Source organism: Candidatus Desulfosporosinus nitrosoreducens (assembly GCF_030954495.1).
In the GTDB taxonomy this organism is placed as follows: Bacteria; Bacillota; Desulfitobacteriia; order Desulfitobacteriales; family Desulfitobacteriaceae; genus Desulfosporosinus; species Desulfosporosinus nitrosoreducens.
In genome coordinates this window covers 57672-115342 of the sequence record NZ_JAVHUW010000046.1, presented here as the reverse complement: position 1 = coordinate 115342, position 57671 = coordinate 57672, and the positions used below count along the sequence as shown (strand labels likewise).

At 46.7% G+C, this 57671-nt stretch carries 60 protein-coding genes, 4 tRNA genes and 1 pseudogene (2 of these 65 cut by a window edge); 52 read left to right on the top strand and 13 right to left on the bottom strand.

Annotated elements, in window-relative coordinates; genetic code table 11:
- From REC12_RS09870 to REC12_RS09850, 5 genes are all read left to right on the top strand, one after another.
- A protein-coding gene (locus tag REC12_RS09870; RefSeq protein ID WP_308893993.1) for a S41 family peptidase crosses the window boundary here: on the top strand, positions 1-1167 show its 3' portion. The gene continues 486 nt to the left of window position 1, outside the view; 1167 of the gene's 1653 nt are visible here — the last part of the coding sequence; its start codon lies off the left edge, out of view; the stop codon is at positions 1165-1167.
- A 58-nt stretch (positions 1168-1225) separates the two neighbouring features.
- Positions 1226-1579: a hypothetical protein gene (locus REC12_RS09865; RefSeq protein WP_308893991.1), complete on the top strand. Its 354-nt coding sequence runs from the start codon at positions 1226-1228 to the stop codon at positions 1577-1579.
- A 130-nt stretch (positions 1580-1709) separates the two neighbouring features.
- Positions 1710-2894: a TolC family protein gene (locus REC12_RS09860; protein WP_308893989.1), complete on the top strand. Its 1185-nt coding sequence runs from the start codon at positions 1710-1712 to the stop codon at positions 2892-2894.
- Between the two features lie 20 nt (positions 2895-2914).
- Complete coding sequence (locus REC12_RS09855) at positions 2915-4126, top strand: TolC family protein (protein ID WP_308893987.1); 1212 nt, start codon at positions 2915-2917, stop codon at positions 4124-4126.
- Between the two features lie 96 nt (positions 4127-4222).
- Positions 4223-4522, top strand: a complete 300-nt coding sequence (locus tag REC12_RS09850; RefSeq protein WP_308893986.1) for a M domain protein — start codon at positions 4223-4225, stop codon at positions 4520-4522.
- Positions 4523-4668: 146 nt separating this feature from the next.
- Here the strand turns inward: REC12_RS09850 and REC12_RS09845 are convergent, their stop codons facing one another.
- Positions 4669-5067: a hypothetical protein gene (locus REC12_RS09845; RefSeq protein WP_308893984.1), complete on the bottom strand. Its 399-nt coding sequence runs from the start codon at positions 5065-5067 to the stop codon at positions 4669-4671.
- A gap of 507 nt (positions 5068-5574) precedes the next feature.
- Between REC12_RS09845 and REC12_RS09840 the strand changes: the two are divergent.
- Positions 5575-5931 (top strand): annotated as a pseudogene (locus REC12_RS09840) (cell wall hydrolase); the annotation flags it as partial.
- A 53-nt stretch (positions 5932-5984) separates the two neighbouring features.
- Here REC12_RS09840 and REC12_RS09835 read toward each other — a convergent pair.
- Positions 5985-6941, bottom strand: coding sequence for a metallophosphoesterase (locus tag REC12_RS09835; protein WP_308893982.1), 957 nt, complete (start codon positions 6939-6941; stop codon positions 5985-5987).
- 117 nt (positions 6942-7058) lie between these two features.
- Here REC12_RS09835 and REC12_RS09830 point away from each other — a divergent pair, with 117 nt between their 5' ends.
- Positions 7059-7958 (top strand): hypothetical protein, encoded by a 900-nt coding sequence (locus REC12_RS09830; protein WP_308893981.1) that lies wholly within the window; start codon positions 7059-7061, stop codon positions 7956-7958.
- A gap of 78 nt (positions 7959-8036) precedes the next feature.
- On the opposite strand, the gene REC12_RS09825 is transcribed toward REC12_RS09830, so the two are convergent.
- The 3 genes from REC12_RS09825 to REC12_RS09815 form a co-directional block, all read right to left on the bottom strand.
- Positions 8037-8351 carry a hypothetical protein gene (locus REC12_RS09825; protein WP_308893980.1) on the bottom strand — a complete coding sequence of 105 codons (315 nt, stop codon included), beginning with the start codon at positions 8349-8351 and terminating at the stop codon, positions 8037-8039.
- Positions 8338-8937: a hypothetical protein gene (locus REC12_RS09820; protein ID WP_308893978.1), complete on the bottom strand. Its 600-nt coding sequence runs from the start codon at positions 8935-8937 to the stop codon at positions 8338-8340. Before REC12_RS09820 ends, REC12_RS09825 begins: the two co-directional genes overlap by 14 nt.
- A 161-nt stretch (positions 8938-9098) precedes the next feature.
- The gene (locus REC12_RS09815; protein ID WP_308893976.1) at positions 9099-9584 is read right to left on the bottom strand and encodes a YlbF/YmcA family competence regulator; all 486 of its coding nucleotides are present in this window, start codon (positions 9582-9584) and stop codon (positions 9099-9101) included.
- Between the two features lie 170 nt (positions 9585-9754).
- On the opposite strand from REC12_RS09815, the gene REC12_RS09810 reads away from it, so the two are divergent.
- A complete protein-coding gene (locus REC12_RS09810; RefSeq protein ID WP_308893974.1) occupies positions 9755-10456 on the top strand; it encodes a GDSL-type esterase/lipase family protein in 702 nt (233 codons plus the stop codon).
- Positions 10457-10461: 5 nt separating this feature from the next.
- On the opposite strand, the gene REC12_RS09805 is transcribed toward REC12_RS09810, so the two are convergent.
- Positions 10462-11202 (bottom strand): ZIP family metal transporter, encoded by a 741-nt coding sequence (locus REC12_RS09805; RefSeq protein ID WP_308893973.1) that lies wholly within the window; start codon positions 11200-11202, stop codon positions 10462-10464.
- A 201-nt stretch (positions 11203-11403) separates the two neighbouring features.
- Here REC12_RS09805 and REC12_RS09800 point away from each other — a divergent pair, with 201 nt between their 5' ends.
- The 14 genes from REC12_RS09800 to REC12_RS09735 all read left to right on the top strand — a co-directional run bounded on the left by REC12_RS09800 (position 11404) and on the right by REC12_RS09735 (position 27516).
- A complete protein-coding gene (locus REC12_RS09800) occupies positions 11404-12180 on the top strand; it encodes a GerMN domain-containing protein (protein WP_374214197.1) in 777 nt (258 codons plus the stop codon).
- A 111-nt stretch (positions 12181-12291) separates the two neighbouring features.
- A complete protein-coding gene (locus REC12_RS09795) occupies positions 12292-12729 on the top strand; it encodes a MarR family winged helix-turn-helix transcriptional regulator (protein WP_308893969.1) in 438 nt (145 codons plus the stop codon).
- A 232-nt stretch (positions 12730-12961) separates the two neighbouring features.
- Positions 12962-13657 carry a response regulator gene (locus REC12_RS09790; RefSeq protein WP_308893968.1) on the top strand — a complete coding sequence of 232 codons (696 nt, stop codon included), beginning with the start codon at positions 12962-12964 and terminating at the stop codon, positions 13655-13657.
- Positions 13654-15201 carry a sensor histidine kinase gene (locus REC12_RS09785; protein WP_308893966.1) on the top strand — a complete coding sequence of 516 codons (1548 nt, stop codon included), beginning with the start codon at positions 13654-13656 and terminating at the stop codon, positions 15199-15201. Before REC12_RS09790 ends, REC12_RS09785 begins: the two co-directional genes overlap by 4 nt.
- Before the next feature lie 120 nt (positions 15202-15321).
- The gene (locus tag REC12_RS09780) at positions 15322-16974 is read left to right on the top strand and encodes an efflux RND transporter periplasmic adaptor subunit (RefSeq protein ID WP_308893964.1); all 1653 of its coding nucleotides are present in this window, start codon (positions 15322-15324) and stop codon (positions 16972-16974) included.
- Positions 16975-17012: 38 nt separating this feature from the next.
- On the top strand, positions 17013-17738 hold the full coding sequence (locus tag REC12_RS09775; protein WP_308893962.1) for an ABC transporter ATP-binding protein: 726 nt from the start codon (positions 17013-17015) through the stop codon (positions 17736-17738).
- Complete coding sequence (locus tag REC12_RS09770; RefSeq protein ID WP_308893960.1) at positions 17735-18952, top strand: ABC transporter permease; 1218 nt, start codon at positions 17735-17737, stop codon at positions 18950-18952. Before REC12_RS09775 ends, REC12_RS09770 begins: the two co-directional genes overlap by 4 nt.
- A 100-nt stretch (positions 18953-19052) precedes the next feature.
- Positions 19053-20666: a cell wall-binding repeat-containing protein gene (locus REC12_RS09765; RefSeq protein WP_308893959.1), complete on the top strand. Its 1614-nt coding sequence runs from the start codon at positions 19053-19055 to the stop codon at positions 20664-20666.
- Between the two features lie 346 nt (positions 20667-21012).
- Positions 21013-21966 (top strand): GntR family transcriptional regulator, encoded by a 954-nt coding sequence (locus REC12_RS09760; protein WP_308893957.1) that lies wholly within the window; start codon positions 21013-21015, stop codon positions 21964-21966.
- Complete coding sequence (gene murI / locus REC12_RS09755) at positions 21963-22892, top strand: glutamate racemase (RefSeq protein WP_308893955.1); 930 nt, start codon at positions 21963-21965, stop codon at positions 22890-22892. Before REC12_RS09760 ends, murI begins: the two co-directional genes overlap by 4 nt.
- Positions 22893-22919: 27 nt before the next feature.
- On the top strand, positions 22920-23339 hold the full coding sequence (gene glmS / locus REC12_RS09750) for a methylaspartate mutase subunit S (RefSeq protein ID WP_308893954.1): 420 nt from the start codon (positions 22920-22922) through the stop codon (positions 23337-23339).
- A 14-nt stretch (positions 23340-23353) separates the two neighbouring features.
- Positions 23354-24742 (top strand): methylaspartate mutase accessory protein GlmL, encoded by a 1389-nt coding sequence (gene glmL, locus REC12_RS09745; RefSeq protein ID WP_308893953.1) that lies wholly within the window; start codon positions 23354-23356, stop codon positions 24740-24742.
- A gap of 2 nt (positions 24743-24744) precedes the next feature.
- The gene (locus REC12_RS09740; RefSeq protein ID WP_308893951.1) at positions 24745-26199 is read left to right on the top strand and encodes a methylaspartate mutase subunit E; all 1455 of its coding nucleotides are present in this window, start codon (positions 24745-24747) and stop codon (positions 26197-26199) included.
- A gap of 69 nt (positions 26200-26268) precedes the next feature.
- Complete coding sequence (locus REC12_RS09735) at positions 26269-27516, top strand: methylaspartate ammonia-lyase (protein WP_308893950.1); 1248 nt, start codon at positions 26269-26271, stop codon at positions 27514-27516.
- A 22-nt stretch (positions 27517-27538) separates the two neighbouring features.
- Here REC12_RS09735 and REC12_RS09730 read toward each other — a convergent pair whose 3' ends face one another.
- Positions 27539-28114 carry a Uma2 family endonuclease gene (locus REC12_RS09730; protein ID WP_308893949.1) on the bottom strand — a complete coding sequence of 192 codons (576 nt, stop codon included), beginning with the start codon at positions 28112-28114 and terminating at the stop codon, positions 27539-27541.
- A gap of 279 nt (positions 28115-28393) precedes the next feature.
- Here REC12_RS09730 and REC12_RS09725 point away from each other — a divergent pair, with 279 nt between their 5' ends.
- The 26 genes from REC12_RS09725 to REC12_RS09600 all read left to right on the top strand — a co-directional run bounded on the left by REC12_RS09725 (position 28394) and on the right by REC12_RS09600 (position 50093).
- Positions 28394-29407, top strand: coding sequence for a 2-hydroxyacyl-CoA dehydratase family protein (locus REC12_RS09725; protein ID WP_308893948.1), 1014 nt, complete (start codon positions 28394-28396; stop codon positions 29405-29407).
- An 11-nt stretch (positions 29408-29418) separates the two neighbouring features.
- Positions 29419-30222, top strand: coding sequence for an acyl-CoA dehydratase activase (locus REC12_RS09720; protein WP_308893947.1), 804 nt, complete (start codon positions 29419-29421; stop codon positions 30220-30222).
- A gap of 47 nt (positions 30223-30269) precedes the next feature.
- A complete protein-coding gene (locus tag REC12_RS09715; RefSeq protein WP_308893946.1) occupies positions 30270-30419 on the top strand; it encodes a hypothetical protein in 150 nt (49 codons plus the stop codon).
- A 6-nt stretch (positions 30420-30425) separates the two neighbouring features.
- Positions 30426-30698, top strand: a complete 273-nt coding sequence (gene citD, locus REC12_RS09710; protein WP_308893945.1) for a citrate lyase acyl carrier protein — start codon at positions 30426-30428, stop codon at positions 30696-30698.
- A gap of 35 nt (positions 30699-30733) precedes the next feature.
- Complete coding sequence (locus REC12_RS09705) at positions 30734-31609, top strand: HpcH/HpaI aldolase/citrate lyase family protein (RefSeq protein WP_308893943.1); 876 nt, start codon at positions 30734-30736, stop codon at positions 31607-31609.
- A 70-nt stretch (positions 31610-31679) separates the two neighbouring features.
- A complete protein-coding gene (gene citF, locus REC12_RS09700) occupies positions 31680-33263 on the top strand; it encodes a citrate lyase subunit alpha (RefSeq protein ID WP_374214195.1) in 1584 nt (527 codons plus the stop codon).
- A gap of 14 nt (positions 33264-33277) precedes the next feature.
- A complete protein-coding gene (gene citC / locus REC12_RS09695; RefSeq protein WP_308893941.1) occupies positions 33278-34333 on the top strand; it encodes a [citrate (pro-3S)-lyase] ligase in 1056 nt (351 codons plus the stop codon).
- A 3-nt stretch (positions 34334-34336) separates the two neighbouring features.
- Entirely contained in the window at positions 34337-34927 is a 591-nt protein-coding gene (citX, locus tag REC12_RS09690; protein WP_308893940.1) for a citrate lyase holo-[acyl-carrier protein] synthase, read from the top strand.
- A complete protein-coding gene (gene citG / locus REC12_RS09685) occupies positions 34884-35819 on the top strand; it encodes a triphosphoribosyl-dephospho-CoA synthase CitG (RefSeq protein WP_308893938.1) in 936 nt (311 codons plus the stop codon). Before citX ends, citG begins: the two co-directional genes overlap by 44 nt.
- Positions 35820-36106: 287 nt before the next feature.
- Positions 36107-39343, top strand: coding sequence for a cell wall-binding repeat-containing protein (locus tag REC12_RS09680; protein ID WP_308893936.1), 3237 nt, complete (start codon positions 36107-36109; stop codon positions 39341-39343).
- A gap of 65 nt (positions 39344-39408) precedes the next feature.
- Complete coding sequence (locus REC12_RS09675) at positions 39409-40269, top strand: fumarate hydratase (protein ID WP_308893935.1); 861 nt, start codon at positions 39409-39411, stop codon at positions 40267-40269.
- Positions 40266-40823: a Fe-S-containing hydro-lyase gene (locus REC12_RS09670; protein WP_308893933.1), complete on the top strand. Its 558-nt coding sequence runs from the start codon at positions 40266-40268 to the stop codon at positions 40821-40823. The genes REC12_RS09675 and REC12_RS09670 overlap by 4 nt, the downstream gene beginning before the upstream one ends.
- 103 nt (positions 40824-40926) lie before the next feature.
- Positions 40927-41139 carry a YrzR-like zinc ribbon domain gene (locus tag REC12_RS09665; protein WP_308893932.1) on the top strand — a complete coding sequence of 71 codons (213 nt, stop codon included), beginning with the start codon at positions 40927-40929 and terminating at the stop codon, positions 41137-41139.
- A 256-nt stretch (positions 41140-41395) separates the two neighbouring features.
- Complete coding sequence (locus REC12_RS09660; RefSeq protein ID WP_308894029.1) at positions 41396-42643, top strand: methyl-accepting chemotaxis protein; 1248 nt, start codon at positions 41396-41398, stop codon at positions 42641-42643.
- Positions 42644-42758: 115 nt separating this feature from the next.
- The gene (locus REC12_RS09655) at positions 42759-43442 is read left to right on the top strand and encodes an O-methyltransferase (RefSeq protein ID WP_308893931.1); all 684 of its coding nucleotides are present in this window, start codon (positions 42759-42761) and stop codon (positions 43440-43442) included.
- 52 nt (positions 43443-43494) lie between these two features.
- Positions 43495-44196 carry a heparan-alpha-glucosaminide N-acetyltransferase gene (locus REC12_RS09650; RefSeq protein ID WP_374214196.1) on the top strand — a complete coding sequence of 234 codons (702 nt, stop codon included), beginning with the start codon at positions 43495-43497 and terminating at the stop codon, positions 44194-44196.
- A 51-nt stretch (positions 44197-44247) separates the two neighbouring features.
- Positions 44248-45174 carry an alanine-tRNA synthetase second additional domain-containing protein gene (locus REC12_RS09645; RefSeq protein WP_308894028.1) on the top strand — a complete coding sequence of 309 codons (927 nt, stop codon included), beginning with the start codon at positions 44248-44250 and terminating at the stop codon, positions 45172-45174.
- Between the two features lie 103 nt (positions 45175-45277).
- Positions 45278-46003, top strand: coding sequence for a ribonuclease PH (rph, locus tag REC12_RS09640; RefSeq protein ID WP_308893928.1), 726 nt, complete (start codon positions 45278-45280; stop codon positions 46001-46003).
- Positions 46000-46599 (top strand): XTP/dITP diphosphatase, encoded by a 600-nt coding sequence (locus tag REC12_RS09635; protein ID WP_308893926.1) that lies wholly within the window; start codon positions 46000-46002, stop codon positions 46597-46599. Before rph ends, REC12_RS09635 begins: the two co-directional genes overlap by 4 nt.
- 196 nt (positions 46600-46795) lie before the next feature.
- A tRNA-Pro gene (locus tag REC12_RS09630) sits at positions 46796-46873 on the top strand.
- 59 nt (positions 46874-46932) lie between these two features.
- Positions 46933-47009 (top strand) — tRNA-Arg (locus REC12_RS09625).
- Between the two features lie 20 nt (positions 47010-47029).
- Positions 47030-47105: transfer RNA gene (locus tag REC12_RS09620), tRNA-His, on the top strand.
- Positions 47106-47416: 311 nt separating this feature from the next.
- Positions 47417-48073 carry a TVP38/TMEM64 family protein gene (locus REC12_RS09615; protein ID WP_308893925.1) on the top strand — a complete coding sequence of 219 codons (657 nt, stop codon included), beginning with the start codon at positions 47417-47419 and terminating at the stop codon, positions 48071-48073.
- A gap of 46 nt (positions 48074-48119) precedes the next feature.
- The gene (locus tag REC12_RS09610) at positions 48120-48416 is read left to right on the top strand and encodes a hypothetical protein (RefSeq protein ID WP_308893924.1); all 297 of its coding nucleotides are present in this window, start codon (positions 48120-48122) and stop codon (positions 48414-48416) included.
- A 94-nt stretch (positions 48417-48510) separates the two neighbouring features.
- Positions 48511-48593: transfer RNA gene (locus REC12_RS09605), tRNA-Leu, on the top strand.
- 321 nt (positions 48594-48914) lie between these two features.
- Positions 48915-50093, top strand: a complete 1179-nt coding sequence (locus tag REC12_RS09600; protein WP_308893922.1) for an MFS transporter — start codon at positions 48915-48917, stop codon at positions 50091-50093.
- A 23-nt stretch (positions 50094-50116) separates the two neighbouring features.
- Here the strand turns inward: REC12_RS09600 and REC12_RS09595 are convergent, their stop codons facing one another.
- The 6 genes from REC12_RS09595 to REC12_RS09570 all read right to left on the bottom strand — a co-directional run bounded on the left by REC12_RS09595 (position 50117) and on the right by REC12_RS09570 (position 53193).
- Complete coding sequence (locus REC12_RS09595; protein WP_308893920.1) at positions 50117-50488, bottom strand: hypothetical protein; 372 nt, start codon at positions 50486-50488, stop codon at positions 50117-50119.
- A gap of 129 nt (positions 50489-50617) precedes the next feature.
- A complete protein-coding gene (locus REC12_RS09590) occupies positions 50618-50770 on the bottom strand; it encodes a hypothetical protein (protein WP_308893919.1) in 153 nt (50 codons plus the stop codon).
- Between the two features lie 160 nt (positions 50771-50930).
- Positions 50931-51347: a hypothetical protein gene (locus REC12_RS09585; RefSeq protein ID WP_308893918.1), complete on the bottom strand. Its 417-nt coding sequence runs from the start codon at positions 51345-51347 to the stop codon at positions 50931-50933.
- A 136-nt stretch (positions 51348-51483) separates the two neighbouring features.
- Positions 51484-51621, bottom strand: a complete 138-nt coding sequence (locus tag REC12_RS09580) for a hypothetical protein (protein WP_308894035.1) — start codon at positions 51619-51621, stop codon at positions 51484-51486.
- A gap of 403 nt (positions 51622-52024) precedes the next feature.
- Positions 52025-52405 (bottom strand): DUF4363 family protein, encoded by a 381-nt coding sequence (locus REC12_RS09575; protein WP_308893916.1) that lies wholly within the window; start codon positions 52403-52405, stop codon positions 52025-52027.
- Between the two features lie 110 nt (positions 52406-52515).
- Positions 52516-53193 (bottom strand): DUF421 domain-containing protein, encoded by a 678-nt coding sequence (locus REC12_RS09570; protein WP_308893915.1) that lies wholly within the window; start codon positions 53191-53193, stop codon positions 52516-52518.
- 233 nt (positions 53194-53426) lie between these two features.
- On the opposite strand from REC12_RS09570, the gene REC12_RS09565 reads away from it, so the two are divergent.
- The 4 genes from REC12_RS09565 to clpX all read left to right on the top strand — a co-directional run.
- The gene (locus REC12_RS09565) at positions 53427-54578 is read left to right on the top strand and encodes an MGDG synthase family glycosyltransferase (protein WP_308893913.1); all 1152 of its coding nucleotides are present in this window, start codon (positions 53427-53429) and stop codon (positions 54576-54578) included.
- A gap of 54 nt (positions 54579-54632) precedes the next feature.
- Entirely contained in the window at positions 54633-55898 is a 1266-nt protein-coding gene (locus REC12_RS09560) for a polysaccharide deacetylase family protein (RefSeq protein ID WP_308893912.1), read from the top strand.
- A 340-nt stretch (positions 55899-56238) separates the two neighbouring features.
- Positions 56239-57522, top strand: coding sequence for a trigger factor (gene tig, locus REC12_RS09555; RefSeq protein ID WP_308893910.1), 1284 nt, complete (start codon positions 56239-56241; stop codon positions 57520-57522).
- Between the two features lie 41 nt (positions 57523-57563).
- On the top strand, positions 57564-57671 hold the start of the coding sequence (gene clpX / locus REC12_RS09550; protein ID WP_308893908.1) for an ATP-dependent Clp protease ATP-binding subunit ClpX. Its footprint extends 1158 nt past the window's final position; the window shows 108 of its 1266 coding nt (coding positions 1-108); its start codon is at positions 57564-57566; its stop codon lies off the right edge, out of view.

Genomic DNA, 57671 nt, shown 5'->3' with positions numbered 1-57671 from the left:
AGTGTGAAGCGGGGAACGGAGACGAAGGATTTCACGGTAACTCGTCAAGCTGTTTCAGAACCGACGGTGGAAGGTTCCGTGCTGGACGGACATATCGGTTATATTCAGCTGGAATCCTTTGGCGACGAGACACCGGTAGAATTTGCCTCGACTGTGGTAAAGCTGGATTACCAAAATGTCGACAGTTGGGTAATCGATTTGAGGGATAATGGGGGCGGATATTTAACTTCAGCGATTAGTCTTGCCGGCTTCTTCATTGGCCCGAACGTCGCGGTGAAGGTGAAAGACCGGACGGGGGTCCTCCAATTATATCAGGCTCCGGATCAACCTTTTAGGTTAAACCAACCAATTATTTTTTTGACGAATGAAAACAGTGCCAGTGCTTCAGAAATTCTTACTTCCGCAGTGAAAGATTATCGTGAAGCGACCATTGTCGGCACAAGGACTTATGGCAAGGGGACTGTTCAAACTATATTTCCTCTTTCCAACGGCGGCGTTCTGAAAATGACGGTGGATCATTTTTACTCTGCTTTTGGACATGAAATAAATAGAGTGGGAATCACTCCGGATGTCAATATAGTGAATGCGGACCCGCTCAAAGCGGCTGAGCTGATGCTGTCCGATAAGCAGAGTGCCCTGGACCTGGCTACGACTCCGGACTATTGGGAGGCTTGGAGAGAACTGGCAAACTCAACGGCAACCACTGTGAAACCTGAGTCTTATTCCCTTTATTACCCGGATTATCACAAAGCAGACGAAATAGCAAACGTTCCCCTCACTAAGAAGTTTGAGGTTCATTTTAATGGGGCTGTTGACTGGCAAAGCGTTAACGATTCGAGCATTGAGCTTATTGACAGTATGACTGGAGAGAGAGTTCTTACGACTTTTGAGACTCTGGATTCCTCCGATGTTCAAGTCATTCCCGAGCAAGCCTTGTCTGCGGATTCGACCTACTGGCTGGTCATTCATCCAACAGTTAAAAATACCTCGGGGAAAATTTTGAGTGGAGGAACTGTGACAGTCCTGCATACGGTTCAAGGAGCAGGAAATGAGCAAAAAGCCCAGGTTCAATCCGCTGGGAATTTCCGGCCTGTTGGCGAGAGAAATTTGCCTGGATTCAGTGATCCTGATTATGGCTGGGCAATTCAGGATTTGGCGAAGAAATAATCGCCGTGTTGACGTAGGGTTCAGAGGGGATTATTGAGGATAGTGGAGGCAGCAAGCTATGGTTTATCAAGTATGTGCTCTCGTGGCCACTATTATTTTAGGAATGCTTGGTATAGAATTAATTCTGTGGCTTCACTCTCTTCGGAAACTTACGGATGAAGCTAAACATGCTATTCGGGATATTAACACCTATATGCCGTCTTTGCTGGAAGATGTGAAAGTTATGACAAACCTTGTCAGGCACACTACGGAGCAGGTCGGTGGAGCCGTTACTGAAGCTGCCGTCGGTTTGGAGAGATTAAGGAAGGACCCTTTGTACCTGATTACAGGTTTTTTAGGGACAGTCAAGCAGCTGATGGCACTTTGGCAGGAATTCAGGGGCAGAAAAAATGAAGCCTCTGAGCGCGAATAAGCCGGTTAATACATTTAACGTGTTTTAACATATGGGCCCACAAAACAGCGAAGGGTGGAGAGATCTAACTGCATGGCACAAATAAAAGAATAGTGAATCATTTATATTATCAGCAAAGGAGGAGCTTCATGTGAAAAAAGTAATATCAGTTTTATGTGTAGGATTGATGCTGCTGGTTTCAGCCAACTCTGTCTTGGCAGCGGATAATAGTTTGGATATTGAGAAAGTTGCTATCCAAACCATAAAAAACTCCCAGAATCTTCAAACTTACAATAAAATGGTAGACCTGACAAAAAAATATTATTCAGACGCATCGTCAGGCGCTGCTGCCATGAGAGGTCTCTTGCAGTATCAAAATTCATACAGTACCTATGAACAGATTGTTTTTCTTCCTATAGAGGCGAAAAGCAGCATGGATCAATATACAAATAACCAGCAAGTGGTGACGAATGCCGTCAGACTTTCCGCCTATCAAGCTTATATCAACCTTTTAAAAGCAAATTATGCTTTAAATATCCAGCAGGGTCTGATGAATGGCTTTGACGCGGATTACAGAACGGCAAAGCAGCAGCAATCCCTGGGGATGGTTTCGTCCTCCCAGGTGAGATTGGCTGAAATTACCTATCTTAAATCCCAGTACAGCTATAACAGCGCTCAAAAAAATTACGACTCCGCCGTCATGGCGGTCAATAATCTGATGGGCGCGGACCTCTCCAAGCAGTATGCGACACTGCAAGATAATGTCAACCCCGCCGCCCAAATTAAATCCTTAAGTGACTACACTGCCATTGCCCTGGCCAGCCGGTCGGAAGTAAAGAATGCGCAGAGTGCTTTGGATGCCGATAAACAGGAATATGACTATGTAAAGGCGGCACCAACTACAGATTATGATTTTGCTATGCAGAAGCTAAATTATAACATGGATAGTGCCCAAAATAATTTGGACCTGGCCAAAATAACTGTTCAGCAAAGCGTTACCACAGCTTATAAATCCTTGGACAGTGCTATGAAAATTATGGAAGCGACGAAAGACCTCGATGATCAAGCGGCGTCAGATTATCAAGCGGCGGAGATTCAATATCAGACCGCTCAGATGTCCTTGCAAGACTTTGACAATGCCAAAGTTACTAAAGCGCAAGCCGATGTAAACTACAAAAATGCACAATTGGACGCCTGGCTGGCGCAGGCCATGATGAATGCGGCCTGCGGTGCCGGTTACGTGCCTCCCAGCAGCTCTGCCTCAGGTGCCGCTCAATCCACCGGCGCTAATAAACCTGCCTCTACCAAGCCGGATAAACCAGCCAATCGAGGCTAATAATTTTGGAGGTGTCTAACTTGAAAAAGAGTTATTTAACATTGTTTACTCTTGTTTTATCCGCTTCTATTGTATTTTCCACCCATCCTACAATGGCCCTGGATAATGCGGCTCAGCCTGCTTCAAATACTGCATCAGTGAATACGGCGACAGCGACAGATACTGCCCCGGCGGACACTGCCTCAGGGGATTCCGGTTCGGCAACTGCCGCGGAGCCTGCCACACCGCCGGATACGTCTACCTTAAGCCTTTCCCTTGATGACGCGTTGAAGGCTATAGAAACGGGCAACCCGGACTTGAAATTGGCAGATAGCCAAATTCAAATCTACGATAAACAGAATCAAACGGACCTGGCACAGCATAGTGCCGGTACTGCTGTCACTGATGAGGATTCCAAGAAAGTCCAATTTTTAAATTTTAAGCGTTCACAATGGACTTTAGATAATGCTAAGCATGATAGAGATAACCAATTAAAGGATCTGAAAGTTGACGTTACAAATCAATACGAAACTATCTTAGCTCTTCAGCAACAGGCGGATAACTATAAGACTGAGCTTGCCAATATCGATAAGCTTATTGATCAAGCTAATCTCCAAATAAAGCTTGGTCTGCAGATTCCGTCGTCGATCAATTCGTATACCGCCTCGAAAAGTAAACTTGAAGCAGCCCAAAAAGCTGTTCTTAATAGTATCAACAGTGATATGATCACCTTGAAGCAAGATTTAGGGATTGACCTGAGCAGAAATGTTGTTCTGACTTCTACTCTCATCCCTTATACTCAATTTGATGATTCCAAGCTGGATAACCAAATTGCCGAAGCTATTAAGAATAACTATGATATTCAACGCTATACTCAGGATATTGACATTACCCAGATTGAACACGATATAGACCTTGAATTTGACGATAAGACGTCAGATCAACTGGAGATAAGCATTGAGGACAAGAAAGAAACCCTGGCCAATTTAGCCGTTAACCAGGAAGTCAGCTTGCGGACAGCCTATAATAATCTGAAATCCCTGGAGAATACTATTGCAGCGGATAAATTGACTGTGGAAGCCGATCAAATCAATCTCGATACTAAACAAAAAAATGTTGACGTTGGAACGGCAAGCAGCCTGGACCTGATTAATCTGCAAAACACTCTTTTAAATGATCAAAATACCCTCCAGCAAGATATCAATACCTATATGACCGCCGTGGCAAATTTCCAAAACAGCTTGGATGATTAAAGGATAAAAGGTTGGCCCAGAATCGAAAGATTCTGGGCCAACTTCTTGATGAAGTCCCTTTTGTGATGGTATAATTTAGAAGGCGGAGGTGGAGCGATGGAGAATGAGATAAAAGAGATGCTCGGACTCATATTAAATAAACTTGACGGCTTAGAATTCAGAATAGATAAATTAGAATCCGGAATGGACAGGTTAGAATCCAGAATGGATAGACTAGAATCCAGAATGGAGAGATTAGAAGCCAGACAAGACGAAATCTATTTAGTAGTAAAAGCCATAGAACATAATAATCAAGTTCATAGAGCGGAAATTGATAGTCTTAAGCTTAGAGAAAGTCAAATAGAAGGGACAATTAATGCTATAGGTGAGGTAATTACGAAACGGAAGGTGATTTGACGAGACAAAACCGTAAAATAAAGCTGTCAAGTTGGTGCTTTCTTGGAGACTAAAGTAAAGAAATTAAGAGTTGGCCCAGAATCTATGATGATTCTGGGCCATTTATAGTGTTAAAAGAAGCATAAAACCTTATTCAGTTATTAGCCTTACAGCTGGTTTTGGGACAGCAGCTGTGGGACCGCTGGGGCCGGATTTTCTTCAATATTGCTGAAGAATGTTCCATAGAAAGCATGGCTTTGGAGCTGGCTTTCCAGAGAAAATGTAGGGGAGCCGACTGCCGAAACTGCCAGATAGGGGGACTTTTCCCGGATGCCCAGCATCAGGCGGTAGCGTTTGTTAAGAATGCTATATTGGGTTTCCGCCAGGAGAAGTTCAAGTACGGCAATTTCCACATATTCCGGATCAGCGTAATCAAAGTGGTTCCAAGCATAATCAATCTTTTCGCGGGATTTTTCTATTTCTGCCAACAGGCGTTCAGCCTCATCGAGCGGTGGCTCTTCTAGTGAAGAACAAGATGATAAAAGATAATTGAATAAAGCTCGCATACCATCAGCCTCACTTCACTTACTGTGCTCAATAAAAATCGTTCCCTTTAGCTTTGCTCGGTTTGCCTAAGTATATGTAAGTGAAATGCCGGATATGATTAGGAAGGTTCAAAAAAGCAGGTTTTAGAGCTATAAAATTTTTTGATGTTATAAAAATCGCCTTTGTTGGGAAAGACTAGAAATAGTTTAAAACTATAAGAGGTGATTTTTTTGCCACACCGACGATGTCGGAAGTCCTGGGCGATCTTTCTTTGCGGGATGATGTGTCTGTTTCTCTGGCAGGCCGGCATTTACCCCGTTCTGGGACAAGATACCGTTTATGAGATCATGTTTGCAAATACCACCCCTTCGCGACCCAATCAGCTCCAACCCCAGAAGTCACTGCAGAACATTCCAACCTATAATATTATTGTCAACGAAGATAAAGATTTGACGGATAAATCTTCTCCGGAAGTTTCTTCAACTGGGCCGGGGCATCAGCTGCTCTCCCGCAGTTTAGGACGTTTAGTAAGCGAAGAGGAAATTGAGTTGTTGTCTCGTGTTATTTACGGAGAAGCGCGAGGCGAGAATTTTGAAGGGCAGGTAGCCGTTGGAGCAGTCGTTTTGAATCGCCTTAAAGACCCTCATTTTCCCAAAACGATTTGGGGCGTCGTTTATCAGCCAGGTGCTTTCACGGCAGTAACAGATCAACAAATCCATCTTAATCCGGATGCTGAAGCTTATAAAGCTGCGGAAGCGGCGCTCTCAGGTCTTGATCCCAGCAATGGGGCAATTTATTATTACAATCCGCGCCTGGCCACAGACCGTTGGATTAAAAGCAGGCCCGTGATTAAGAGGATAGGGAACCATACCTTTAGTATTTGATTTAAAACAGATAGTATTTAAGTTAAAACAAAATAGCCCCGCGTTTCGCGGGGCTATTTTGCGTCACTGACTTGGTGCTTTGGCTGCCCCGAGCCTTTGTGGAAGGTAAAAAAGCTGATTTCCGGAGGGACGTTAAAGCGCAGGGGGATGACACTTTCGCCGATGCCGCGGTTGATGTACAAAGGGATGTTATTTACGACGTGGTACCCTTCGTAAATCCCTTTGTCACCGAGATAGGTGTTTGTAATCAGAGGCGGGAGGCCCGGCAGGCGGATCTGTCCTCCGTGAGTGTGTCCTGTCAGCAGAAGATCGGCTCCGTATCGGGCAACATCGTCGAGGCAGTCGGAAGAGTGGGCTAAGGCCAGGCGGAAAGGAGGATTTTGAGGAGCCGCCGGAGATGTTTTTGCGGCCAGAACCTGTTGGTAAGCCAGATCCACATCGTCATGGGCGGTGGCGGGGTCGTCAATACCGATGATCCAGAGATTGAGAGGCGTTAAAAAGGACGCCTGGTTGAGCAGAGGAATCCAGCCTAAGCCCTGGAATTGCTTAAGATAACGCTTTAATAGGGTGTGGGACAAGTGGCTGTAATCATTATTGCCCAGGACAACATATTTGCCATAAGGAGCCGAAAGTTTTCCCAGGTAGGTATTTACTTTGTCAAGGTCTGTTCTGGTGGAGATGATGTCGCCGGTAAGCACAAGCAGGTCAGGGTTTCGGGCCATAGCGGCTTGAGTTATGAGCTCGGGCGCAATGCGCAGTGCTTCCAAATGCAGGTCGCTCAGTTGACAAATGGTCTTGCCCTCCAGGGCGTTCGGAAGCTGAGGGTAGAACAAATCCCAGGTCTCACATTTTAGTTTAAGGGTATCATGTTCCGCCCAGCCCAGGAGTCCGGCACCTCCTAGGGGCAGGATTGAGAGCAGCCAATGATTTATAATAAATCCGCCCGTACCGCGAAAAAACTGGCGGCGGGATATGTTCCCGGAAAACAGTGTGGTTAGTTTACTTGGCATAAGACCCTCCTCAATACATAGTTTAACCATTCTATCTATAGGATATCAGAACCCTTCCTTACGTTGTATCATATCATGTTATGAAGTTAGTTTGAATGAATAAAGGAGGGGAGCGGGGTGAAGTTCAATGGGAACACGCCTTCAAATCCTTATGAATCCGTGGGGCCACAAAGTTTCCCGACATTACCTAATGCTCCGTTAGGTCCAGGGTATTCTCCGGGTACGATTCGTGATACGTTGGGAGCGGGACTCAAAGCAAGCGGCTTTTTTCAAAAAAACGGGCAGATTAATAATTCGCGGGGAGGGTTTATCGGTCCAAAACAAGCGCCATTTCCGGGACCTCTTCCGGGGAATTCCTGGCAGGCCCCTCCCGCAAATCAAACTATGAATGCTTTCCCCCAGCAAAATGGAGGAAACCCGGGATATCAAAACCCGCCCAATCAAGGGTACGGAAATTTTCAGCCAGGTATGAATCAGTCCCGGCAGCTTGTTCTTCAGGCCGCCCAGGAAGGAATTATGGGAAATGGTGTGGCCACTATTTCACCGGACAACAGTTTTCTTTTGATCGCCAATCTTCCCCCGCCGCAGGCCTTTCTTAGCCCCGGGCAGGCAGGGCAGTATGCGGCCTATCTTGTTGATGACAGAGGAAGAACGGGTTTCTTAGCAGGGGTGCTTCGCCCTGTTGGCAATGGTGTTTACCGGACACATTTCCAGAGCCAGGTTCCTCTGTACCCCTACAGCCGGGCGGTGGTCTCTGTGGAAAGCCTTAACCAGCTGGGGCAGGCGCCGAACGGTCCGATTATCTTAAAAGTAAAAGAGCCAATGGGAGTTATGACCTTTCTTAACCCTATGAAAAATACGGCGTCGACAGTCTGGGGCAAGATTTCCGGCTTGATCAGCGGCAGGAAGAAGCCCCCAATTAGTCCTGATTCTGCGCCGCTTAGTCCGGAAATGCTTTCTCCTCTGAACCAAACGGGTGTATCTCCCGAAACCTTGGTTCCTCCGCCTCCTCAATAATTAAAAGGTGGATGTCGCAAAAAGAGTAGGTAATTCACTTCGCTATGAATTGCCTACTCTTTTAATTCCAATCTGAGTTTAGAGAAGAAACAAAATGAGCACTGTCAGAGCCATTAGTCCGAAAGTAGCTATAGTTACAGCGATCCCGAGTGTTGACAGAGATAATTGAATCAATAAGATATTAGAAAAGAAAATAATCAGGAAAAAGAAGGTGATTGCTAAGACCCCTGCGCCGACGGGTGGAGATTGCAGAATGGGTACGAGACGGTTAAAACCATGATCCCAAGCTTCCGGAGATTTCGGATCAGGGTATCCATATGGCGAGAGAGGGGGGCGCTTCACTGGATACGCTGAGAGGGAGTTGGAATTTCTCAATTTGTTAAGAAATGGCATTGGCGTTACCTCCATTTCCATTGGGAGGTCCGACCCCACTGCGCTCGATAAGGAACTGGGAGATTATTAGACCAAGGGCAATAACCAGATTGCCGGGCACTCCTGGGATTTCAAAGAGCGGGACGTTAAAGGAAGTGTCGGGACTTCCGTCAAACGGTGCAAAAGGAGCGGAAACAATTAAAGAGACGCTTAAATTATCGGGAAAAAGCGGTTGATCAGATCCAACAGGGCCAACTCCTTGCCCCGGAATGTGTTGGGAAGATGAGGAAATGGGAGACTGCCCATTGAAAGCTGCCTGCATCAGCTGAGTCAATTGGGGTAGGGTTAAGGTTACGGGGTATAAGTCAGGGGCAGGGCGGCGCAAGTTGGGGGGATGGGCCAATGACCGCTTGAAAAGAAAGGCTATCAGTACGTCGATACCTGCCACAATCATGGAAGCAAACTCGATATCGGTCGAGGCTATAGGGAATATCATGGCACTGACCGGCGCAAAAAGCAGATTGCGTCGTATGGGGCTGGATACTAAGATAGAAAAGGAGAAAGGAGTAGCCGGTAATTGAGGGGGGCCTTCGTTTTGATAGATCACGGCGTTCCTCCTCCCTGGCTTTTAAAACCAAGTGCGAATAGTCGTCCATCCTCCTAAAAGAAGTACGATCAGGAAAGCTATGAAGGTTACGGGATGGGTTATATCGTTGATAAATTGGGGTCCGTGATAACCGTCGAGTCGCATGTTAATCCTACCTTTGGCTATTTCTGAGTAAGACCGGGCGGAAGTTTAATATTTTTTAACATCTCCGGTGTAATTTCCATTTTTTCCATGGGATTTCCGCCGCTGATTTTATCCAGAATTTGTTGGGCCATACCTTTTAATTCTTCCGGTATGGGCAGGTCACTTGCCGAGGGCAGCCCATTCATAGCTGTAGTTAAAGTCAGATTGACCATGGCCATGAGTTTTTCATAGTTTTGTTGTTGTACAAAATAGGTCTTGATCAGAGGGTGCTTATTCATAAGACGGACTTTAAGATCGAGCAGGGCTAAAGCTTCTTTCTCGGGAACCACTTTACTGATCATTTGGGTCGTAATTAGATTGCGCTCTTTTTCCTGATATTGGCTAAATGCTTCTTGGCTTTGAGGATCGGCCATTATGGCTGCTTCCGCGGCCTTTAATCCTTGAACTTCAGGGGTCTGAGAGAGGGCTTCACCCAGCTCCCGGGCCTTGTCAATGTAACTCATAGAGGCACCTCCTTTTTTCCTCCTATAAACTATGCGCTGAGGGGCGCACTGGTGTATTCCAACAAAGACCTATAAGAAGTGGTTGCTTTAATGCGCGGGAGTTCTTAAAATTAGAGGGAAAGAGAAAATGCTGTTGAGTATTTGGTTGAAAAGGAAAAGGAGGAGTTTCTATGCGCACTTATCGAATAGAGCTGCGTTTGATTCAGGTTGCATCCGCGCTGGCTGTTATCGTATTGATCATTGGCTTTCTTGGCTTGTGGGGGCAGAGCGACAAATCGTCCGTGGGGAAAGAGAGTTCTCCGCAAACCCTAGGATCGGGAACAGCGGCAGTCCAAACACCGAGCAATTCAAAGATTGTGGCCTTAGGGGACTCTTTCACCTTGGGCTCTCCTTTAGACGCGGAACATTCTTGGACAAAGCGTTTGGCCGATGATTTGAAAATTATCGTTGTCAATAAGGGAATGGGGCATCAAACGGCCAAAGATTTACTGGCCCGTTTTGACACAGATGTAGTCAAAGAGCAACCGGGCCGGGTCGTTATTTTTGCGGGAACCGGGGATGCGCTTCAGAAAGTCCCCTTGAAAGACGTGCAAAGCAATATCGAGGCTATGGTCGAAAAGGCTAAGGCCAATGACATCATTCCCGTCTTAGCGCTGCCTGTCTGGTATACCGGTTACCAGCAAGATATTGAAGAGATTCGGGACTGGGAGGTGGATTATGCCAAAAAGCAAACTATTATGACGCTGGATTTTTCGTCCGTGTTATTTGATGCTAACAAGAAATACTTAGACGGTTTGTCTCAGGATGGCAAGTATCCCAATGCTAAAGGGTACGAGACAATGGGGGATTATGCCGCTCAAGTTCTTAAATAAAAAGCCTATGCCGGAAGAAGCATGCTGATGACGGCGAAGAAAATAAAACCTATGGTTCCGCCGAGCAAAGCATAGCGGGGGTGGCGTTCGCGCGCGAGAGGGATAAGTTCGGCGAAGACAAGAAAAACCATGGCTCCCGCCGCAAAGGCCAGGAAAAAAGCCAAGGAGTTTTTTACCCTTTCCAGGGCAAGAAGGCCAAGCATGGCGCCCAGCGGGGTGAAAAAAGCGATCCCGATATTCAGTAAAAGTATTTTCCACCAGCGAATGTGAGCCATGGTCAGGGGTGCCGCCGTTGCCATTCCTTCGGGCAGATTGTGCAGCGTGATTGCCGCGGCAATAAGCAAACCAAGGCTGGGGGCGGCTTCCTGGCTTACCGCAATAGCCATTCCTTCAGGAATATCGTGCAAAGCAATCCCTGCCGCCACGAGAAGGCCGATCCTTTTCAAACGTTGGCGCTGCGACAAAGGGAGTGAATCGTTGGGAGTTTTCAAGCGGCGATCAGCAAAATACATGAAAACTAAACCCAGGGTACAACCGGCTACAACTTGAAGAGGAGGACCGATTTTCCAAGCATTGGGAAGCAAGTCAACACTGACAACCGCAAGCATGACGCCGCCGGCTCCTGCTAAGAGAGAGGCTAAAATACGCTCCTCAGGCTGGCCGAACAGGAGAACCAGTAAACTGCCCAAGGTTGTGGCCAGTCCGGCGATTGTACTAACGCGGAAAATTTCCAACAGATCCTGCATAAGGGATCTCCTTTCTAAAGGCTTTACCTGTTTAACTGCTACATATGTATGGCTGAAGCCCTCGCTTTATACGAAAAAATTTCTGTTTTGGCATCCGCCAAACTTTGTCCGGGTTGCTGTACTATTTTCTGGGACAAAGCATAGGCTTAATGTGAGGAAAAACAAACAGAATTAAGTATCTGAGAGGGGGCGGAAACAATGATGAAGAGAGTGCGGTACGGCTTATTGCCAATAGGACTAATCTTGGTCAGTCTGCTGTACCTTACCGGCTGCGGGACGCTGGAAACCCTGGTAAATAAGGATGGAGGCGGAAGTACCTTTGGCAATTTTATCGGCGGGGATAAAGCGGAAACGGTAACCGCAGATGCACCGGCGGCGAATTCGGCAGATGCCATAGCGCTGACACTTTACTTTCCGGATTCGACAGGCAAGTATCTTGTCAAAGAACAGCGGACAGTGCCCAAAACGTTAAGTGTAGCCAGAGAAACAGTAATTCAATGGCTGAAAGGCCCGGCGGCTAAGGGGACAGCGCTGCAAGCTGCCGTTCCGACAGCCACAACGCTTCTGGACATAGCCATTAAGGATAACTCGGCAATTGTTGATTTAAGTAAAGAATTCCTCCAACCCAATTCCAAGGTTTCTGCGGAAGCGGCGCTTTATGGACTTGTTGACACGCTGACCCAGTACTCCACGATTAAACAAGTTCAAATTCGCATTGAAGGAAAACCTCTTACCAAGTATGGAAGTATTGATTGCAGCAGGCTTGTTAACAAACCCAGCCTGGTGAAGGGATCAACGTCTCCCGAACAGATCTTTCCCGCAAGCAGCTCAAGCACCGGAGTCAGTAACGGCACGAACTCCGGAACCGGCGGCGATGCCAACGGCTTAAGCGGGTCTCTGCCGGGTTCAAGCAATGGGGCCGTTCCCAATTCCCCGAGCTCAATCAACCTGTTTAATTATCCGCCGAGTTCTACTTAAGGTGTACCCTCCTACAAAATCGTGAGGTGAAGGCTGTATGCGCGAAGTTTCTCATGTACAACCCCAAAATCTGTGCTAAAATAGAGTAATATGGGGAATGGAGGACGAGAGATGGCGCCAACCGAAGAATTGACGAAACAATTGGAGGAGACCTTAAGGCGGGCAAACACTGTATTGTTCAAACGCGGTCGATCGATTCTGATAGGTATGGAAATTTCTGCACTTCAGTTCAATGCACTTTTATGTATTAGAGAATTTGGACCTTTGACTATGGGGGAACTGGGTAAACATTTATTTGTGGCCTGCAGTACGGCAACTGACCTGGCGGACCGGATGGAACGGGCGCAGTTAGTCGAACGGGTCCGGGACAACAATGACCGCAGAGTGGTTAGACTGCATTTGCTGTCTAAAGGGGACCATGTTCTCGATGCCGTGATCGCGGAAAGACAAAGCTTTATCGGTAAAGTACTTAGGGACTATTCCGGCCAGGAATATGAAGAATTATACAGAAGCGTAGACTTGTTAGCTCAACGCATGGAATTGAAATAGCTATGAATTAATTCAAAATTAATTCCAAATAAATTTTTTAAATACCTTTACTTAAGCTTTAAGTAAAGGTATTTTTGTATTGTCGGAAAGTATAGCTTAGCTCCTTTAAATACTTGTGAGAAAAATCTCCATAAAATCTTTAGAACATTCCTAAATACAACTTAAACTTAAGCGGTATACTTAAAATAATAAAATTAAGGCAAAATGCCTTTAACCGGAGGGAGAAGCGGACGTGGGAACAAATATTGTCCTAGTGGATGATGAGCCTGAAATCCTGACCCTGGTGAGAGATTATCTGACTCGGGATGGATTTAGTGTTATGACAGCACTAAACGGCCTTGAAGGAATCGAACTTATTGAAAAGGAAAAGCCGGACTTAGTATTGCTTGATTGGATGCTTCCGGGGATGAGTGGTTTGGAGATATGCAAACGTTTGAGAGAGACAAGCACAATTCCCATAATTATGTTAACAGCCAAGTCGGAAGAGATTGACCGGGTTTTAGGTCTTGAGTTCGGTGCGGATGACTATATCGTGAAGCCGTTCAGCCTCAGAGAGTTGGCCGCGCGCATAAAAACTGTGCTCCGCCGCTCTGCCGGAGGAATTCAGGAAAACACCAACTCTGCTCTTCTCGTGCGCGGAGAACTGAATATTGACGCAACAAGCCATAAAGTTACTAAAAAAGGACAAGAAGTTTTTTTAACCCCTACGGAATTCAATATTCTTCATTTGCTGGCTTTGAGGCCGGGTACAGTCTATAGCCGGCTTCAACTTCTGCGTCAGGCTATGGGAGAAGAGTATCTCTATTACGAGCGTTCAATCGACACCCATGTTTCCAATTTGCGTAAAAAAATCGAAGACAACCCCAGTGACCCTAAATATATCGAAACTGTATTTGGGGTGGGGTATCGGTTTGGTGAAGACCTGTGACGTTGCGACGTAAATTTATTCTGGCTCTGATCGGCATGGTTTTTTTTATGTCGATTGTCTTTACCCTGATTGCCCTGACGTCAACTCAAGCCTTGCTGGGACATGCCGAAAGCTATGTCCAGCAGTCTTATGGAGAGCACTTGAATCAATTGCTGAGCGTTTATTATGAAGGTCATAATAGTTGGGCCGGGGTTCAGGACCATGTCTCTCAGGTCTTAGAACCGCCCGATCAGAAATTTGGACGTCCTCCCCGCGATTTTCAACGTTTTTTAGTCTTTGATCAAACCAATAAGGTCATCGTCGATCCGTCGAATGTGGATCTCGGCAAGCAGCTTGCTTCACTTCCGGCAGCAGACAGAATTCAGAAACAATGGCAAGTCATTAAAGTCAATGGGCAAACGATCGGGCATTACTGGCAGGATATACACTCGCCCGTTATGAATGGCAGAATGGCCAAAACTATCGGCACTTCAATAATCCAAGCAATGGTCATTGGCCTGATTATTACCTCCTTGGTAGCCTTGCTTTTAGGTCTCTTATTGACCCGGCATTTTACCAAACCCTTAAATCAACTGATGGAGGCCGTCCGGCAAGTTGGCGATGGAGACTTGGCCTCAAGAGTTGAAGTAAAAGGAAACGGAGATATTGCACTTTTAGCCCGGGACTTTAACCGCATGACGGAACAGTTGACCCGCAATGAGGAAGTAAGGCGCAACATGGTGGCGGATATTGCCCATGAATTGCGTACTCCCCTGGCTGTTATTCTGGGAAAACTGGAATCTATTCAAGAAGGTGTGCTTCCTTCCACCCCGGAAACAATCTTGCCTATTCAGGATGAGACCTTAAGATTGACCCGGCTGGTTCGGGATCTTCAGCAGCTAAGTCTTGCCGAAGCGGGTAAATTGCCGATGAAGCTAAGCAAGGTCAATCTCAGAACGATTGTTGAGAGAATTACGGAGCAATTCGAAATAGAATTTGAAGAACGCGGCTTAAACATCGAGGTCAGCGAAAACAAGGTTCCGGAGATCATTGGCGATGGGGACCGTTTAACTCAAGTCTTTGTGAATTTGATTGGCAATGCTCTTTTGCATACTCCGCCCGGAGGAACCCTGCGCGTTTTATTGGCGGAGGTGGATGGTCCTCCGATCAATGGCATGAACAATGAGGAAGCGGCACATCGCTTGCGGGATGTTTTCCGGCGCAAAGACGATAAAGCGGAGGAGACAAACTCTAAAGAGAAAAATTCTAAAGAAAAAAGCAGTTCCGATGATCTCAAATCAGGAAAATGGGCTCAAGTTACTGTGGAAGATTCCGGTGAGGGAATTCCTGAGGAAGAACTTGAACATATTTTTGACCGCTTTTATCGTGTGGACAAATCGCGGGAACGGGAAAATGGCGGAACCGGGTTGGGGTTAGCCATTGCCAAAGAGTTTATTCAGGCCCACGGCGGCAGCATCCAAGTCGAGAGCAAACTTGGGGCGGGAAGCAGCTTTCGGATTTTATTGCCTTTAAAACCTAAGGTCCCGGTAGATTTGATTCCTTGACAAGATCTTAAGAAGTCCTTCGTCGTTTAAACATAAGTCTATGGTATCCTGAGCAAGAATTATTTGAGCAGTACAATAAGATTTATTGTTTAAAATGAGGCCAAGAAAAGGAGAAAAGGTATGAACAAAAAATGGGTGACCATTGGCGCCCTGGTCGTTGTGGTCGCGGGGGGCGGTTTTTGGGGATATCAGCACTTCAAAACTAAACCGGCAGTATCCTCATTTACTACGGCAAAGGCTAAACTAGGGGATGTCCAGAAGGTGATTACGGCTACCGGAACTGTCAACTACCCACATGCGATTACTTTAACGTTTCCGACAAGTGGGAATGCTTCGTCAGCCGGAAAGATAGTGGAACTTAATGTCAAAGCGGGGGATACTGTAAAAGCGGGTCAGGTTCTGGCTAAGATTGACGATACGAAGCTGAAAACTTCTGTCTTGCAAGCTCAGGCTAATGTGACCTCCGCAGAGTCCAAACTTCAAAATCTGGAGGATTCCTATAATGACCAAACCCGCGCTCAGGCCCAGGCGGCTCTGGAACAAGCCGAGCAGAATTTAACGACTGCCAAACAGAATGCGGATCCGGGCTATTTGTCCAACCAGGTCACTCTTGCCAATCAGAATGTTAAAGCGGCTAGTGATAATTTGGCCAAGGCTCAGCAAAGCGGAAATTCCTCATCCATACAATCCGCTCAAAGCTCTTTGAACTCCGCGTTGGATGCTTTAACGACTGCTCAGAATAACCAAAATGGAGGGGCGGCTCAGGCCTTAGCTGCTGCCCAGGCCAATGTTACCTCCGCTCAATATCAAGTGGATCAGCAAGCTCAGGGGCCAAAGCCGGCCGATGTTCAATCGGCGCAAGCGAGTATTCAGATAGCTCAAGCCCAGTTGGCCAGTGCTCAAGCGGATTTGGACGATGCCGCAATCGTTGCGCCCGTGGATGCCGTAGTTGTCGACTGTCCCCTTCAACTGGGTCAGGATTCGGACTCTAAATCCATCATGACACTTACTCCTACCGGAGATAAGCTGGAAGTGGATGCGGCAATTGATCAGTCCGATATTACCCAGTGCAAAGTCGGGCAGAAAGTGGACATAACTCTTGACTCCTATCCCAACGATCATATCAGCGGCACCGTGAACGCGGTTGCCTTACAGGGTACAACTACCCAAAACGTTACGACCTACGAGGTCACGGCGACGGTCGATCAAAACAGCGACTTGCTCCGGGCAGGTATGAATGCCAATATCAATATCATTGTCGCTGAAGCAAGCAATGTCTTAACTATACCGAGTGAAGCCGTTAAGACGAGGGGAACTGAAACGTATGTGATGGTACCCGGAAGTCCCGGTGCCGGTACAGGGCAAGCAAATTCTGCAGCTCAGGCGAAACCCGGCTCCGGCAATTCAGGAAACGCCGGTGCGGGAAATGTCGGCTCAGGCAGCACGGGCTCAGGGAATGCGGCTTCGGGAAATGCAGGCAGCGGCGGATATACGGGGAATGGGTCGGGCGCCAGAAGCTCCGGGGCCGGGAACGCGGCTAAAAGCGCCATGGCCAATGTCCGCATGGTACCGGTGGTAGTCGGTCTGGACGACGGAACGAATGTGGAAATCAAAAGCGGTTTGGAAGAAGGACAGGAAGTCATTACAGGCACGCGCACTGCCTCAGCGACAACCAATTCGAATTCCAGTTCGGGACTTAGATTGCCCGGTATGGGAGGCGGCGCTGTCAGAGCAACAGGCGGAGGCGGCGGCGCTCCTACCAGAAGGAACTAAGTTGAACCAGTTTTGATGAGTATTAGGAGGGATGCAATTTGATAGATCTCAAAGGGATTAAAAAAATATATGCCAACGGTGATATTCAAGTTGCTGCCTTAGCCGGGGTAAATCTTCACGTGGGTGCCAACGAGTTTGTATCCATTATGGGACCTTCCGGTTCCGGTAAATCATCGATGATGAACATTTTAGGCTGTTTGGATACCCCTACGGAAGGAGAGTATTATCTCGACGGGACTGATGTAGCTAAAGCAACCGGTGATCAGCTGTCCGTAATTCGCAACCGCAAGATCGGATTCGTCTTTCAGGGATTTAACCTTCTTCCCCGGACAACTGCGGTGGAAAATGTCGAACTTCCTATGCTCTATGCCGGAGTGCCCAGCAAAGAAAGACGGACCCGCGCTATTGCCGCCTTAGAGTCTGTCGGCCTTGGCGGCCGGGTTCACCACCGTCCCAAAGAACTTTCAGGCGGTCAGCAACAGCGGGTAGCTATCGCCCGGGCGCTTGTTACCAAGCCCTCGATTATCCTGGCGGATGAGCCTACGGGGAATTTGGACAGCCGGTCAAGTGAAGAGGTTATGGCTATCTTTCAGCGGCTGCATGAGTCGGGCAACACGATAGTTATTGTTACGCATGAGCCGGATATTGCCGAATTCACGGGGCGCATTGTGCGCTTCCGCGACGGCAATATCGAGGGGGATGAACTGGTTAAAAATCCACGTAAGGCTCAGGTACAGATTCTTGAGGAGGGAGTGGCAAAGTGAACTTTTTTGAAAGTATCCGGGTCTCTCTTCGGGCCTTGCGGGCCAATAAACTGCGTTCAGCTTTGACCATGCTGGGAATGATTATCGGGGTAGCCGCCGTTATCGCCATGGTTGGGATCGGCAATGGGGCAACCGCTTCAATTACTTCTCAGATTCAGGGATTAGGTTCCAACCTCCTGACGATCAGTTCCGGACAGTCCAATTCCGGAGGGGTAAGAGGGGGAGCGGGCAGTTCCAATAACCTGACTATGACGGACGTGACTAAAATCCCCATCGACACGGCGATTAAAGCTGTTGCGCCGGTGACAAGTACCAGCGGGCAAGTGGTTTTTGCTTCGGGCAACACGTCGACAACCATTACGGGAACCACTGCAGATTATCAGGGCATTAAAAATGTGACGATGGAAAGCGGGCGTTTTATTACGACGGAAGATGTCGATAACAGTGCCCGGGTCGCTGTCCTTGGACCTACCGTTGTCACAGACTTGTTTGGTGACGCCAATGCCTCGGTTATCGGGAAAGTGATAAAAATCAATAATGTACCGTTTCAAGTCATTGGGGTAACTACGACTACGGGCTCAACAGGTTTTATGAGCAGTGACGACATGATAACCGCACCGATTTCCACTATTCAAGAGCGTTTGATTGGGAAAAAGACGGTCCGCAATATTTTGGTATCCGCTACATCTGAGACCCAAATGCAGACAGCTCAGGATGAGATTACGGCGGCCCTGCACAAAGCTCATAAAATTCCCGATGGCAAGGCCGACGATTTTACGGTACAGAACCAGGCTGATATGTTGCAAACTATGACAGGGGTTACCCAAACCTTGACTATGCTCTTAGGCGGAATTGCCGGTATTTCCTTGTTGGTTGGAGGAATCGGGATTATGAATATCATGCTCGTCTCGGTTACAGAACGAACCAGGGAGATTGGAATCCGGAAAGCGATCGGAGCTAAAGGTTTTGATATCATGATGCAGTTTCTGATTGAAGCGGTCGTACTCAGTATCTTGGGGGGAGGGATTGGCATTGCCATTGGCTTTGGCGGATCTACTCTGGCGGGGAAGGCTTTGAAGATGAGTACCAGTATTTCTCCGACTTCGGTATTGGTTGCTTTCGGTTTCTCTGCTGCGATCGGAATTCTCTTCGGAGTTTTTCCCGCCCGCAAAGCTGCCGCTATGGATCCTATTGATGCCTTAAGGTATGAATAAAAATGTTTAACCCATGGCATCTTGTTAGCTGTTTTCAGTTGGAGAAGGATTCGTTCTGTATAGTTTTTAGTGATAGGAAGTTGGAAAGGGGAAATAGTACGTGGGGAAAAAGAGACGGACGCATGCGGTGCTGAGCGTACTGGTAATAATGGTTTTAATAATAGGGATGATCCCGGGGCTGGCCTCAGCGGACACGAGTGATGGCAGTACATGGCTGGCCTGGCTCAGCTTTGCGACGAGTGCCGATTCCACCTTGATTGCCGGGGAAACGGATAACATTAATGTCCAGCTCTGGGATAACAACTCCAATCCTTTTTCAGGGAGTGTAGCCAGTGCGACCATTACGGGCTCTGATGGTGTGTCTAAAATTTATCAAATATCCGGAAATAGCGGGGATTACACAATTTCCAACGTGACGTTGGAAACCGCCGGAGATTATCAACTGGTGATTCGCCAAGGGGCTATAGGAACGGCTTTTGCGTCAGGGACTATTACGGTACTGGATGCCAAAACGCTTATTACAGATCCATTGTATATTAACACTAACAATACCGTGCGGGTTAAAGTAACGGATGCTGACGGAAATCCATTAATGCGTAAATCCGGAACTGTCGACGGGTCTCTGGTTGGAGCTTCAACCGTTTCTTATACGACACTCAGCGATGGAACGTTCACGTTTTCCATGACACCGACCTTGTATGGCAATGTCAATATTGACTATGCCGGACATATCATTGGCACTATTCCGGTTCAACCCGCTTATTCTCAGAGCACGCGAATTGGGGGAACTTCCAGTGATAATGTTTCTTTAGCGATCAGTGTTGCCCAAAGTGGCTGGACCGCGGGGGCACAAAATGTAATCCTGACCCGGGACGACCAATTTTCGGATGCTCTTGCCGCCGCACCGCTTTCCAAAAAACTTGACGCACCGATTCTCATGACGAGTTCGTCCAAACTGGATGACCGAACGTTAACGGAGCTTCAAAGTCTGGGAGCTAAAAATGTTTACATCATTGGCGGTACGGTTGCGGTCTCCCAAGGGATTCAAGACAGTTTAAGCGGTGAATTTACAGTTACCAGGATTGCGGGTCAGCAAGCCTATGATACGGCGGCTCAGATATCGGCCAACGTGGGGATTGACCCTACTCAGACTGTTTATATAGCTAATGCCTATGCTATTCCCGACGCTATCGCCATCAGTGCTTTTGCCGCTGAGCAAGGAAGCCCGATTTTACTTACGGAACAAAATTCGGTGCCGGCTTCCACGGCTCAAGCCTTGGCAAATCTTAAGGCAGGCAATGTCATTTTACTGGGAGGCACGGCTGTCATTGACAGTTCGGTAGAGAATGAACTGAGTTCCAAGTATCATGTCAAACGCTGGGGCGGTTTTGACCGCTATGACACGGAAAATATCATCTTCCAGAACCTTTTTAACACAGATACCCCACAGTCCCCGATTTATTTTACATCCGGCCTTGTTCGTCAGGATGATGTGAGCTCCGGGGAACCTAAGGCAGATGCCTTAGTAACGGCTGCTTTGGCTGCCAAACAAGGTGGTTTTGTGGTGATGCTTCCGCAAAATTCCCTGCCCTCCAGTTTAAACTATTTCTTGTTATTTAATAAAGGCTACATCAAGCAAACGTCAGTCATAGGGAACAATAACAGCATTTCTTTGGATCTGGAATCTCAGTTAAAACAAATGCTGGTCCATTAACCCGATTGAATTCCAAAATTACTCCTAACTAAACAAGGCGCAACGAACTTTTACAGTTCGTTGCGCCTTGTTTATTGCTGTGAGTTATTTGCTAAAACCTGTTTCTGTGAATGGCTGGAGAAGATTTTTGGTTGAACAGTTCAGAGCTCGCCTCTATGTTATTGAAAAGAATCGGAGATGACTTTGCACAAAGAGAATTAGAAAATAATTTTCATAAAATACTAAGGCAGTGGGAAGGAATTTCACGGGGAAGCACGAATATAGATACAATAGAATTGGACTGATGGACCATGCCAATAAGGATTAAGCCAAGGCTTAAATCGAAGTCAGCTGAAGAGGTGGTCAAATGAATCTTGATCGCAAAAGTGGGGTTCCCTATTATATACAACTCAAGGAGCAAATCCGGCGGCGCATTACTCAAGGTGTCTGGGCTGCCGGAACAAAACTGCCGACGGAGAGGGAGTTGGCGGCAAGCTTGGCCGTGAGCCGCAATACTGTCAGCCAAGCCTACAAAGAATTAGAAAGCGAAGGGGTCTTAAGTTCAGCTCAGGGAAGAGGGACCTTCGTAGCCGACACGCTGCTAATTATGCAGCAAGAGGGACGCAAAGAAAAGGTGCTGCGTATTATTGATGTGGCCATGGAAGAAGCGGTGGGGATGGGTTTTACCATTGATGATTTCGTTTCTTTTGTGCACGTACGGGGGATGGAAAAAAAGGATCTTTTGTCCCGCATAAAAGTCGCTTTCGTAGAATGTAACCCTGAGCAGCTTGCCGAGGCCCGTTGGAATCTCGGCCCAGGGGTCAGTTTGCTGCCGTTTTTGCTCCCTGAGCTGCGGGAATCCCCCCTTGCCCAGAAACGCTTGGCCGGAATAGATATGGTCGTGACAGGGGTGCCTCATCTTTCGGAGGTTAAGGCTTTGTTGGGAGATCTTGACCTTCCGATCATAGGGATGTCGCTTCAGCCAAAGCTCGAGACGATTGTGCGGATTGCTAAATTAACGCTGGGACGGGATTTGGCTTTAGTTTGTGAAAGCAACCAATTTGCCGAAAAAGTTAAGTCTGCTTTAAATCAGGCCGGGTTGTATCCGGCAGTTAAGACTTTGATTCAACCAAATGAAATGAAGCTGCGTGAGGCCCTGCGGGATTGCGGAGCTGTGATTCTTGCTCCTAAACTGCGGCTTGGGGTTGAAAAGGCGCTTCCGGAAAATATGGAATGTATTGAATTTCGTTTTGAGCCGGATGCCGGCAGTCTAAACCTGCTCCGCGGAGCTTTGCTGGAAATAAAGGGGGGCAAACTTTGAGAAAACAACGGATTATCGGTTTATTTGATTCCGGAGTTGGCGGACTCACTGTCATGAAAGAAATTTTAGAGCAGTTGTTCGATGTGAGAATTGTTTATTTTGGGGATACCGCCCGGGTGCCTTACGGGAATCGCTCTCAAGAAGAACTTGTCCGTTTCGGAGAAGAGAGTGTCACGTTTCTCATCGGACAAGGCGCCGAGGTTATTGTGGTTGCTTGCAATACAAGTTCGGCAACGGCCTTGCCTATACTTAGAGAGAGATTTAATATTCCCATGATCGGGATGGTTGACCCCGGAGCCCGTTTAGCTGTTGAAAAAACCATTGCGGGACGGATTGGCTTGATAGCTACGGAAACGACCGTACGCAGCAAAGCCTATTCGACGGGAGTGAGCCGGGCCTTAGCCCGCGGGAGTGTGCCGGAAAACGCTGTGCTGAGGGAGTCCTGGCAGCAGGGTGAACAGGCCATCGCTTTGGTCAAGGCTCAGGGGTGCCCGCTGTTTGTTCCCTTGATAGAGGCCGGACTGGCAAATTCCGCCGAAGCGCGGGGAATTGCCAAAACATACCTGGCCCCTCTTCAAGCCGCCGGGGTTGACGCTCTTATCCTGGGCTGCACACACTACCCTTTCCTGGAACCGGTTCTTAAAGAAATTTTAGGGGAGGATGTCCTGATCATTGATCCCGCTTTAGCTGTTGTAGAGGAACTTAAAGTATTGCTGCAGGAGATGGAAGGGCGTGATGCGGCAAATTCTGAGCGCCGCTCAAGATCTGAGATCTCTGCAGTCAATGCGGGAAAAAGCCAATGGCGGGCCCGCTATTTTGTCAGCGGGGACCCGGGACTTTTCCGCCAGGTTGGCAATACGCTTCTGCATGAACCCATAGAATCTGTAGAACAAGTGTGCTTTGGGGACACCCCGTTTCACACTTAATTATGAAAACGCCGGGAGGAATTTATCGTGCAACAAAAGACCTTGGTACTGGGGGTAATCGGTTCGGATGTTCATGCCGTGGGAAACCGCATCCTGGACTATGCCTTCACGCAAGCCGGTTTTAAAGTGATTAACATTGGAGTGCTCTCAACCCAGGAAGAGTTTATTCACTCCGCGATTGAAACGAATGCCGATGCTTTGCTGGTCTCATCGCTTTACGGGCATGGTGAGATGGATTGCCGGGGGCTGCGTGAGAAGTGTCAGGAAAAGGGTATCGGGGATATTCTGATGTATGTAGGAGGCAACCTGGTTGTGGGTAAACAGGATTTTGAATCTGTTAAACAACGTTTTTTGGCGATGGGCTTTAATCGGGTTTACCCGCCGGGTACGATGCCTGAGATTCCGATTAAGGATTTGCGCGGGGACTTGGGGATTACGGAAAATTGAAGGGGGAATGAGCCTTGCAAGCGGTTCTTCTCATTGATTTCGGCAGCACCTATACTAAAGTTACCATTGTTGATCTCGACAGGGAAGAGGTTCTGGGCACTGCCCGGGCGGGGACAACCGTTGAGACCAACATTATGGAAGGTTTGCATGCCGCTCTGGCTCAGATACCGGAGCCGGCGGGAGGGTGGAACTTTATCCGCAAACTCGCCTGCAGCAGCGCGGCGGGCGGGCTGAAGATGATGGCCAGTGGCCTGGTCAAGGAATTGACGGCTGAAGCGGCCAGACGGGCGGCGCTAGGCGCTGGTGCGCGAGTCATGGAGATTTTCAGCTATGAACTGACAGCTCAGGACTTGGCAAAGATTATTTCTGCCAAGCCGGACATCTTTTTGCTGGCCGGAGGGACGGACGGCGGAAACAAAGAAATTATGCTTAAGAACGCGGAAATCCTCAGTACACTTCCTTTTAGTCTCCCGGTTGTGGTTGCCGGCAATAAAGCGGCAGCGGCGCAGGCTGCGGATCTCTTGAGGCGGCGGCATGATCCTGTCGTTGTTGCGGACAATGTGATGCCTGACCTTGGCGTGTTGGCGGTGGATTCGGCCCGCCTGGCGATTCGGGATATATTCCTCAGTCATATTGTCCACGCCAAGGGATTGGATAAGGCGGAAGAGTTTTTGGAGCGGATTCTGATGCCCACCCCGGCAGCGGTACTTTCAGCGGCAGAGTTGCTGGCTGAAGGGCAGGGATCAGAGCGGGGCCTGGGGGAACTCATGATTGTTGATGTCGGAGGGGCGACGACGGATGTTCACTCTATCGCCAAAGGAGAGCCGAGCAAGCCGAATGTTATGTTCAAGGGTTTGCCGGAACCTTATGCCAAACGGACGGTTGAAGGGGATCTGGGGATGCGTTACAGCTCGGAGGCCCTGGTAGAGGCCTCGGGCCGGAAATTGTACGATGTTTTGGGCTGGAGGGACGATCAGGTGGCAGCTCAATTAGAGCTGTACAAAAAAGACCCCTGGCTCATACCTCAAACTGAAGAAGAAGCCCAATTTGATCTGGCTATGGGCAGGATGGCTGTCAGCCTGGCCGTAGAACGCCATGTAGGGACGATTGAGGTTGTTTACACTCCTTTCGGGGCGACCTATGTTCAGCACGGAAAGGATTTAACACCGTTGCCTGCTGTAATCGGGACGGGAGGAGTTTTGCTTCACAACCCTCATGTTTGGGAAATTCTCAAAGGTTCCGTCTTTAACCCGGGAGAGCCGACTCTGCTTAAACCTCAAAATCCCAGCTTTTATCTCGACAAAGACTATATCCTGGCAGCTATGGGTCTGCTGCGGGAAGTGGCACCGCAGGCCGCCCTGCGGATAATGAAAAAATATGTAGTCAAACTAGAGGAGGTATAACTATGGAATTAACAGTCCGGAAAATGGACGCGGAAGAATTTCAGCGTCAGCGTCAGGAAGTCCTGGGACAATGGGAAACGGGTAAGGATGTCAACTTTGAGGAAGCGGTGGCCTATCACAAAGCGTTGCCTAAGAGCAAGATCTTTGCGGAAAAACTTGCCGAAGGTAAAGCCAAAGGGATAACCTTTGCTCAGCCCCGCGCCGGTGTCGCTCTTCTCAATGAACATATCGAGCTGCTGCGTTTTCTTCAGGATGAAGGAGGGGCGGATTTTCTGCCTTCCACTATTGATTCTTATACCCGGCAAAACCGCTATACTGAAGCGCAGTCCGGAATTGAGGAAAGCCGGTCTATTGGACGCTCTATGCTCAATGGCTTTCCGGCGGTAAACCATGGGGTTGCGGCCTGTCGCCAAGTGGTGGAGAGTGTTCAAGTGCCTGTTCAAGTACGTCATGGGACACCGGATGCCCGTTTGCTTGCCGAGGTAACCATCGCCGGAGGTTTCACCGACTATGAAGGGGGCGGGATTTCCTACAATATTCCCTATTCGAAGGATGTTTCCATAGAAAGCACGATTAAATACTGGCAGTATGTAGACCGCCTTATTGGGCTGTATGAGGAGCAAGGGGTGAAAATCAACCGTGAACCTTTCGGACCGCTGACAGGGACCCTCGTTCCCCCCTCTATTTCTCATGCTGTGGCCGTCATTGAAGGAATTCTTGCGGTGGCCCAGGGCGTGCGCAGTCTGACTCTGGGTTACGGACAGTGCGGCAATCTTATTCAGGATGTCGCCGCTTTGCATACACTTCCGGTTTTGGCGGAAGAATATCTGACGAAACTGGGCTATCCTCAAGTGATGATTACGACGGTCTTTCATCAGTGGATGGGAGGTTTCCCTCAGGATGAAGCCAAAGCTTTTGGCGTTATTTCCTGGGGAGCGGCAACCGCCGCTTTAGGCAAAGCCTCCAAAGTCATTGTTAAAACTCCTCACGAGGCTTTGGGAATACCGACCAAGGAAGCCAACGCGGCCGGGATTCGAGCTACCAAGCAGGTTTTGAGCATGTTAAAAGACCAGAGCCTGCCGATGACGGACGAACTGGCCTTAGAAGAGAAGATGATTCTGGCGGAAACTAGGGCTATCCTGGACCGGGTTCTGACTCTCGGCGAGGGGGACATGGCGGCAGGTACCGTCCGCGCTTTCCAAGCAGGCGTTATCGATGTGCCTTTCGCTCCCAGCCGCTTTAATGCGGGCAAGATTCTGCCGGCCCGTGATACCGCCGGTGCGGTGCGTGTGCTGGATTTCGGCAACATTCCTTTTGATGAGACGATTAAGGACTTTCACCGCGAACGTATCGCCAAGCGCGGACGGGATGAAGGGCGGGACCCTTCCTTCCAAATGGTCATCGACGATATTTATGCTATTGGCAAGGGGATGCTTGTGGGGCGGCCCAGGAGTTAAAGACAAGGAGGGTGCTTTTTGCGGCTTGTAAAGGACCGCCTTTGCAGGCAAGATGAGGAGGTAGTATTTGTGAAAATCATTGATGTTATAGCGTCACCAGGGCTTACCGGATTTTATTTTGACGACCAACAAGCGATTAAGGCGGGAGCGGGCCATGACGGGTTTGCTTATACCGGCGAGCCTTTAACCCCGGGTTTTAAAGCAGTTCGACAACGCGGAGAGTCCATCTCCGTCATGCTCATCCTGGAAGACGGACAGGTGGCCGCGGGGGACTGTGCCGCTGTGCAGTACTCGGGAGCCGGCGGTCGGGACCCGCTCTTTTTGGCGCAAGATTTTATTCCTATTATTCTGGAAGAGATTGCCCCCAAACTCCTGGGAAAGGAACTGGATTCGTTCCGGCAATTAGCGGGTCTTGTGGAAACTTCCAAGCGTCCCAATGGGGAGCGCTACCACACGGCCATTCGCTATGGGGTCAGCCAAGCCATCCTGGACGCGGTGGCCAAAGCTAAGAAAAAGACCATGACTGAAGTTATTTTGGCAGAATATCAACTTCCGCTGATCCTTGAGCCTGTTCCTATCTTTACTCAAACCGGGGACGACCGCTACGACAATGCCGATAAGGCGATCATCAAGCGCGCCGGGGTCTTGCCCCATGCTTTAATTAATAACGTAGCAACAAAACTTGGCGCCAAGGGCGAACTGCTTTTGGATTATGTAACCTGGCTCAGGAACCGCATTCTTACTCTCGGAGGAGAGGATTACCGTCCCGTCCTGCATATTGATGTTTATGGAACCATCGGGATCGCTTTTCAGGATGATACGCAGCGAATGGCCGAGTATTTTGCCGAGTTGGAAAAAGCGGCCGCTCCCCTCCATTTAAGAATAGAAGGTCCGATGGACGCCGGAAGTGTTGAGGGGCAAATTGCTCAATTGAAGGCTTTGCGCGTGGCCCTGAAGGAACGCGGCATAAAGGTGGAAATTGTGGCTGATGAGTGGTGCAACACTTATGAAGATATCGTGAGGTTTGTGGATGCCCAGGCGGCGGATATGGTGCAAATCAAAACTCCGGATTTGGGAGGAATTCAGAATACTATTGAAGCTGTTCTCTACGCCAAGAAATATGGTGTGGGAGCTTATGTCGGCGGGTCATGCAACGAAACGGATGCCGGCGGACGAACGGCTGTTCACGTCTCTCTGGCTGCCCGTCCGGATCAAATGCTGGCCAAGCCGGGCATGGGCGTCGATGAAGGATATATGATCGTTCACAATGAAATGAACAGGACCCTGGCGGTTTTAAGAAGAGGTGCGTCACACTAGATCAGTCTTTCTTCTTTGGAGCTTAAATAGCCTCGAAAATAGGTTTTAGTTCCACAGTAAAGCCAGGGAATACAGAGACCTCAATTATGTCTGTTTCTGTATAAGATTCAGGTCTGCCGTATTTATCATCGGGTTGTAAGGTAAAGACGTTGATGAATTTACCATCCGGCTCAACGATCCAGTATTCTTTAACCCCTGCCTGCTCGTATTTATTAAACTTCCAAACCCTGTCGTTTCTTGCTGTCGCTGGGGAAGATATTTCGATCACAAGAGTAGGGGGGCCAAAATACCCGGTACCTTTTAATCTTCCCTGATCGCAAACGACAGTAATATCGGGCTGGACAACGAAGGTTGCTTTGTCGTCGGTTTCGTTTCCTTCAGGTAACCTTAGATCAAAAGGAGAAGCAAATACCTGACAAGGCTTGTCTTTGAGATAGGCGTTGAATTGGGTTATGAGCTCTCTGGATATGGCTTGGTGCTGCCAGGTTGGTGCGAATTGCATAATGGGGACTCCGTCAATAATCTCCCAACGTTCATTTTCCGGCCATGTCAGATAATCTGAGAACGTGTATTTCTTGGTTTCCTGCTGTAAAGGCATAAATCATACCTCCTGGTCAGTAAGCTATGTGTAGAAAATCCAATTGAGTTACAATATTATACTATATTTTAGGATGCCGTAGTAACTATAGAGCGAATAGGTTCCGGCCTGCGTCGTTATTAGCATTTACCATACTATAAAATCAAAGTTTGTATCATTAACTATTGTTTAGGGCCGATTTTCTCCCGGCTTATCCTTCGGACTTAACTTTTTTAACCGGAGCCTTTACAATATAGAGTGTAAGTCTTAAACAGGGTGAGCAAGGAGAAGAAAGTTTTTATGGGCAAGATTGGTTTAACAACGACGGTTCCCGTTGAAGTGATCTATGCGGCCGGGGAGACGCCGGTAGATTTGAATAATATTTTTATTACTAATTCGGAGGCTATGAGCCGGGTGGAGGATGCCGAGCTTGCCGGTTTCCCCAGAAATGTCTGCGGCTGGATTAAAGGATTGTATTCCACGGCTCTGCATCATCCCGAAATCCGGCGGATTGTTGCCGTCACGCAAGGAGATTGCAGCAATACGCATGCTTTGATGGAAACTTGGGAAGTTGAGGGTATTCAGATTATTCCTTTTGCTTTTCCCTATGACCGTGATCATGATATGCTGCGGCTGCAAATGGATAAACTAATTACAGCTTTGGGAGCAACCTGGGAAGGCGTGAAGCAGCAAAAAAAGCGTCTGGACCAGGTTCGAGCCTTAGCTTGGGAAATTGACCGCCTGACCTGGCAGGAAAATCGTGTAAGCGGGTTTGAAAATCATCTCTATCAGGTTTCCTGTTCTGATTTCAACGGTGATCCGGAAGGGTTCGCCTGTGAGATGGAAGAATTTATTCAAAAGGTTCGGCAGAGAGAGCCTTTGTTTGCAAGCAGTCCTTCCCAGTCACGAAAAAAAGCGCGGGAAATACGTTTGGGGTTTATTGGAGTCCCGCCGATTTTTCCGGAGCTATACGATTTTCTGGAAACCCAGGGGGCCCGTGTCGTTTTTAACGAAGTTCAGAGACAATTTTCCATGCCGTTTCTAACGGGTGATGTCATTGAACAGTACAGATTATATACTTATCCTTATCAAGTTTTTCTCAGACTTGAGGATATTGCTTGTGAAGCGGAGCGGCGTCAGTTGGATGGAATCATTCACTATACCCAAAGCTTCTGTTATCGTCAAATCGAGGATTTAATTATCCGCAAAAAACTGGATTATCCGATTTTGACTTTAGAAGGAGAAAATCCAACGGGTTTGGATGCGCGGAGCAAGATGAGGATTGAGTCCTTTCTGAGTATGCTGAAGGAGTGAGGGTGCGGCGCATGACTGTACAGACTATATGCGGAATTGATTTGGGGAGCCGGAGTGTCAAAGTCGCCCTTATGCAGCTGGCAAAGGATACGGATCACTTGGAGATTCTGCGCCTGGAAAGTTTGGATACGATCCGCTTTTACCGTGAGTATGGCCGAAAGCAAGAAGGAAAGCTGGTTGTCAATTTTGCGGCTCTGGGTTTGCCTGCAGTTGACTGCCTTGTATCGACGGGTTATGGCAGGAATACCCTGGAGCTTGCCGGGGGAGAAGCTATGCCGGAGCTTAAGGCTCATGTTCTGGGCGCCATGTACCAGACGGGGCTCAGGGATTTCACCTTGGTCGATTTAGGAGGACAGGACAGCAAAATCATTCAGGTGCGCAAGGGCAGGATGATTGATTTCCTGACTAACGATAAATGTGCCGCTTCGTCGGGGCGGTATTTGGAGAATATGGCGCATGTTCTTGATATGCCTCTTGAAGAGCTCGGAGAGCATGCCGACGCTCCTGTGGAGTTGAATTCCACTTGTGCGGTGTTTGGGGAAAGCGAACTTATCGGTAAGATCGTAGAGGGTTTTCCTTTGGCGGAGCTTGCTGCGGGAGTTAATGCCACGATTGTCAAGCGAATTTTGCCTCTCCTGCGTTCTTTTGCCGGGGAGGTTCTCGTTTTCACCGGAGGGGTGGCTCACAATCGTGCCGTCAGCAAACTTCTGCAGGAAGGCACAGGCAGGCAGATCGTTATACCGCCGGAACCTCAGTTTAATGGAGCGATCGGCTGTTGTGTTGAAGGGCGCAATCTTTTAACTGGAGAAGCTTAAGGAAACGGCGCTTTTAAGCAAGCTTTTCACCTATGGAGGATGAACGATTGGTTAAGGTAACCGGTCGCGGAAACATGGAATTTCAAGATATTGTGGAAGGGCTTTGGGGTTTTTTAGTCGTCTTTGCTCTTTACCTTGGATTTGTCATAATTGCCCGCTGGTTCAAAAAATTTTTTCGGAAGAGCATACGCAAATAATTTGAGGTGAGTACAACGAAGATAACAAAAGTTGCTAAAGCTGGAACGCTGGAATCCAATGATATTCTCATTATGGTTAGGCCTAATGATTCGGGCAGCGTCGAGCTTGAACTTGAGAGTATCGTCATGCAGCAGTTTGGTGAGCAAATAAAGCAGGTGATTCTGGATAAGGTGCGGGAGATGGGGATTGCAGGGGTCACCATTAAGGCTCAAGATAAGGGTGCCTTGGATTATACGATCGGCGCCAGGGTTGAAACGGCCCTTAAAAGAGCTCTTTAGTCATTACATACTACACACTGACCGGGGTGAAATAAATGCAGAAACTTAGAAGATCCATGCTGTTTATGCCCGGCAACAATCCGGGCATGCTTCAGGATGCGGCGATTCTCGGAGCGGATTCTATTATTTTGGATTTGGAAGATGCGGTAAGTCTCACGGAAAAGGACAGTGCCCGGATTCTGGTGAGAGAGGCCATAAAAAGCCTGGATTATTCAGAGGTTGAAGTTGTGGTGAGAATCAATCCTCTGGATACGGAATTTGGAGCCGCCGATGTGGACGTTATGGCCAGGGTCAAACCGGATGCTTTGTTGGTACCCAAAGCGGCTGAAGATGGAATAAGGCAGGTTGCCGCAATGTTGGATGGGATTGAGCGGGAGGAAGGTTTTGCCGCGGGGAGCATTAAGCTCATTGCTTTGGTGGAAACCGCTTGGGGACTGGAAAGTATTTCTCAGATCATTAAGGCCTCGCAGCGGGTTGTCGGGGTTTTGTTGGGAGGAGAAGACTTAACCTCCGATCTGGGAATTAAACGGACCAAAGAGGGGGAAGAAATCTTTTATGCCCGCAGTAGGGTAGCAACCATATGCAAAGCCTTAAAGGTGGATGCTATTGATACTCCGTTTACAGATACGAATGACTGCGAGGGATTGGCCCTGGACACGGCTAAAGCCAAAAGCCTGGGGATGACGGGGAAGGCCGCGATTAATCCGAGACAGATTGAGGTAATTCACTCGGTATTTGCCCCGACGGAAGCGGATTTAAGATATGCCCTGAGGGTTCTGGCCGCCAAGAACGAGGCGGAAAAAGAGGGCAAGGGAGTATTCTCATTGGACGGCAAAATGGTGGACGCTCCTGTGATTAATCGAGCAATCACTACGCTGGAACTTGGTCAAAGATTGGGACTGATTGAGTAGCTTCCTCTAGGTTGGGATACGAAGAAATATTTTCGGAGACTGATTGACGTTTCCTTAAGAAAGGAGAAAAATGAATACGCAAACATCCGTCAACACAGGCAAAAAATCAAAGATTATAAAAACAGCTTTAGGGCGGGAACTTCCCGACTTTATCGCAGGATACGGAGAAGTTAAGCCGTTCCAGGGAGTATCAAGCGGCAGCAAGCTGAGGACAAGGAAGGCTGTTGCCCTGACGAGTGTTTTTCCTGATGAGAAGAAGGTCTTTAAAGATCTGGAAGAAGTTTTGGATAAACTTCAGATCAGGGACGGAATGACCATCTCCTTTCATCATCATTTGAGAAACGGGGACTATGTTTTGAACATGGTCATGGAGGCGCTGGCCAAGCGCGGGCTTAAGGATTTGACAGTTGCCGCCAGTTCTATTTTCCCAATTCATGAACCGCTTGTTAAACATATAGAAAATCAGGTAGTGACTGGGATTGCGGCCAATTACATCTCAGGTCCCGTTGCCGAAGCAATATCAGAGGGCAAATTAAAAAAACCTGCTCTTATGCAGACTCACGGGGGACGGGCAAGAGCCCTTGAAAGCGGGGATCTGCAAGTTGATGTGGCTTTTTTGGCGGCCCCTGCCGCAGATAGCTACGGCAATATCAATGGTGTCCAGGGCAAATCGGCTTGCGGGACGCTGGGGTATGCCGTTGCCGATGCGGAGTACGCCGCCAGGACGGTGGCAATTACGGACAATTTAGTGGCTTACCCTGCTTGCCCGATTGAAATAAGCCAGATTTATGTCGATTATGTGGTTCAAGTTGAATCAATCGGCGATCCGGGAGGAATTGTCTCCGGAACCACTAAAATTACCAAAGACCCCGTGGCTTTGAAAATTGCTAAATTGGCGGCGGAAGTGATCAAGGCTTCCGGTTTGCTCAAAGACGGGATGTCTTTTCAAACCGGAGCCGGCGGAACATCTCTGGCAGTTGCCGCAGAGCTTGCCAAGGTTATGCGCCGGGATCATGTGACCGGAAGCTTCGCTGCCGGTGGGATCACCGGATATCTTGTAGAGATGCTGCAAGAAGGATTATTCAGGACGCTTTTTGATGTGCAGTGTTTTGATTTAAAAGCGGTAGAGTCGTATAGAGATGATGTCAGACATCAATTTATGTCCGCGTCGATGTACGGCAACCCTCATACTAAGGGAGCAGTCGTTAATAACCTGGATATTATGATTTTAGGGGCGACAGAAATCGATCTTGATTTTAATGTTAACGTTACAACAGGCTCCAATGGAGTGATTATGGGCGGTTCCGGGGGACACAGCGACACGGCGGCCGGCGCTAAACTTGCGCTTGTTGTGACGAATTTGCTGAAGGCCCGGCTCCCGATTATCAAGGATCAGGTTATGACTGTGACAACTCCCGGGGAAAGTATCGACGTTGTCGTGACGGAGCGGGGAATCGCGGTTAATCCCCAAAGAGCAGATCTCATTGAGACGCTGAGCAAAACAAAGCTTCCTTTGCTAACGATCGGCGAGCTGAAAGCCTTGGCAGAAAAGATCACCGGCCTTCCTAAACCGGTTCCAACCTCGGAGGAGATAGTAGCCGTTGTGGAATACCGGGATGGAACTGTTATTGACGTGGTGAGGAAAGTTCTTTAAAAGGAGCAAGCCAGATGTATGAACACAGGCTGGAATGGGTTAACTTAAATAATCTGTTGGAACGGCGGGAAGTTGAAACCTTTCTGCAGGGCTTTGATTTAATTTTGGATCGCGATGTGGATTACACTGTGGCAATAAGGGATGAAAGCTCAGCCCTTATTGCCACTTGTTCCAAAGCCAGGAATGTCTTGAAATGTTTTGCGGTAGCTAAAGAGCATAGGGGGGAAGGGATAACTTCCGTTTTGATTTCTGCTTTGATCGACAAGCTCTTTAGTCAAGGCATATATCACAGCTTTATTTTTACCAAACCTGCTAATGTCCACATTTTTACGAATTTTAATTTTAAGCCGGTTCATACGACTTCAGATGTGGCCCTCCTGGAAAATGGCCTGTATGATATCACCAGTGCCTTAGAAGCTATGAAAAAAAGCTATAATCTTGGGGAAACGGCAAAGACGGCTTTGGTTATGAACTGCAATCCCTTTACCCTTGGGCATCAATACTTGATTGAGGAGGCAGCCAGGAATAGCCGCGAGGTGCTTGTCTTTGTCGTCGAGGAAAATCAGTCTTTGTTTCCTTTTGCGGCCAGATATGCCATGGTGGTTGCGGGAACAGAACATTTGAAAAATGTCAAGGTGTTACCAAGCGGTGAATATATCATATCCTCGGCTACGTTTCCTTCTTACTTTCTAAAAGAAGAGGGGGAAAGACTCAAGGCGTACACGGAATTGGACGCCGCTATTTTTGGCCGCTATTTCTGTAAGCTTTTAAATATAACAAAGAGATACGTGGGAGAAGAGCCTTATTGCCAAGTGACTCAGGCTTACAATAAAGCTCTCCAAGGCATCCTTCCCGGCTATGGAGTCCAGCTGCAGGAAGTTAAGAGAAAATTATGGCGGGGTGTTCCTATCAGCGCCACTAAGGTTCGGGAACTTTTAAAAGAAGGAAATGGACCGGCCGGACTTGAGGTGCTGAAGGAACTTTTGCCTGAGGTTACTCTGAGGTTTCTGGATTCGAATCTCGGCAAGGAGATCATAGAGGGTCTGAGACGCAGCCCCTCTCCGTGCTGAGCAATGAGGGAATACACAGCTGCTGAACTGCTTGCTGCCAGGGAGCTGCGCGCCGCTATGATCCAAAAGCTGGTGGAACACTATCATACTCCCCTGTTAGTAATGAGGGTTAACTATCCCGGGCTAAAAAAGATGAATGAGCTGACCTTGAAGATTATTCAGGATATGAGCGCTTGGCTTTGCAGGATACTCGGGGAAAAGATATGTTTTACATCGTTGCAGCGAGGGGCGGAAGGCCCGATTTTTCTGGCTGCGGTTGCCGAGGATGCCCTGATTTTAAAGAAAGCAGCGATTAATTGGGAAGAACAGCATATTCTCGGACGTTGTCTAGACCTCGATGTTTATGACAATTCAGGCAAAGGTATAAGCAGGCTGGAACTTGGCTTTCCGGGAAGGAAATGCTATCTTTGCGAGGATTTCGCCCGCTATTGTGTCCGGGCAAGGCGCCACAGCGAGCGTGAGGTTATCCAATATATCGAGGATAAATTCAGAGAATATTGCAACTCAGAAGATAGAGAGAAAATCTGGAGCAAGAATGGAGTCATTCGGTGTGAACGTGGAGAGACAGAGTTGTATAGGCGACCCGGCAATTAACATAGCAAGTCTGGCTGTCCAAGCGATGCTTTATGAAGCCGCTTGCAATCCGTCGCCCGGGTTGGTTTCCAGCAGCTCCGGCGGCGCCCATAGCGATATGGATTATTTCACTTTTTTAGACAGTACCGCCGCTCTGATCAGCCCTTTGCTGCATTGTGCCGAAGCGGGATTTTCTCCGCACAGCCCTAAACAGATCTTTGAGCAAATCAGGCAGATTGGGCAATTAGGCGAGTGCCGTATGTTCCATAAAACTGCCGGCGTTAATACTCATAAAGGAGCATTGTTTTCTCTGGGAATTTGCTGTGCCGCCGGAGGGAAAGCTTTGCACTCGGGCGCTCATTTTTCAACTCTGCGGAGTATTATTCAGGAGATGACCGCAGGCTTAGTGGAAAGAGAACTGCGGGCAAAAGTCAGTGAACTGGAACTCCTTTCTGCCCCGGCTTTGACTCATGGCGAAAGACTATTCCTGCGCTACAAAACCGAAGGGATTCGGGGAGAGGCGGAAAGAGGCTTTCCTACGGTCTTTGGCATGTCTCTGGCATTTTATCGGGAAAACTTTGATTTAAGCCGGAACTTGAGGCTGGTGCAGACTCTTCTGGCCATTATGCGGTTTTGCGAGGATACGACAATTTTGCACCGCCATTCTTTAGCGATGTTAAAAGAAGTTCAGGAGAGGGCTAAGCAGGTCATTTTCCTGGGGGGTGTGAGAACGTCCGCAGGGATGCAAGAGATTAAAAAGATGGATGAGAATTTTTGCCGGCGCAAAATCAGTCCCGGCGGAAGTGCCGATTTGTTGGGGGTAACTGTTTTTCTGCAGCTCTTAGAAAGTTGCTGGGACAGCCTTGAGTCCTGCCGGAGAGGAAAAGAATGCGGTGGGTTAAACATTAAATAAAATAACATTAAAATGAGACTGGCCTTGGTGTGCTTAGTCTCATTTTTGTTTGTGCGGCAAACTGTTTTTGTGAAAAATGTTTGCCGCAAAGGGAGGATTATGCACCTTCGAACAAGAATAATAGAGAAATACAATAGGTGCGAAAAATTTGTCGTTTTCTAGTGCGCGAACATTTGCTTAGAAATTACTTATATAGATAAGGATGCTTTGGGCTGGGATTAGCGAAAAAAGACTCAAACCAATCAGGGATTAACAATAATGCTTTAAAAAACTTAGGGGGGTAATTCATGAAAAGGCATAGTCTCAAATTAATGGTTATAATACTCTGCTTATTGGTTTCAACTGTAATATTTCCGAAGAACAGTTTAGCCTTAACGACTCCAGCGGCACCGACGAATCTTACAGCCACTGCTGTCAGCAGCAGCCAGGTATATTTGACTTGGGACCCTGTAGGCTCTACAACCGGCTATTATATTTATAGATCAACCTCAGCTGCAGGGAATTATTCCATTGTTGCTTCACCGGCTACTAACAGCTATACCGATTCCGGGCTGTCACCGGGTACGGCTTATTATTACAAAGTCAAAGCGGCCAACATTCTTGGAGTAGGCAGCGATTCGGCCATAGTTTATGTAGTAACGGTCAGTTCCGGAAGCACTGCTGCTCTCACGGCACCGGCCAATCTTACGGCGACAGTTGCCAGCAGCAGTCAGATCTACCTGACCTGGAGTTCAGTAAGTTATGCCACTTCCTACTATGTTTATCGGGCGACTTCGTCGTCCGCCGTCTATACCATGGTTGGAGCGCCGACAACTACAAGCTGGACAGATACCGGTCTGACGCTGAATACGACTTATTATTACAAGATACAAGCCGTAAGCGGCAGCGGCGTAAGTGCTTATTCCTCCATAGCCTATGCGACAACGACTAATTCGAGTCTCATTCCTTCAGCACCGGCAAATCTGACGGCTACATTTACAGGCAGCAATCAAATCTATTTAAGCTGGACCCCTGTTAGTTATGCGACCTATTATTATGTTTACAGAGCCACCTCATCCTCCGGACCTTTCACCAGTATTGGTGCGCCGGCAACTACCAATTTCACGGACTCCAATGTGCCTCAAAATACGGTTTATTATTATAAGGTTCAGGCTGCCAATAGTACCGGAACGAGTCCGAATTCCGCAATTGTGTATGCGACGACCAATTCTTCCTACAGTGTACCGCCGGCGCCGAGCAATATTGTGGCTACGGCTGTAAGTGTCAATCAAGTATACCTAACCTGGGATTCCGTAAGCAATGCGACCTATTATTATGTCTACAGGTCGACATCACCCTATGGAACTTACTCCATGATAGGTGTGCCAACAACGACAAATTATACGGACTCCACTGTGACGGCGAACACAACTTACTATTATAAGCTGCAGGCTGTGGGCAGCGCCGGATCAAGCTCGGATTCAATCATAGTCAATGTGACGACGACTATGTCCGGCAGTGCGCTGACGCCGCCGGCAAGCCTTACTGCTACGGTTATCAGCAGCAATCAAGTATACCTGAATTGGTATCCGGTCAGTTACGCAAACTATTATTCTGTCTATAGGTCTACATCTCTAAGCGGAACGTACACTATCGTCGGTGTACCGACAACTGCAAATTACACGGACTCAACCGTCTCGGCAAACACTACGTATTATTATAAGGTAGAAGCTGTAGGCAGTGGCGGGTCAAGTCCGGATTCCTCGATAGTTTACGCCACAACGACTACTTTGAACGGTGCTTTGCCGGCGCCGACCGATGTTACAGCGACGGCCTCAAGCAGCACTCAAATCTATCTAACCTGGAGCCCCGTCAGTAGTGCAACCTATTATTATGTCTACAGGTCGACCTCCTTTTCCGGTAACTACAGCACTATCGGTATACCGACGTCTACAAACATCACAGATACCGGCCTGTCGCCGAACACGACTTATTATTACAAAGTAGTGGCTGTAGGCAGCACAGGACCAAGCTCAGATTCGGCTATAGTAAGTGCGAACACGACCGTTGTGAACGGAGTTTTGCCGGTTCCGGCAAATGTCACTGCGACGGATGTAAGCGGCAGTCAGATCTACTTGACCTGGAGCCCTGTCAGCAATGCAACATCCTATTATGTTTACAGATCAACCTCTCCTTCGGACACCTATGCCAACATTGCTACGGTCACGACCCCATATTATACGGACTCCGGTCTGTCCGTAAATACTGCTTATTATTACGAAATCCAAGCGGTAGCCAGTACAGGGGTAAGCTCTTACTCGTCGGTAGTCTCGGCAACGACTTCGGGAGCGGTCAGCAATCCCCCGGCGGATTCATCTCAGATTCCTGCGGGACGATTGGCGGGGGAAGATTTGTACGGCACCTCCGCAGAGGTTGCCAAATCCGGCTGGAATACTTCCTACTACGCTATACTGGTAAGCGGGGAGAACTTTACCGATGCCTTATGCAGCGCGCCCTTTGCGCTGAAACATAACGCGCCTTTGTTGCTGACGGGCAAAGATGCTTTAAACGATCAAACAAAAACCCAGCTTTCGCGTTTAAAGGTGAAAGAAGTCTTTATCATCGGCGGCGTGGGTGTTATCTCTTCGAATGTCGAACAAAGTATTAAAAGTATGGGAATTGATGTGTCAAGGATTGCGGGGAATGATTGTTATGAGACATCTGTTAAGATTGCCCAGGCGATGGGGCAGACGAGCCAGGCAATTATCGCCAGCAGCCAAAGCTTTTCCGATGCCTTGTCAATTGCTCCTATTGCGGCCATGAAAGGAATCCCCATTCTTCTGACGGCCAAAGACGCTCTTTCCGACAGTGTGAAAAGCTATTTGAAAAATGTTCAGAGTTCTTATGTTGTGGGTGGGACGGGAGTAATAAGTGACAATGTCTTTAGTCAACTTCCTTCTCCCAAACGATTAAGCGGAAATGACAAATATGAAACAAATGTCAGCGTTATTAAAGAATTTGCCAATGACCTGGATTTTAGTACTTGCTATCTGTCTACCGGTGAAAACTTTGCCGATGCTTTGTCCGGCTCGGCTCTGGCTTCATTGACGAATTCACCGCTTTTCCTGGTAAGCAACCCCGTAGAACAGTCAACAATCGATTATTTCGGAAGCATAATGGGCAATATCAAGAAAGAAGTTATTTTCGGGGGAACTGTTGTTGTGCCGGATAGTATTCTGACGACTCTCAATGGAGCCTCCGCCGTATCAGGCACATTATCCGCACCTATCTACCTGACAGCATCTACGGTAAGTTCCGGTCAAATAAATCTTTCCTGGGATTCAGTGGACGGAGCAACCTCCTATTATATCTACGGATCAACCTCGTCCTCCGGAACTTACACGCATCTGGCGACGGTGACCACGACAAGCTATGCGAATACCGGTCTTTGGGCGGATACCACCTATTACTACAAGGTGCAAGCTGTCAATAGCAGCGGTTCAGGTCCCTATTCGCCGATAGCTTCCGCGACAACGAATTCCTAAAACCAAAAATCCTAGAATTGCGGCAGCTTTCTGCCGCGATTTTAGCACAATAAGGGGTTGATATAATGAAAGAGATTCAGGCCGCTGAAATTGTTTCAGCTGTCCAAGAACTTTGTATAGAAGCCAACTATGATTTGGGTTCAGATATTATGAATGGGTTTCGCAAAGCCCTTAAAGATGAAGCTTCGCCTTTGGGCCAAGAGGTGTTGGAGTGTCTTATAGAAAATGCCCAAATTGCTCACGACGAGAGGGTTCCGATGTGTCAAGATACCGGGATGGCAGTACTTTTTGTTGAAATAGGCCAGGATTTGCACGTGGTTGGCGGCGGGCTTACGGAAGCGATCAATGAAGGAGTCCGTCAGGGGTATGAGAAGGGATTTTTGCGCAAATCCGTTGTCAAAGATCCCTTTGACCGGGTAAATACCGGGGATAACACACCGGCAATCATTCATTATGAGATTGTTCCTGGCGATACTCTGCACCTTGTTGCCGCTCCCAAGGGGTTTGGGAGTGAAAATATGGGTGGGCTAAAAATGTGTAAGCCGTCTGAAGGACTTGAAGGTGCTATGCAATTTGTTGTGGATACGGTTGATCGGGCAGGGGGAAACCCTTGTCCTCCGATTATTGTCGGAGTCGGAGTAGGCGGGACCATGGAAAAGGCCACTTTTTTGGCCAAGAAAGCCTTGCTGCGGGAAGTAGGAAGGCCTAATCAGGAAGAACGCCTGGCGAAGATCGAAGAAGAACTCCTGAGACGCATTAATCGGTTAGGTATAGGTCCTCAAGGCTTTGGCGGCCTAACGACCGCCCTGGCCGTTAACCTGGAAGTGTATCCCACTCATATTGCGGGTATGCCTGTTGCCGTAAATATTGGCTGTCATGCTACGCGCCATAAGGAAGTTACTTTGCAAGGGAGGGAGAGCAAGTGAGTGAGGTAAAGCGCCTTGAAACTCCCCTGACTCAGGAAAAGCTCAAGGAATTACACGCCGGAGATAATATTTTGCTTAGCGGCGTGATTTATACAGGGCGGGATGCAGCTCATAAGAAAATGGTCGAAGCGCTGGAACAGGGTTTGGAATTGCCCTTTGACGTGAAAGATCAAATCATTTATTTTGTAGGACCGACACCGGCCAAAGAGGGACAAGTGATCGGCTCGGCCGGACCGACAACAAGCGGCCGGATGGATGCTTATTCTCCCAAGCTGATTGCGCGAGGGTTAACGGGAATGATTGGCAAGGGGCTGCGCAGTTTAGAGGTCATAGAAGCTATGCAAAAACACGGCGCCGTTTATTTGGGGGCAATTGGGGGCGCGGGTGCTCTCATTGCGAAACGTATTGTTTCATCCGAAGTGATTGCTTATCCGGAACTGGGACCGGAAGCGGTCAGACGGTTAGTCGTAAAGGATTTTCCAGCCATTGTAATTATTGATCATAACGGGGTAAATCTTTATGAGAGCGGGAAGGCGCAATATAGAAAGGATTAGCCTTGGAAAAGGTCACAAAAGCTTCACAATTTCTTAAGGAACAGACAAAGATTTTACGATATAATAAGATAATACTGGAAATCCTGATAGGAGTTGCTGGAGCATGAATAGTTGCCCTTTTTGTGGCGCACGTGAAGTAGGCCGGATTGGCCGCGAACGTTATTATTGTCGTGACTGTTGCCATGAATGGACCAGAGGGGGCGGAGAGGTCAAGATTTACGAAGTCATGTCCGACGGGTCGGTAGAACCGTTGATCACGGAATGTGAACCTATTTCCCGCGTTGTTTCTCGCCCTGCAGTCCGACGTGCCGGATGAAATCCATTTCCGTAGGATGGATGTACAAAGTAGTTTTTACACAATACTTAATAAATGCTTAAGAATGTACATGATAAAAAATAAGGCAAGCTGACGAAAGAGAGCCACGGGCTCTCTTTCGTGTATGAGAAATATATTGGAATTGAGCAATACAGGCAGGATTTTGCCAGTTGATTATAGAATCGTCATCTTAATGTAGAATTATTTTAAATTTAGGATTACATTTTGTGATCACTGAAAGAAAGGGATGATCTTGTTGATACATTTGCACCAGTTTGATTTGAGCGAATCTATCCAATTGTTGAAATTCAACCCTGAACAGTTGGCACTTCTTAGAGAGGTTCGGCTGGTTATCGAGAAAGATGTCGATGAGATCATTGACAATTTTTATGCTCATATTTTAACTCTTCCCGGTCTTAAGGCTATTATTGATAAATTCTCATCTGTGGAAAAGTTAAAAATCACTATGAAGAAGTATTTATTATCTTTGTGCCCGGAAAAAATAGATGAAGAGTTTATGCAGTGGCGGGTGGTCATTGGTGAAGTTCACAACCGGATTAATTTGCCGCCTTTTTACTATCTGAGTGCTAATCAGGTTTTGTGTGATGAGGTTATTCCTAGAATTTTTAAATATTTTCGCAAGAAAACCGATCAAGCCATCCTGTCCAGTCTTGCTTTTAAAAGAATCCTGAGTTTTGACCAGCAAGTAGTTATGGCGAGCTATATTCAATCCTATATGAATGAGATTGACAAGAAGGCAGAATTGGAAAAGGCCCTTTATGATATCGACAGTCTGCAGCGGAGAGTTAATGAAGCTAGTCAAGCCTTGGCGGCAACTTCGGAAGAAACGGCAGCTTCAGCGGCAGAAATGAATGAAGCAACTACTCAAATCTCCCATAATGCCTCTGAGGCTGCGGAATTCTCCCGTCAAGTGGATGCTTTGGCCCAGGAAGGCGCGAGGAAAATCCAGATGATTGCAGATACTATTTTGCGCCTGGCAGGTATGACCTCTGAAATGCAGGAAAAAATGAACGAGTTGGATCAAAGCTCAGCTCGAATTGCCTCTGTTACGGATGTGATTAAAGAAATAGCTTCTCAAACTAATTTGCTGGCCTTAAACGCTGCCATCGAAGCGGCGCGCGCCGGCGACAGCGGTCGAGGTTTTGGAGTGGTCGCCGAGGAGGTTAAGAAGCTTGCCACCCATTCGGAACAGTCTGTGCGGGAAATCAGTTCCCTCATTGCCATTACGAAACAAAATACGGTTGCTGTGAACCAGTCAATTGTTCAGACAACCGATGCCATGCAGAGCGCGGCGGTGGAAGCGGGAGAAGTGGTTAACCGTTTTGGCGAGATTATGTCGGCTATCAATTCCAGTATTCAACAAGTACAAGGAATCGCTCAACAAATTGACGCCTTGGCCCTGACAGCGGGTCAAATAGGAGCGGCCTCTGAAGATGTTGCTAATTCAGCAACGTCACTAGCTCAAATGGGACTGAGAGAATAGTGAGTATAAGAGCACGGGTAAGGGACGGCATTAAAAGACCGTCCCTTTAATAATGTATTCTGCCCAAGTTTCGTCCTGAGTGCGTTTGATTTGTTTTTATGGTAAAGTGGAGATAATGTATATTGAAGAAAGGGCGATTAGTTTGTTTTACCCCTTTGAAATGGAACATTATCTTGAAACGCTTTTAGGGGAAAGAGATCCTTTATTAAGAGAAATGGAAGAACAGGCTCTCCAAGAAACTATTCCGGTGGTGACGCCAATGGTGGGGAACTTTCTCAATCTGCTGGTAACCATGAGCAGAGCTCAAGCAGTTTTGGAGATTGGGACCGCGATTGGATATTCTACAATTTGGCTGACTCGCGCTGTTAAGAAAAATAGGGGGCATGTCACGACGATCGATATGAATAGAGATCGTTTGAACAGGGCTATTCAGTATTTTGAACGTGCCGAGCTAAAAAAATACATTACAGCCTTAGATGGGGATGCCCGGAAAATCCTTCCTCAGCTGCCTTCAACCTTTGACTTTGTCTTTATTGATGCCGCTAAAGGTGAGTACTTGGATTACTTAAATCTTGTCTATCCCTTAATAGTTCCCGGTGGAGTACTGGTAGTTGACAATGTGCTTTTTCGGGGTTGGGTGGTTCCCAATACTACCTTCGCGCCTAAATATGAGCGTATGGTAGGGAGATTACGCCAATTTTTAGAGGAACTCAGCCGAAATCCGGAATTTACAACGACAGTATTGCCTTTTGGGGATGGAGTGTCTGTCAGCCGTAAGATTGACGTTAGCCGTCAATAAAATAGAATTCCTAATGAAGAGAGAAGTGATAGGACAAACAATGTCCCAGGGGATGAGAAGATCTGTAAAGCAGCGATATAAAGAAATTGATATTCTCAGAGCGATAGCTATTGCTTTAATGGTTCTATTTCACTTTGTTTATGATCTTAAAGAGTTTGCCGGTGTGAATATCGACTATCAAGCGCCCTTTTGGTTTACCATCGGCAAGGCATCCGCACTTCTCTTTATTGGATTATCCGGTCTGTCAAGCGGTTTGAGCCGTTCGCCGGTTCGGCGGGGTTATAAAGTTTTGCTTTGTGCAATGTTTATCAGTGCAGTGACCTATCTCTTTCTGCGGGAGGAGTATATCCGTTTCGGAATTCTGCATTTTTTAGGTGTTTCCATGATCTTGTCCCCTTTGCTTCAAAAGTTGTCGTCACGCAAGCTGATGATCTCGGCTTGCGTGATAGCTGTCCTGGGGTTTTGGTTTGCAACACTTACGGTTAAAACAAGTCTTTTGCTTCCCCTGGGTTTGATGTACGAAGGTTTCGGCACCATTGATTATTACCCGCTTTTTCCTTATCTCGCGGTAACCATATTAGGAATCCTGGCGTACCGACGTTTCTACGCTTTCCGTATAGTGAGCTTAAGTACTCCGTTTCGGGCTGCAGCGCTGTGGGTTCAATGGCTGAGCCGAAACTCTTTAGGAATTTATCTGGTTCATCAGCCGGTTTTTTTGTTGGCGATATTCCTGATTAACCGCCGGAGGTTTTAGAAGGCATTAAAGGTTTAATTAAATATAGTAAGGAAGGAACGTGCGTTGACTATGTTTGTGCATGAACATTTGATGCAGGCAGTCTATTTTGCTCCCCGGGGGAGAAAACGCTTGCTTTTTTTAGGGACGAATATTCAACAACGCTATCTGAGTCCGGAAGACAAGCTTATTGGGTTCGTTGGGGACGCCGGGGCAGGGAAGTCCCTGCTTATTCGCGGTATGTTTCCCGGACTGGAATTGACGAACGATGATGACGGCATTAATATTCGGCCGCTGCCGTTAATGGAAGATGCGGAGCGCGGACATTTCCGCTGTCACACCTACCATTTAGACGTGCGTTTTGAGTCGGCTTTTACTCAGCCCTGGAAAATAGCTGAGGCGATTCAGAAGGCTATTAACTGCGGGCACCGGGTAGTTGTCGAGCATTTCGATCTGGTGTATTCTTATTTGGGCGCTAATGCGGAAGTTTTGATTGGAGTTGGGGAAGAAGTTATTGTTACGCGTCCGACGGTATTCGGGCCGGAACCTAAAAGTATTGCGGATATTGTCTTTGATTCCATAAAATTCCGCCGTATGGCTCACAGCGCAGAAGATATAACCTCTATGATTCTTGAGGAAATGGGCTTAGAAAAGCCTGAGGTGCATAGTGATATTAAGCACGGCTTTGTCTTAGAATTGCCTGAAAAACCGGATATTGATCTGGACCTGGTGGAAGAACGTGTTTTGGATTTAATTAAAGCGGATTTTCCGATTTGTTTTGCGGATGATGAACATATCCGAGTCGGAGAAATGATGTACCCTTGTACAGGTCCGCGCATTCATATTCGTCGCACAAGTGAGATTAAGGGGTTTCACCTCTTAAAAGAATTTCGGTTTGATCCCATTGCCAAGTTGTATACTATCGCCGGAATCGTTGGAGAGGCAGCGATGCCTACACGTTCTATTGATTTGTTTGGCGGTAGGAATCAAAACCTTTAAGTGTACTTTAAAGAATTGGTCTGTGTAAAATTGGCATTTTTTTAGCCGTTCTGGTAAACTAAACAAGTAAAATGATTGTGTTGAGAAAGGTTAGGGTTTCATTATGCAACGTTCATACAGCCGGGCCGCGGATGCCTTGCGGCCTATTAAAATTTCGCGGCAATTCACGAATGTACCGGAAGGTTCGGTACTCATTGAGGTTGGAGAGACCAGGGTTTTGTGTACGGCCAGTATTGAGGAAAAAGTGCCGCCTTTCCAAAAAGGAACGGGAAAAGGTTGGGTGACTGCCGAATATGCCATGATTCCCCGGGCTACCCAGACCAGGACTCAACGTGAGGCGACTAAAGGGAAACTTACCGGCCGGACGATGGAGATCCAACGCCTGATTGGCCGGGCCCTGAGATCTGTCGTTGATTTGAAAAAATTAGGAGAACGCACGATCTGGCTGGATTGCGACGTACTGCAAGCCGATGGTGGAACAAGGACCGCTTCTATTACAGGTGCTTACGTGGCTATGGTTGACGCGGTGCAGTTTTTACTGGAAAAGAAACTGATCAGGACTAACCCTGTTGTAGATACGCTGGCCGCGGTTTCCGTCGGCAAAGTTCTGGGGACACCGGTATTAGATTTGGATTATGAAGAAGATTCGAAAGCAGAAGTGGATATGAATGTGGTTATGACCGGCGCGGGAAAGTTTGTGGAAATTCAAGGAACCGCAGAAGAAATTCCCTTTGACCGCACAGATCTCGACGTATTTTTACAGCTTGCTGAGAAGGGAATCCGTTCACTCATGGAGGTTCAGAAGTCGGCGGTGGAGACGACTTCATGAAAATAATTTTAGCCACTCAAAACCAGGGTAAGGTACGTGAGCTGAGAGACCTGATTGACGATGAAGGAATCGAAGTAATCTCTTTGCAGGATATTTCTGACTGGGAAGATGTAGAGGAAAACGGAGAGACTTTTGCTGAAAATGCCGCAATTAAGGCGCGAGCCGCTGTCCGGAGAACAGGCTTAATTGCGCTGGCAGATGACTCCGGCTTAGAAGTCGATGCGCTGGAGGGTGCTCCAGGTGTATTTTCTGCTCGCTTTGCCGGGGAGCCTAAGGACGATGAGCGCAATAATGACAAGCTTTTAAGTTTATTGGAGAGAGTTCCGGAGGAAAAGAGAACAGCCCGTTTCCGATGTGCCTTGATTATGGCAACTCCAAATGGGGAAGAATATCTCACTGAGGGAACAGTTGAAGGAAAGATCTTGGGGCAACGTCGGGGAGCGGATGGGTTCGGCTATGATCCGGTATTTTTTGTACCGGGGCTTGGACGAACTATGGCGGAGCTAACATTAGAGGAGAAAAATAATTTGAGCCACAGGGCGCAGGCTTTTCACGCAATGATCCCTATTTTGCACAATTTGAAAGAGCGAGAATAAACAACAGGAACTCAATAATCCTTAAGTAACTATGCTTGCATAGTCTGGAGATTTTTTTGGCGATTGTGGTCAGGACCTGAATTAGACACGATTTCTAACATCCAAATTTTACAAAGGCCACATTTAGTCACCCAAAATATAGACATTAATCCTTGACGAATTCTTTAAGATAAGCTATACTAATCAAGTCACCAATCGGGGCATAGCGCAGCTTGGCTAGCGCGCCTGCCTTGGGAGCAGGAGGCCGGGGGTTCGAATCCCTCTGCCCCGACCATTATTCCCAACTTGTCTAGGTTTAGGAGTAACCTGGGTTGACAATCGTAACTCTAAACTGCGCCTGTAGCTCAGTTGGATAGAGCATCTGCCTTCTAAGCAGATTGTCGGGGGTTCGAGTCTCTCCAGGCGCACCAATTAATTACAGTGTACTATGGTGGGTGTGGCGAAGTGGTCAACGCACCGGGTTGTGGCTCCGGCATTCGTGGGTTCGAAACCCATCACCCACCCCATAACGTAAACGAGCACTAGGATTTTTCCTAGTGTTTTTTGATATTTAAATTTTTTAGCTTCTAACTTACTTAGGAATGTTGCTTAGCCAAAAGTATTATCCGAGGTGAAAGGATACCCGAACATAGAGTATAATACGTTCATGCTCAATAATAAACTATATCCTCCTAGGAAAAGATGATTGGACTAAACATAACATAGATTGTTAGGGACAATACTAGAATAAAGAATTATAGTCACAGCTTCAGAATGCGGGAGAATCGGCTAATAGTTAACTTCTTTCACGATGAGGCCAAAAAGGAGAGAAGGATTGATGACTCAAAGAGTGGGAGACCAACGCAATCTCCGGAAGTATAGCTGGACGGCTTTGATTATCGTTGCTTTTGTCGTCTTGCTTGCTGCTTTTTTCTATTATGATCGACAAAACCGGGTTTCCGACATTATTCAAGCTTGGGGAATCTGGGGAGTTTTTCTGGCGATTCTTTTAATGGCAGCGATTTGTATGACGCCAATACCGTCCGAAGGTTTGGTCATAATGTTTCTGAAAATTTTCGGAGTATACGAGGGAGTTTTTTTTGCTTGGGTTGGTTCTACGCTAAGTTCATTAGTAATTTTTGTTCTTGTGCGCTGTTATGGTCAAACGTTGATGCAAAAACTGATTTCCCCGGAACGATTTAATACTGTTGACCATTGGGTCAAAGGTAAAGGATCTTTTGGCCTTTTGGTAGCGCGCTTACTTCCTATTCCTGCCTTTGCCGTTAATTACATAGCGGGTGCAATGCCTTCGATGGAGCTTTGGACTTATCTTTGGACAGCGGCAGTATCTATGATCCCCTATTATGTCGGAACAGCCTTTGTATTTTTAGGTGTAGCTCAGTCAACTTGGCTTTGGCTTGCTTTAGGGTTCGGAGCCCTCGTTTTATTCTGGGGCACAGGATATCTCTTAAATAGAAGGAGAACAGTGATGTAATATGCTATACTGATCTCAGCAAGAATAGAGTAGGGGAGAGAAACTGTTGAGCCGTGCTAAACCGAATCCTGACGATTTTCGTCGTTTCAACGGATATGCTATGATAACCTTTGTGGGCATATTTCTGTTCCTGCCAATTATCTGGTTTCTTCATTTGTTCTCACATAATTCAAGGCTATATTTCCTGTGGGGAATCAGCTCGCTCGTCTTGTTTGTGGTCAATGTGATTTTTTACTATTGGGAATATCCTCAGGATTGGCTGAAGAATTTACTAGCGTTAATTGGAATCGATTTAATTATCTTATTTGCTGAGTATTTTTTGTTGATGCAAAGTATGGGATAAAAGTTAAAATACAAAATTTTAAAATACAGGCTTGCCTTCTCACTAGATCTATGGTACTATACGTTTCAGTGTTACATGATCATTGTCATAACATGCGGGAGTGGCGGAACTGGCAGACGCGCTGGATTTAGGTTCCAGTGGGCAACCGTGCAGGTTCAAGTCCTGTCTCCCGCACCAATATTTATTAGGCTTAAGTAGAATCCTCTGTCAAACCGTCTGGATTTAGACGGTTTAACAGAGGATTTTTTGTGTTGAAACGAATTCAAAAAACTTAATAAGGATTTTCGGCGGGAAGATGTCTTTCCCGGCCTTTATGGTTTAGAGCCTTTTACTCCCTTACTTTTTACGGTATACTTTGTTATATCAATCAGTCATTTCTTACAGAAAGGGTTTTCATAAATGCATAGTCCAATCTAAGCATACGCAAAACGGTTTAGTGCACTATCTTCTGATGGTGTCGTTTTGTTGTGCTTAATATTGAAGAGAGGACTATTTTTTATGAAGTCAAAACGAAATATTGGGCTTATGTATACCATTGCTCTTTTACAGGGAATGGTATTCTATGGGCCAATCGCCACTTTATATCGCCAGGCAGCCGGGATATCAATTTTTCAAATTACGATCATTGAAAGTATTTCCCTAATTGTTTGCCTGTTGCTTGAACTTCCTTGGGGCATCATTGCTGATAAAGTCGGATACAAAAATACCCTGATTTTCTGCTGCGTACTGTATTTCTTTTCTAAAATCGTATTCTGGCGGGCCAATGGATTCGCGGCTTTCCTCCTGGAACGGATTATGCTGAGTATTGTGATCGCCGGTATGTCAGGTGTTGATACCAGCATTCTGTATATTTCCGCAGAAGCAGGTAATTCTCAAAAGATATTTGGAATCTACAACAATTTACAGACGGCAGGCGTGCTTTTTGCCGCACTCGTTTACTCCCTTTTTGTCAAGGGGGACTATCGCCTTGCTGGTTTCCTCACTGTCATCAGTTATGGTATTGCTGCAATGGTTTCCTTTGGATTGGTCGAAGTAAAAAATGCTAACGAAACACACAAGATTAATTTGAAAGAACTCGCTGCCATGGTTCGATTGATTATTACGAATAAACGGTCTGCGCTATTTTTGATCGGAGTTGCGTTACTGAATGAGACGCACCAGACGGTAACTGTCTTTTTAAATCAGCTCCAATATGTAAGATGCGGCTTGTCTGATGCAGCAATAGGATATAGTTACATCGGCGTTACAATCGTTGGCATGACCGGTATATTTTCCGGAAGACTTACAGGCAAGCTCGGTGTCGTGCCATTGGCCTCCATTTTGTATGGGATGGCCGTTGTGGCGTGCCTGATTTTAGCTATAGTGAGTAACGCGTGGCTGTCTGTTGCCGCCATTGTTCTTTTACGTGTCAGTTTCAGCCTGCTTCAGCCACTGCAAATGGACGTACAAAACAAACGAGTAGTTATGCAAAATAGAGCTACAGAATTGAGTATTAACTCGCTGTTTATTGATTGTGTAGGGGTGGGAACGAACTTGGTATACGGAAAGCTTGCGGCTATTAATTTGTCGATGGCTCTGTTTATAGGCGCGGCTCTGTGCCTAATTGGCTATTTATGTATTCGTATAGATAACTTCCATCGGCAAGACAATAAAGAGGAGAAATTAATCGTTGAATAAAAGTTATAGTAAAATCAAGATCATTATTTGGAGAGAACTGTCATCAATACATCATCTCCGAAAATTGAAAAAGAAATAGTTGCTATATGATTATCTTTTTGGGCCACGAAATTGATAACCGGCGTTTCTTCAGTGATCGTCCATCCATCTTTCTCCAAAATAGCTTTGTAAGCGTCAAATACAACGGCATCTTTGGAATTATGGATAATGTATTTTGCCTTTACAAGCGGTTCATCGGCAGTTGCGGGAAAATACTCATTTGCTTGAACCCAATGGTAAGATGGAAGATAAGGAAATTCCTCAGTGTAAGAAGGGGAACTGACCACATTATTAGTAGTGGACTGTCCCTGACTATTATTTTTACTCCCGGTTAATCTTGAAAATATATTTTTCATTATAAATTCACCTCAAAAATTTGTTTGATATCTGCAAAATTATAAACATGTCCGGGTTAAGATGTCAACGGAAAGGAGAGCCTAATCGCCCTCCTTTTTAAAATTATCCACTAAATTAACTGGCTATTGTCAACCTTTAGTACGTTTTTTTTGCTCCTTTTTTGTTTCGCCTAATCGTTCTACCTGGGGTTCATACATTTCGTTTTTAATCTCTTGAAAATGCTGTTCTACCTCGGGATATTTATTCGCTAAAACTTCTCGTCTTGTTTCATTCTTGCTCAAAAGGACCCCTCCTTAGAATTTTTTAAATTTGTTCTCTTTAACAGTATTTCCTGTATTGAAGGAATAATGTTTGGGATATTTTGATATTTACCAAACAAAATCAAGAGAATAAACTAAAAGGGCATCGATAAGTCGAAGCCCTCATGAGGATAACGAATACTTATTTTGATTGTACCGTTAATTTCACATCACTGCCGAAAATTTGAACTTTAACATTTGCTATATGACTTTCTTTTTTCGCTGAGAAACTAACAACTGCCTGCTCTTGCGTAATAGTCCAGCCGTCTTTTTTAAAGATAGCTTCATAATTCTGATAGACCTTGGTATCGGTTGTATTGGGAATAATATATATGGCTGCAGCGTATTGATCCTTTGAGCCGGCAGGGGCGTATGCAGCTGCAGCTGTGCTGTTATACGATGGAAGATAGGGGAATTCTTTGGTATAAGTTATTTTATTGTCAGTTGAAGTATTGGTGTTGGTGTTAGTATTAGTTTGACCGGGATTGTTAGTTCCGCAGGAAACCAGGGCAACCAGTAAAATCGACAATGTTAAAAAATAAAGCAGTTTTTTCAGCATTTGATTAATCACCTCAATAGTTTCTTAACATTATCAAATTTTAACACTTTGGTAGGAGATGTCAAATAAATATGGACAAAACAGAAGGGACGCAAACGAAACCAAAATTTCGTCACGTCCCTCAACGTTTTTTTGTTTAGAAGATAACGCCTAAAGCGATAAGAATCAAGATCGCGATAGCAATGATACCGACGCCTATACAACCGCCGGTACCGCAGGTCGGAGCAGGAGCACAACATGCTCCACCCATACCGTAGCCCATTCCGTACATCATTATTTCCCCCTTTTCTCTAAATTTAGAATACGATTCCCATTGCGATAAGCAAAAGAATAATTACGACGACAGCTGCGATTCCAGCACCAAAGCCACGTCCTGTTCCGCAAGCACCATCAACAGCTCCAAATGCCATGTGCATTTCCTCCTTTACCAGAGATAATTCATGATATGCAAAATAGGGATAATATGTAACAAAATGGAATTTATTTTATCCGGACAAAAAGCTCTTGCGCAATGTTAAGCTGTTTGCTTAAATGGAATGGAGATGCAGATTGCAGCACTGGAAAACTAAGACATAAAGGCGATAGTCTCCGGAGACTATCGCCAAAATCCTATCCCATATTTTTGGAACAGAGTGCTCAATGTTTTATGTAAGGGGTCCCGTAAAATTAGCTTGAGTTTATAAGACGTTTTCAATAGTAAGCTTTTCAGTATCTGAAATATGCTGGATTAGCAACTCTAAATCAGAAATCTCACCAAGAGACAGGGAAAGATTTCGGGTCACTAGATATTTATTGAGCCGATAGAGGCTTAGGTCAATTCTGTCAATTTCCTGATGATCGAGGAGAATGGTCCACCAGGTTTTATTATTATCCCAATGCTGTTGGGCAGCGGTCAATTCTTTTTCCGCAGTGTCCCACTGTTGGCTGGAAATAGACTGTTCAAGCGTGTCAAGTTGGGAGCCGATGGTTTGAGTTGTTCCCTGAATATAACGATAAGACGCCAAGGAGCCGCCAAATAATAGAACTAAAATTGTCAAGATTATCGGCAAAGTGCGCAATAGATTTCACCTCACTTTTTTGTGCTGCCCAAAAGTAAAAGTCTTGTTTACAGACTTTCCACAGGCCCTCGCCCTCGCCAGCTCAATACAGGCCAAGTTTTCTCCGCAGTTTACGAGCGGTTCTTGGCTTGGACAAAGAGCGTATTCGAAGTATCTAAACTGGCTAGGAAGACATCTTCTACGCGGTTGATGTTGTACTTTTTCAACTCGTTCATAAGCCAATTTAAGTCTTTATTTCCTTGCTGAAGATTTCTTTGATTTAAGGCGCCGTCCATAATCAAAGTTAAAGGGAGTCCTTCATATTGGGTTTTTAACATAAAATCCTTGGGAATTGTGGGCCTATTCTGGGACTTGGGAAAAACACTTAGCTGCCCGTTGGTTTCCAGGACGGCAAATTCGACGTCGGCGATGTTCGGCACGTTCTTTATACGCAGCTCTTCGAGCAGGTCGGTGAGACTATAACGGTTTTTTTTCAGTTCCTGCTCTAAGATTTTTCCTCGCTCGATAAGTATGCTGGGCGAACCACAAAGGACTGTCCTGGCCCGTTCGCTCTTTAAAGAAATCCAAGCCAGGGTGACACTGGCTAAGAGAAGCACCATAATGGGAATAATACCACTGAGAAGAGGAATGCCAACATTTTCGGTAGGAATAGCGGCAAGTTCGGAAATCATAATAATAACGACAAGTTCATAAGGCTGAAGCTGGCCGATTTCTCTCTTTCCCATCAAGCGCAGGGCTATAATGACCAAGGTATACAAAATAATGGTTCTGAGCACAACAATGATCATTTCCGTACTCCTTTTTGACTTAAAGTTGTGAATGCCTGGCGCTTGGCGAAGCATTTCGCAAAATTTATATTACCCCAAATAATATGAGTTATTCCCAATTTAACAATTGGTCTCCAGAATTTGGTGAACTGCAGATTTCACGTTATAATGATTAGGAACAGAGGTTCAGGATTGGTTAGTCATCTTATCGCAGATTCTGAAAAAGATCAGGCGGTTAACGAGGAGGTTTGTTCGTGGAACAATTAAATGTGCTGATTTTTTCGGCGTCCTTTGGCGCCGGGCATGTGCGGGCAGCAGACGCTATTATTGAAGCGTTGCGCGCTAAGAACCCGAACGTTAAAATTACCCACCTGGATTTTGGGGCCTTTCTTAGCAAGACATTTAATTCTGTAGTTAAAAATACTTATATTGAGCTTATCAAACACACTCCCAGGCTCTGGGGAAAATTTTACTATCGTACTTCCAAAATTCCTCCAGGTTCTTTATTCCAACGCTTTTTGAATGGTCTTGGCCGCCGGGAGTTTGTGAGATTTATTCAGGTTTTACAACCTGATCTCGTCATTTGCACGTATCCTACAGTAGCAGGTGTTTTAGCACGGCAAAGACTAAAAGGAGTCCTCAATGTTCCTTTGGTGACGGTGGTAACAGACTATGCGGTACATAGCCAATGGATTCATCCCGGGGTAGATCATTACATCGTAGGGTGTGAGGGAGTTTATGAAGGGTTAGTGGCCCGCGGAATTGCCCCCCAATCGATTCAGGTCAGCGGAATCCCGGTAAGTCCTAAGTTTGAGCTAAAATTGGACCGTCAGGAAATTTTAAGAAAGCTGGACATGAATCCTGACCTCCCGACGGTGTTGGTGATGGGCGGAGCTTATGGGGTTTTAGGCGGTGCTAAATGGATCTGCAAGATCCTTTCGGAGACTTCAATCCCTGTGCAAAGTATTGTTGTCTGCGGGCAGGATGAAAAATTGTATAAGGCTTTAGATTCTTTAGTTGAAGAGTGTAAGAACCCGGTGGCTCGCTTTGGTTTTGTGAGAAACGTTGAGGAATTAATGAGTGCGGCAGATATAATTATTACTAAAGCAGGTGGTCTCACTGTTTCGGAAGCCCTGACTAAGCGCTTGCCCTTAGTTATTTTTAAACCGATTCCCGGACAGGAAGAAGAAAATGCCCTCTATTTGGAGAATATCGGTGCGGGTCGGGTCGCTCAGAACGAAGAAGAGTTGGAAAAAATCATTTTTAAGCTTTTAAAACATCCCGAGGATTTAGAGCGCATGCGCATAGCAGCAGCTAAGGCTGTTCCCGGCCATGCTGCGGAACTTGCCGTAGAGGGAATCCTGCAGCTTGTGGAAGATCGGCGCAGTGTCTCCAGGATTGGTTAGAAAATATGGACAAAGAAATAGGGGAAGAAATTGTGAAAGATGGAGAGGTAAAACATGGTCTGGGAAAATGTACTGCTTTGCCTTATCTTAAGTTTAGCCCTCTATACTGTAATCCCGGACTTCTTCCTTCATCGCTTAGGTCTTGGGAGCTGGAAACGCCAATTTAGCTCTGGTGTGGCTCTGACCTTTGATGATGGACCGGACCCAATGGTTACTCCGCGTTTGTTACAGGCTTTAAAGAGGCATAACATTTCCGCGACGTTTTTTGTTATTGCTGAAAAGGCGGCGGAATATCCGGAATTGGTCCGCTTAATCCTTGAGGAGGGGCATCAACTTGGGGTTCATTCTCTGCGCCATCGCTATGCCTGGTTCACTTCCCCCTGGAAAACCTGGCAAGAATGGACAGAGAGTTTACGCCTTCTGGAGCAGCTCACAGGGCAAAAAATAACTTGGATGCGTCCGCCTTGGGGGACCTTTAACCTCATGACTTGGTGGTGGCTAAAAAGACATGGCATGAAAGCGGTCTTATGGAATGTGGAAGGACATGATTGGCAAATCAAGCGTTCTCCTGAAGAAATAGTGGCTCGTATCATAAGCAAAGTTAATGAAGGATCTATTGTTGTTTTGCATGACAGCGGCGGCGACAGCGGAGCTCCGGAAAATACCCTGACTGCTTTAGACCTTTTAAATAAGCGGGTAATAAAAGATTTGAAATTGCCTTTTGTGCCGCTTGAATTTCCGAATTGGTCTCTTGGACAGCGTTTTATATTTCGGATCTGGGAAAAATGGGAACACTATTATGCCCGTAAACATCACGTGGAACGAGTCGATGCAACTAATATTTTTCGGTTGGAAAAAACAATTTATGAGGGCCCCAATCTTTATGACGACGCTGGAGAGCTGTTGGCGGAGAAAGGGGACCCGGTGGCGGAAATCCACATGGATAACGTTCGTCTTCAGGCCAAAGGCCAGGATATCCAGAAAATAGCCCTAAAAGCCCTGCGTCAGGCCCGGGCGTCTCTGCCCGATTTGGCCCGGTATATAACCGACAATCCGGGATATTCCCACATTAAGGTTTTTATGGGGGAGACCTTGATCTACCGGGGGGTTAAAGGTTTTGGTTTTGAAGTTCAAGAATTGCCCGAAACGTGGAGAAGTAAAGGCATTGCCTGGCTGCAAAGGATGATTATGCGCGTCTATCATCCGGCGGGTAAGGATCGTCCCAACGACCGTCTGGGCAATAAAACAAAACTGGTTTGGATTAGTCGCAACAGATTGCTTTCACATGCCGTCTCAGAAGGGAAGTCCGCTAAGCGCTAAAAACCTGATTGGATTATAAGAGATTGTTTTTGAAGATTAAAGAAATAGAGAGCAAACGGGTGCTTTTTTGTCTTATATTTGATTACCGCGCTTAAGTCTGGTATAATTGGCTAGTAAATTTTTTGGATTGATTTTTTGCCATTTTACAGGGAACTTTATGAGCAAGGGGGAACAGCATGTTCCCCCTTAGGCAGATTTAAGGTTTAATGCTAAAAATCGAGATTTTCAGGGATGTATTTGGCTTAAGCGGGGTTTGTAGTCTGAAAAAACGGTAAGACTATCGAAGTATCCCACAATTGCCTTGCACATAGAGTAAATAGTGTTTTAAGGGGGAGAATATATGTCAGTCTCAGTAGAAAATCTTGCAAAAAATGTTGTGGCTCTGGAAGTCACCGTTGAAGCAGAAAAATTTGTTAATGCGGTCAATCAAACGGCTAAAGGTCTGGCTAAAAGAGTGAATATTCCCGGGTTCCGCAAAGGAAAGGCTCCGCGAAGAATGGTGGAGCTTCATGTGGGCAAAGCAGCTCTTTATGATGAAGCTCTCGATAAGGTCATCGGACCGGCTTACGCTCAAGCTGTTGCAGAAAGCGGAATTCGTCCTGTTGATCGTCCCGACGTGGAACTGGTACAGGTCGAAGAAGGCAAAGAACTCATTTTCAAAGCCAAAGTTGTCGTTCGTCCCGAAGTAGTACTGGGTGAATACAAAGGCTTGAATGTCGAACAAAATGCCGCTACCGTGACCGAAGAGCAAGTTATGGAAGAACTGAAAGGCAGACAACAGCAGCATGCACGGCTCTTAACCATAGAAGACGGCAAAGTTGAAAACGGTGATATCGTTACTCTTGATTTTGAAGGCTTTAAAGATGACCTTCCTTTTGCAGGCGGCAAGGCTGAAAACTATGAGCTTGTTATTGGTTCGGGAACGTTTATTCCCGGGTTTGAAGAAGGTCTCATTGGTGCTGAAATCGGACAACATGCTGATGTCAACGTTACCTTCCCTGATGAATATCATAGTGCAGAGCTAGCAGGGCAGAAGGCTGTCTTTAAAACGGATATTAAAAAAATTCAACGCAAAGAACTTTCACCATTGGATGATGAATTTGCCAAAGATGTCAGCGAATTTGAAACCTTGGATGAATTGAAAACCGATTTGCGGAATAAATTAATGAAGATCGGTGAATCAAAAGCTAAAGATGACTACCTTAAAGCAGTTATCACTAAAGTGGTAGACAATGCTAGCGTCGAGATTCCGGAAGTTATGTTTACGGAACGAATTAACGACATGGTGGAAGAATTAAACAACAACCTCATTGCGCAAGGAATGACTATGGATCAGTACTATCAGTTTACCAACTCATCTGAGCAAAAAATGCGGGAGCAACTACGTCCTCAAGCTGTCGAAGGCGTAAAAACTGATTTAGTTTTAGAAGCTGTTGCCAAAGCAGAAGGAATTACGGTTACAGAAGACGAAGTAAATGAAGGAATCCAAAAACTTGGTGAGCGTTTTAAACAAGACCCTGCAGTGCTCAAGCAATCCCTTATGGAGCGTGGACAGATGGAGTTCTTTAGGCAAAATCTGGTCCAAGAAAAAACTGTCAACTTTTTAGCGGAACAGAACGCCTAAACTGCGCCTTAAGGGAAATTCTGAGGTATAGAGGTGAGAGGATGGCAAAGTACACCGACGATAAAAATCAACTAAAGTGTTCATTTTGCGGTAAGACCCAGGAGCAAGTTAAGAAACTGGTTGCCGGTCCGGGCGTTTATATTTGCGAT

Coding starts and splice junctions, on each gene's coding strand:
- REC12_RS09725 (WP_308893948.1), top strand. CDS start 28,394: ATGGGCAAGATTGGTTTAACAACGACGGTTCCCGTTGAAGTGATCTAT.
- REC12_RS09655 (WP_308893931.1), top strand. CDS start 42,759: ATGTATATTGAAGAAAGGGCGATTAGTTTGTTTTACCCCTTTGAAATG.
- REC12_RS09580 (WP_308894035.1), bottom strand. CDS start 51,621: ATGATGTACGGAATGGGCTACGGTATGGGTGGAGCATGTTGTGCTCCT.
- tig (WP_308893910.1), top strand. CDS start 56,239: ATGTCAGTCTCAGTAGAAAATCTTGCAAAAAATGTTGTGGCTCTGGAA.
- REC12_RS09595 (WP_308893920.1), bottom strand. CDS start 50,488: ATGAAAAATATATTTTCAAGATTAACCGGGAGTAAAAATAATAGTCAG.
- REC12_RS09680 (WP_308893936.1), top strand. CDS start 36,107: ATGAAAAGGCATAGTCTCAAATTAATGGTTATAATACTCTGCTTATTG.
- REC12_RS09865 (WP_308893991.1), top strand. CDS start 1,226: ATGGTTTATCAAGTATGTGCTCTCGTGGCCACTATTATTTTAGGAATG.
- citF (WP_374214195.1), top strand. CDS start 31,680: ATGAATACGCAAACATCCGTCAACACAGGCAAAAAATCAAAGATTATA.
- REC12_RS09650 (WP_374214196.1), top strand. CDS start 43,495: ATGAGAAGATCTGTAAAGCAGCGATATAAAGAAATTGATATTCTCAGA.
- REC12_RS09570 (WP_308893915.1), bottom strand. CDS start 53,193: ATGATCATTGTTGTGCTCAGAACCATTATTTTGTATACCTTGGTCATT.
- REC12_RS09665 (WP_308893932.1), top strand. CDS start 40,927: ATGAATAGTTGCCCTTTTTGTGGCGCACGTGAAGTAGGCCGGATTGGC.
- REC12_RS09740 (WP_308893951.1), top strand. CDS start 24,745: ATGGAATTAACAGTCCGGAAAATGGACGCGGAAGAATTTCAGCGTCAG.
- REC12_RS09850 (WP_308893986.1), top strand. CDS start 4,223: ATGGAGAATGAGATAAAAGAGATGCTCGGACTCATATTAAATAAACTT.
- REC12_RS09835 (WP_308893982.1), bottom strand. CDS start 6,941: ATGCCAAGTAAACTAACCACACTGTTTTCCGGGAACATATCCCGCCGC.
- REC12_RS09780 (WP_308893964.1), top strand. CDS start 15,322: ATGAACAAAAAATGGGTGACCATTGGCGCCCTGGTCGTTGTGGTCGCG.
- REC12_RS09810 (WP_308893974.1), top strand. CDS start 9,755: ATGCGCACTTATCGAATAGAGCTGCGTTTGATTCAGGTTGCATCCGCG.
- REC12_RS09600 (WP_308893922.1), top strand. CDS start 48,915: ATGAAGTCAAAACGAAATATTGGGCTTATGTATACCATTGCTCTTTTA.
- REC12_RS09585 (WP_308893918.1), bottom strand. CDS start 51,347: ATGCTGAAAAAACTGCTTTATTTTTTAACATTGTCGATTTTACTGGTT.
- REC12_RS09805 (WP_308893973.1), bottom strand. CDS start 11,202: ATGCAGGATCTGTTGGAAATTTTCCGCGTTAGTACAATCGCCGGACTG.
- REC12_RS09815 (WP_308893976.1), bottom strand. CDS start 9,584: ATGAGTTACATTGACAAGGCCCGGGAGCTGGGTGAAGCCCTCTCTCAG.
- REC12_RS09845 (WP_308893984.1), bottom strand. CDS start 5,067: ATGCGAGCTTTATTCAATTATCTTTTATCATCTTGTTCTTCACTAGAA.
- REC12_RS09800 (WP_374214197.1), top strand. CDS start 11,404: ATGAAGAGAGTGCGGTACGGCTTATTGCCAATAGGACTAATCTTGGTC.
- REC12_RS09635 (WP_308893926.1), top strand. CDS start 46,000: ATGAAAATAATTTTAGCCACTCAAAACCAGGGTAAGGTACGTGAGCTG.
- REC12_RS09720 (WP_308893947.1), top strand. CDS start 29,419: ATGACTGTACAGACTATATGCGGAATTGATTTGGGGAGCCGGAGTGTC.
- REC12_RS09560 (WP_308893912.1), top strand. CDS start 54,633: ATGGTCTGGGAAAATGTACTGCTTTGCCTTATCTTAAGTTTAGCCCTC.
- REC12_RS09705 (WP_308893943.1), top strand. CDS start 30,734: ATGCAGAAACTTAGAAGATCCATGCTGTTTATGCCCGGCAACAATCCG.
- REC12_RS09730 (WP_308893949.1), bottom strand. CDS start 28,114: ATGCCTTTACAGCAGGAAACCAAGAAATACACGTTCTCAGATTATCTG.
- rph (WP_308893928.1), top strand. CDS start 45,278: ATGCAACGTTCATACAGCCGGGCCGCGGATGCCTTGCGGCCTATTAAA.
- REC12_RS09825 (WP_308893980.1), bottom strand. CDS start 8,351: ATGCCATTTCTTAACAAATTGAGAAATTCCAACTCCCTCTCAGCGTAT.
- REC12_RS09760 (WP_308893957.1), top strand. CDS start 21,013: ATGAATCTTGATCGCAAAAGTGGGGTTCCCTATTATATACAACTCAAG.
- REC12_RS09795 (WP_308893969.1), top strand. CDS start 12,292: ATGGCGCCAACCGAAGAATTGACGAAACAATTGGAGGAGACCTTAAGG.
- REC12_RS09675 (WP_308893935.1), top strand. CDS start 39,409: ATGAAAGAGATTCAGGCCGCTGAAATTGTTTCAGCTGTCCAAGAACTT.
- REC12_RS09645 (WP_308894028.1), top strand. CDS start 44,248: ATGTTTGTGCATGAACATTTGATGCAGGCAGTCTATTTTGCTCCCCGG.
- REC12_RS09615 (WP_308893925.1), top strand. CDS start 47,417: ATGACTCAAAGAGTGGGAGACCAACGCAATCTCCGGAAGTATAGCTGG.
- citX (WP_308893940.1), top strand. CDS start 34,337: ATGAGGGAATACACAGCTGCTGAACTGCTTGCTGCCAGGGAGCTGCGC.
- citC (WP_308893941.1), top strand. CDS start 33,278: ATGTATGAACACAGGCTGGAATGGGTTAACTTAAATAATCTGTTGGAA.